The organism is Legionella gresilensis (genome assembly GCF_900639865.1).
Lineage (GTDB): Bacteria > Pseudomonadota > Gammaproteobacteria > Legionellales > Legionellaceae > Legionella_C > Legionella_C gresilensis.
Window position 1 is genome coordinate 1 of the sequence record NZ_CAAAHX010000015.1, and the last position, 57,671, is coordinate 57,671.

Consider the following 57,671-nt stretch of genomic DNA (forward strand, 5'->3'; position numbering starts at 1 on the left):
AAATTAGCTATCTATTTCCAGGGTGCATATAGGGTGCAATTTTGTTAGAAAAGCTAGTACAGTGAAGCATAATGATGCAATATAAAATTTCATTAAGTTTTTGATTTTAAGTTACTTTTGTTCCTTATTGTACATATAAATACATTACATATATGAGTTTCCAAGCCCTCATAATGCTGAGGTCGGTAGTTCGAGTCTACCCATAGCCACCATAAATCAATTAACTCCAAAAATATACGCTCTTTCGGGTCTTCCTCAAATTCAGAGGCACATTAATCAACCACACAAGACATTAACCCTTATACGATAATTTTCAAAATTTTTAAGCTTCACGAGTAGGATTTTCTCCGCTTACTATTTTGATAGCACATCCAGGTAAATTTAAAATCTAATTTTTCTTAGACACTTTAATCTCATTATTCGAAAATTCAAACGCTTAGCCCACGTTCTATAGGTTAAATTGCCTTCAGATGGGTGAAGCGTAAGTTTCTTTCTCCTTGAGTCAAAAATAATCATACTAGGCAAAAAATTCTGGTATACTGCGCGACTTTTATAAAAACTCTAGAATCCAAGGCTTAGTATGCTAAATGATGGTAAGGAACAAGAATATTTTAATAAACTTATTGCTATCAAAGATGAAATTAACAAACAAATCCCACTTGCCGCAAATCGCTTTGAAGCATTTGAATGTCCATCAGTAAATGAAAGTGAGCATGATATTGATATTCAATATCAGTTGCACGAAGAAGTACACCAATTAATGTATTCACATTACACGGCAATACATGAATTACGGACAATTTATAAAAATTTTATTGAAGATTATAATATAAAGGACGGTGATCAGCTGTCGAATCAGAATCGTCAGAAGTTAGAATCTTTTATAGCACAACAAATAAACGTAATTTTTTCGAAATTAGAAAGTTACTGGCGTTTAATAGCTAAATTTGATGTAGGCAGTGCTGCAGTGAGAAGAGAAAAATTCACTGCGTTGCTGCTTAAAAAAATTCCTGCCCTTTGTGAGCAAGGTTTTTCTGCTTTGAAAATTGATGAGCAAGAGCTCATTCGGCTGTATATTCTTGAGTTGCAAGATTTAGTTAATGTAACAGTTACGAAGCTTAAAGCAAATCAACGCTTATCAGATAAAGAGTTAACGTTTATTGATATAACTCGACGTGAAGGAACACAGTATGAAGAAGATCTTAATCAATTAGTATATGATTTATATTTATTTAAACACTCTCCAAGCACAAAAATAAATTACAGTCCTCCGGCAATAGCGCAATTCAAAGAAGATGCTTTGTATAATATAGAGCAGTTAGCGGTAAAGTTACGTACCCAACAACATACTTATGCGCAACGTTTTGAATATAATAAAAAATTGTCGTCTACACGTAATAATTTGTCTAATAATTTGCTAGTTTCTGAACTTGATAAACATTTAAGAACGGTACAGCTTCAAGAGGTGAAAGATAAAGCGGAACAAAAAATAAATGAAATGCTGATTAAGTCAAATTTATTGCAACGAGGATTATATTATGACTTGCAAAAAACTGACTCAGGGTATTGTGATGAACACACCTGTATGGCGCTTGTAAAATTATTAAAGTTAGGAGATGAACATCGAATTGAAAAGGTTTCTATTAACTATGAAGATGAAGACGGCCATACGTTTCTAGTTATTGATCGTACAGAAGAGAGTGAATTAAATGACATGTGTACCTGGGGTGAGAAGGCTATACTATTAGATCCGTGGAATCACTTAGTTTGTTATGTTAAGGATATAAATAATTTAGACAAAAAATATAATTCATATCCAAGTGGCGCCAACTGGAGCTCGATAGAATTTGTTAGAAAAGATAAATTACTAGTTTATCAACTTGAATCCATGTATGGTAGTTTCACAATTGCTGATAATTTAAGCCCGGAGGTTCGTGAAAGTCGGATTAAGGAAGAATATAGGTTAAAAGAAATTTTGCCTTCAATTTTATTAGTTGAATACTTAAATGAAATTACTGAACGTTATCGCCCTCAAAATTCTATTTATAAAATAAAATTTTATCTCACTGATGTTGGTGATGCTTTAATAAAATATATTCCAGGTTTTCGTGAGCCAGTCATTGCTCTTCACCAAGATGTATTTAAATTAATAGTAGATAAGCAACTTAGTTTAACCGGTTTTGAATTCGAAATAGTAGCAATTTTGCTAAAAATAAAAATGTATACTAGCTTTGTTTCACCTATATCCATTTCACCTGAAGTACAACAGCGAATTGATATAAAAGCAATGGAGCAAATTGGCTCAGCAGATGCCTGTGTAGAATATTTACGCTGCGCTGCCGAATTTAAGGAGAAAAATCCACAAAAATTACCGCTAGTTGAGAAGTATGAAAGGTACTTTGGAGGGTTTAATTTAAAATACGTCACAGAGTTTACTTATGCAGAACGAATTAAGATGCTCCAAGCCAATATTGCTGCAGGAGTAACTAAGCCATACAGTAAAGAAGTTGATAAACCTTCCCCCGCTTTTTGTTTATCACTTGCTACAGTTTCAGTATTTAATAATCAAACCAATACATTGGATAACACTCAAAATCTCACCGAGCAACCTAAATCGATAATGAGTATGGCCAACGACAGTATTACTCAAGATGATGAGATGTCTCGTTTCTCTACTGCTTCTACTGTTGAAAACCAGCAATTAGCAGATAAAAGCCCGCTTCCTATTCAGTTAAAATTTTCTCCTTCTTATCAAAGGTTGCAAATTTTAAATAAATTGTTAGAGCAACTGCCTGAACTTAAAGTTGAATTACTGCCTTTTGAAGAGTATCAAGCGCCTTCAGTTCGCCTTCGTGAATTCTCTAAAATTGTCGAGTCACTGGAAATTGATTATAGCAATCCGAAAGAAGCTGAATTAGTTGATCTCATAATTAATCGCGCACACGAACTAAAAATTCCGGGTTTTTCATACCTTTATTATGCGTTTGCATCGCCGTGGGGAACGAATGCAATAACCGACCGCCTTAATTTAAGGTGTATGACTGATAATCCTCAAACTGTAGAGCAAAATTATTATTACTTAGTGCAGCATGAAGATAATTTATTTGAATTATTTTATGTTGATTCAGGGAAAAATCGACATCATATTGCTCTTGAAGACATCAATGGATTATCGCAAGAATTAAAAAAAATAACGCCTAATACAAAGCTCACGCAATATAATGACATAACGAAAATTAAGTTTCTTATAAAGCAGAGTCAAGGCTTAAGACAGCTTGGTTTCTTTAAACAAATACAAAAAGCCATTACACAATTTACCCTCGCAACTTCATTTGAAGAAGCGATGGTGTTTGCTAAAGAACTTGATGAAGTTCGCATACAATACATCGATCATCTTGCTGATGACTCCAATAGAAAACGATTTTTTAATCATAAAGGGAAAGAGCAGAATGAAACGAATACCAGTCGTTATTATGGCAGTGACCTAGGTAAATTTATTAAATGGACGGGTTTTGAATGGTCTAACGTACAATCAGTAACTGATACAGCATTTGATAATTTTTTCATCTGGGCTAAAAGCGATAAAAGTGGATTAATTGCAAACATACTATTTCGATTAGGTTTATCTAATCATTCCACGACCATAAGGGCTATGACCGGGGAACAAATTAAATATATAGCTGAGAAATATTCTCATGATAGTTATGTATTTTTTGGTTACTTAACTGGTAAGGATGACATTTACTTCAAAGCTGGTAATTTTTCAAATTTAGAAACATGGGTACATGAGTGTGAGTCAAAGGAACATCAAACTGAGCAGATAATACTAAACGATTCATCTTTAACATTTGAGGAGAAATTTATCAAATATTATGATGAGAACTTAGTTAATTTGCGTTATCCTCATTTGGAATTTAATGCAGAACATGAAGCGCAAACACAATTACTTAAAGCATTTTATCACGTTGCAATTGCAGAGGGTCAGGCGGAGCAGGCTGTTGTAAAATCATTCTTCTTTGGACGAGATGATAAGCGTGATTTGCAATCCTTAGTAGGTAAGTATCAATCATTAAAGCCAACATCTAAATATTTTCAATTTATCTTTTTACAAAAATTCAAAGAAAATTCACATCACTTATTTGATAATTATGATTTATCTCAGTTAATCAAAAAGGATATTTTTGATTTAGATGATAGTAGGTTCCCCCTAAGCCTAGATAGTTGTCGTATTATTTTTCGCCTACCCGAACAAAGTTCCAAAGATGACTTACTGATTTTACTTCTTGATGAATGTAATACTAAAAATATTAAATTGAGAACAGGTGTTATTCAAGCATACCTTAATGAAACTAAACAGGTGGTTATGTTTAGCAAACCAGTCATAAGAATGCTTGATGAATTGGAAAAAGAAGGAACACATAAAGCTGATGAGTATGTTAGCAGCGCGCTAATCCCAGCCCTTAATCATGCCTCATGGCCTTTATTAGAAGATACATCGTTTCCAGATCTTAGTACTGAGGAGTTAATTAAATACTATACGTTGTTTGATTATTATACTACTTTTCCAACACGAAACATTAAAGTAAATTTTGGTAACATCATTTTCAATTATATTAATGCGTTGCCACTGATCAATGACCAAATTAACTTACTTGAGTTATGGTTATTTAAGGCTGAATCTAAGTTGCCTCTTACTGATATAGCCTTGAAAAACAAGTTATTTGAGCTGTTGATTAATTTATACAGTAAGATATACGGTAAAGATGATGGAACAACGACTTATTTTGAGCGGATTAAACCATTAATACTTAAATTACATAATAAATTATTTAATCGTGATTTAAAACCATTTATGTCGAAATTACTGACGAAGCTTGAGACGCAAAGAACCTTAAGTGAATATGTTGGTACGTATGTTGATCCGGCTGATTATAAACTTTTTTCATCAAAACGGCTCAAAGCATCAAGGCAAGGACTTATTACTTTAATCAAGTTGGCTACTTTATTTGGCAAAAATGAATTAAATCAAAGAGCGTTACTTGATTATCTTTCTATTGAATTAACACAAACATCTGTTAAAGCAATGTTACAATACGTTACTGAATATATTGATGTATCAGAATTGTCTCGTATTCTTGGTTGGAACTATCTAGATTATGATGAAAAGCGCAAGGATGATCCCACTGCAACTGATGAAAAACTTAGCGACTGTTTAATTAGTACCTATCATCAATTTTGGGAGTGCTCTCTTCAAGAACGAGCTGCAATTATTGAACAAATATTAATCCCGACTAGTCAAATAGTGTCCCATGAAAGTCAGCTTTTAGCCTATGAAAAGGGATTAAAATATATTGCTCAAAAACTTTTTCCTAAAGCTTACGATAAAAAGAGCAATGATTATCTAGCATTAAGTCTTTTAAAATCTTATTTAGCGACTGCAGACAATTTTATTCGTTCTTACCTACTAGCAGCTATTTTAGTGGCGACCAATGAGCACTCAGATCAAGAAGCTAGCATTGGTAAAAAACTAGCTGTTATTTGTGAGCATATGGGGCCTGCCTATGTAAAGCTTGCCCAGGCAATCCATAGCCATCCTCAAACGACTAATGAAATACGTGCTGATTTGGAACATGTAAAAGGTAGAGCAAATCCGCCACACCGCTGGTCTTTGTGTAGACAAATGGCAGAAATATTGCCTCCTGGAGAGTTAGCTAATATCAAACATATTGGCAAGTTGCTAGGGTCTGCATCGTATAATTTAGCTTTAGAAGTTACATTAGAAAATAATGAAACTGTTGTATTATTAATGTTACGAGAAAATGCTGAAATTAATGCACGCAAAGGATTTGAGCATATCCGCGCAACCATTAATCACTGCCTGCATGAGGCTGTTGTTAATCAACGTGCTATCATGACACAGATGGTTGATGAAGCAGCTCGGTTATCTGAAAATGAAATGACAAAAGAAGCCGGCGATAAACAATCAAGCTTTGCAAAGCAATTATATCCAAGTCATATGACTATTTATGTTTCAGGGCAACCTGTTGAACTGCAAATTGGAACGGCTAGTATCTTAACCAGTGGCCAAGGATATCGTTTTATCACTATAATGCATGGCGAAGAGTTTAATGTACTTCCTGACAGCACACCTGAGCAACGTTACATTAAACAGGCTGTTGCAAAAGCCGTAATTACTATGGAGTTACATAATATATTACGTGGTGGACGATTTGATAGCGACCGGCATGGTAATCAGCTACGTGTCGAAGTGAGAGAAAATCACACTAAGACTTCTGATAAAGTACTAAGGTTGCATATTGGTTTATACGATTTTGGTGAAATGGCACTCGAAGAACCTACTTCTCAAGAGCTAATGCAACTTGCAATGATACTTAACTACCTCCCTATGCATTTAGGATCATTTAAAAAGATAGATCAGCAGATATCAAATTATATTAATTTAGAGGCAAAAAAGGGAAACTCTACCCATTATTTAATGCGACTAAGAAAATCTTTTCTTGCATTACATGATTTTAGTCAATATTTAAATCAAAATGATTTAGTTGACATTTTTAAAGAAGTCTCGTGTAAAGAAGATATTCATCCATTACTTAGTAGTGCAATAAAGCGTTTAGCTTTCATTTCAAGCAAAATGTTATCTGTCTATCAAAATATTTCGAGTGCCGGTAACTTGTTATCGTCATTTGGTTACTTTAGGGGGCGTAATGCATCAAGGGTTGACCCGCCAATTGAACAAAATAAAATTAATTCAATTTCTTTGACTAGTTAATTTTATATCGAAAGCATTTTTAGAAACTAAGTAAATAGGCTAATTATCAAGGTGTTTCAAATTGAATTTGATAGTTCAAAACAGGTAAGCATAAAGCTATAACTTATTGATTTAATAGGATCAAAAATAAAATGTTACATCAAAAAAATCGTAGAGAAGTCTATATCAACGCAGTCGAAAAACAAGACGTAGGGGGTGTTGAGCAACTTTTAGGAAACGGGGTAGGTGTTAATATAAGAATTGATAAAGATTTAAATACGGGTTTACACAGTGCAATAAAAAAAAGGAATGCTAACCTTAGTAAAATATTTGCTCTTTATAAAGCAGATTATAATTTAAAAGATAAAAACGGACAAAGTCCTATTGATATTGCTGTAGAAATGCAGGCTTGGGATTGTATTCAAGCGATGGGTGAGTTTTATACAATTAAAGAAGAGGCAGAACAATTTAATACCGCTGTATCAAATGCCATAGAACAGTATGAAGATAAAAATAAAAAAGCTAAAAAAATTAAAGTTGATAATCCTCAAGAAACTACAGTATTTTCTAATAACAATAGTCAAATTACCCCTATAAAAAAAGGAGGCCAACGCCAACAATTTATTGATGCCGTTTTACAGAGTAAAATATCAGAAATTGAAGCATGCTTGGCTCAAGGCGTATCTCCCAATATAAGAATTGATAAAAACTTCAATACAGCACTACATTATGCTTTTCAAAATAAGGACCTTGCATTAATTACTTTGTTAGTTATTAATAGAATTAACCATGGACTTAGAAATAAGGACAAAAAAACTGCTATAGAACTGGCTATTGAAATGGGATGGTGGGCTGGTATTGAATCGTTCGTTAAAGCGGGATCATTCAAAGATGATGCTTATTTAGGTACTGCTTTACTTGCTGCAATTCAAGAAAGGCAAGATAGTATGATACCTATCTTGTTGAATGCAGGGGCTTCTGTTAATACAGTAAATGCTTATGGTGACAACAGCATGCATCTTGCAGTTACAAGAAATCAACCCGAATTAATTCAATTATTATTGCAGTATAATCCTGATCTGATGAAAGAAAACAGCCAGGGAAATACGCCATTTGCGCAAGCCATTATCGAAAATAAACACTTATGCGCTTCGTCTTTATTATCAAATGAGAAAAGGCAATACAATGATATTTTATTTCAAGCAGTTAATAAAAACCATACTCTTTTTGCCTTAGGTTTACTACGAGCTGGCGCTGTACCCAGTCATCCACAAATTTTATTTAAGCCTATTGAGAATAAAAATTATGACCTAGTAAAAGTTCTCCTTGCATGCGGAGCACGACTTGATTCACTAAATGAGTTAGATAAATCACCAATTGAAGTCGCTGCATTGCAAGGAGATTGGGAAATGGTGCGGCTTATAGCAAGTACGCATGCTACAGATATTACTGACAGTGCCAATTATGATGCTGCTTTTATGCTTGCGCTTAAGGCTAATAGAATTGATATAGTTCAACTGTTAATCAAAGCAGGGGCGCCACTTTATTGCTTCTATCTCGAGGAAGGAGAAAAGTACTTAATAGCACTTGCTGAAAATAGGTATGAAAATGAGGAAGTCATTAATATCATTTTATTAGCTGCGGCTAAAGCAAACAGTGAACTTAGGAAGATAATTGTTAGTCATTTAGGACGGTTGCCTGAATTTATTAGTGAGTTATTTGAAGATCCAATTTTAGCAGAAGAGTTGAAGGTACCTATGATTACGCCACAAGGTACTACTTACAGTAAAAATTCTATTATAAATTTAGACAAGGATCCTATTAATCGTGCGGCACTTAATTTAAATTTGCTTAGACATAATCAATTAGTGGAAGATTTAATAGCTTTTTATAAAGATGTTAACGTACTAAAGGATACAATTCCTCCACTACTGATTTGCCCTCAAACAAAGAATTTTTATCAAGAGCCGGTTGTGGCTATTGATGGAAAAACTTATGAGAAATCATTAGTAATTGCCTATTTACAACAGCATGGAAATCAATTACCAAGTGGAGAATTACAAAATTCTGAACAATTATATCCTAATCGTTTAATTGTACAGTTAATAAGAGAAAAATATCTTCCTCAATTTTTTATAAAAAGTATTAAAGAACGTAATATTTCTCTGCTAACCGCAGTTTTACAATACGATGCTACCCTAATTCAAACGCCAATTGATGAACTAAGAAATACAGCTTTTCATTATATTCTAGACTCAAATGAGTTCGATAAAACACTATTTGATTATTTAGTAAAATTAAATGCCAATTTTTTTGCAGAGAATTTAAAAGGAATTTCTCCTCTACACTTGGCTATAGAAAAAAAAGGGTGGGAGATCATTGAACGTTTTATAGAATTAAATAAGGGGAATGAAGAAGAATATAATTATTTTTTCCAGATCTTGTATCAAGCAGCGAAATTACACCAAACAGATTTGATTAAAATTTTACTACAAAATAAAACGTATAATGAACTAGTTAATAAAGAGTCAATTGTAGAAAAAGCTGCAAAGTTAAACATCTGGGAATGTGTTATTGCTATTGTTGAACAATATTCAACCGACACCTTTGATACTTGGCATTATGATAATGTTTTACTAGATGCAGTGAAACAAAATAAGTTAAATGTTGTAAAAGCACTCTTAAATGCTGGCTCTCCAATGCTTTGCTTTAGTAGCATTGAAGGAACGACTTGCCTTGAGATCATAATGCAGAATAAAGAGCAAAATAGTGACATGATTTCTTTATTGCTTCAGGCTGGGAAAAATAGAACGCCATCTGTATCTTTTCATTTGCAGTCTATCCTTGCCAAATCACAAAATTTGTCAGATCGATTACCTGAGGAAATAAGTGAATTTTTTGAAGACACTATTAACTTTGAAGATATTGCCGAACCTTATATAACTCCTCAAGGTAAAACCTACAGTAAAGAAACAATTACTCAATGTCAAAATGATCCAGAAACAAATGAAAGCTTGAAAGGTAAACTAATTCCTAACGTTTTAGTTGCAGATTTACTTTATTATTACAGGCTACCTCATGTAGACATAAACATTTTTCCTTCCTGTCTTATTTGTCCTGAAACTAATAAGCCCTATCAAAATCCGGTTGTTGCTGTGAATGGCAGAACTTATGAAGAAACTTATTTAAAAGCTTATTTAATGCAATATTCTAATCATTTACCTGATGGAACGCTACAAGATAGGGATCCCTACATAAACCGCAGTGTAAAAATGTTACTTGAGACAAAATATGCCAAAAAAGCGGAGATTTTTATTGGTGACTCAAGCTTTACATTTTTTAATAATCGAGATAATTCCCTACTAAGCGAGAACTCAAGGTTAGGTCCTAATGGCTTCCTACGCACACCCCAGTGAATCGCTAAATTAAGCACCTAGTTAACATGTGTTCGATATTAAATTTTAATTAATAAATTGAAAATAAGGTCCTTTTTGATTAAAATTCAGCTGAATTTCTTAGATTTAGTCAAAATTGATTTAAAAGGACCTTAAAGGATAATGGGTCCAACAGACTTATGATACTTAAGTAAACCTAAAAATTCTAAAATTAATGGTTCTTTTATAGCATCTTCAGGCTTATTAATTTCTTGGCCATCCTTTATTAAAGCCATTAATCCTTCTTTATCTTTGCTCTTTGCTAATCGTTCAAAAAGTAGGCTATTAATCTGTCACTCAAGCTCTTTGGCACTCCAGCAGTTCTTTTCAGCTTCAATTGTATAAAACTGGCGTACATCTTGTAATTAAAAACTTCTATAGGCGGCACGCTGCATGCCTTTTTCTTCTACCTCAACAATTTCTCGGCCAATTAACTAATAAGCTTGAAGCATTTCAAAATTGACTAAGCGTTGCACCCTATTTCTTGCAGCATCAATATATTCTGCTGCTTTTATGGATAGTGCTTCTGCAATTTTTTTATCCTCAGATGAATTTAACTCCTAAATGAAAACTTCTTTAGAGTAAAGTTAGCAACGTCTTTTCCGCAAGGTGCATATAGGGTGCAATTTAGTTGAAAAGCCTCGTACAACAAAATATATCTGTGCAACAGATATAAATTATAAGCAATTGATTTAAGGTGATTTTTAATCACAATTGTATACTGTTATATATTAAAAATAAAACTGTGTTAGCACTCATAGTGCTGAGGTCGGTAGTTCGAGTCTACCCATGGCCACCATAAATCAGATACTTACGTATCCTCCTCTTTTTCCTCTATTATACAATGCACATAAGGTGCAAATTAAGGGTCTTTCCCATTTACGGGGGCAACTTTAATCATCCGCAGAGGACCTTAACACGAGTTCTGTAATTTTCAAAATTTATAAAACCATAAGCTCTACGTTGAATCAATTTCATCTTGCGATGAAAGCCTTTGGTAATTCCGTTAGACATCCTAAAACGCTACACCTGCCCAATCTTTTTTCGCCACTGATACAATGTTTACCTAGGGTCGCTAGCGCTTTAAAAGGACTGCTTTTCAGCGCCTGAATCATATGTAAGAAACAGGTGCTGCTTGACTGTACCTTTTCTTAGTTATTGCTCGATGCATAAGTAGTTGATGGAGCTGTTGTTGGAATTGATAAATAACATCTAGCACAAGATTTTGAGCAAGAAACCAATCTTTTTTAGCTTGTTATTTTGAGGTAAATGGCTCAAGATTTGTTCTTAAGACAGTTAATATCCCTCGATTACTTTTAACTTGGCCTAAAAGTTCACGATAAATCAGCCTGCATTGATGTTGTAGTATTAGGATAATATTACTCTTGGGCGCTTTAATCTCTTGCTCGTGAAATCAACGCGTTAGTTTAGGCTAACCTGATTAAAGTGCCCCCCGCAACTGGTGTAAGGCCAATACTTATAACCCTTTATTAATAATTACTACAATGCAACTAGATACTTTCATAACATACGTGCCTTATGAATTCGCTTTTTTAAGTATTTTTTTATAGTTGCAAAAAATAAATCTGACAACTCCCCTATAATTTATTTCAATATAAATAAGGTTTTTTCCACTTACTTTCTTAATAACAAACTCAAGTAAATTAAGAATATAATTTTTCTGGTTTAGCTTACGCTATATTGATTAAAATACTCTTTATTTTAGAGACTACCAAGCTGGGCAGAATTATTATTTTCATTATTAGCTCCCGCCCAACTCTTTAAAACAAAAAGTAGGAATATATCAGCTTATTTCCATATTGTTTTAAAACAAATCAATTAACTAGATGACTTGCTCGCTTGTAGAAAACAAACTTAATCTTTTTTCAACTTAAAGGTTTATAGTCTATGCTAGGAATAAGACTTTTGATTAATTATAAGCTGCTGCTTATTTAGTGTATAACAATTATTGATATGATAATTCAACCTAATTCTATTTTGGTAATTATTGATGGCTACTCTACTGGCAGTTATTTAATAGATAAATTAACGAGCCTGCAAATTTCTTGTATTCATGTTATTACACCAAGCACCATAAATTCAGCTGCTTCTGATCATTTTAATTGCCCCACTAATAATCCTAATTATCTAGAGGAAATACTATGGGATGGTGATTTCAATAAGTTACTTAATTACTTTAAAAAATGGCATATTTTAAACATTGTATGTTGTATAGATGGCGACGGTATAGAGCTTAGGGAAAAGCTTGCGTTTGCGTTAAATCTTCCACACAATGAAATAAATCATCTTAATGCAAGATTAGATAAATTTTACATGGCTGAGTGTTTATATCAGACAAAATTACCTTGTTTAAGACAGATTTTGTTTTCCTCCTTAGATGAAGCTATCACAGGCCTTGATAAAGTTGGCGGTTTTCCAGTTGTTATTAAGCCACGTAATAGTAGTGATAGTAATGGCTTTCATGTTTGCCATAATCTTTTACAACTAAAAAATGCTTGTAAGGATTTATTAGGTAAAAAAAATTTGCTAGGCTTCGTTAATAAGGCGTTGTTATTACAAGAATTTTTAGTAGGAAAAGAATATGCATTAAATGCGGTTAGTTATAAAGGTAAGCACTATTTTACAGATATGTGGTTTTACGATAATGATTTTACTGAAGAAGGTTTTCGCATTTGTCATTCCTGTACGCTTGAAAAAAAAATTAATCCTTCCCTTATGAACTATGTCTCCTCCTGTTTGGATGCACTAGGAATTTATTTTGGCGCCACACACACTGAGCTTATGCTAACAGCAAAAGGCCCTATTATGATTGAGTCAGCTGCAAGGTTAATGGGCGGCCTACCTAATAATATTTTAGAAGAAGCACTCACCCTAACACAGCTTGATGCGCTGGTTGTTGCTCTACTATATCCAGACCAATTGCACACAACTCTTTATAGAACAAAAGCGCATAGCAAAATTGTAAACATCATCTTTAGTAAACCAACTGGTATAATTAGAGATATTTGTTTATGGAATTGGGTAGTAGAACTTCCCTCATATCGACATCATAATATTTTCGTCAAAAAAGGGGAGGAAGTACGTAAGACTAGCGCAGGCGCAGCATGCTTAGCGCGTATTTATTTAGTAAATTGCGATCCAGAACAATTAAAAAAAGACACTGAATTTATCTGGGCTCAGCAAAATAATTTTTTTGTTACAAGTTGATTATTATGGTTAATAAAGTAATCTCTGAAAAACTTATTAAAGCTTGGATTAAACTATTAGGAAAAGAAAACATCCTTATAGATGAAGAAAAGCTCATCTCTTATAGGGTTTCTTGCTTAAGAAGCCCTCATACTAACCTCGTCTGTACTTTATTACCTAGTAGTGTAAAATCTTTAAGTGCATGTTTAAAATTAGCTAATAAATACCGAATACCTGTGCATCCAATAAGCCGGGGCAAAAATTATGGCTATGGCTCCTTAGGGCCTTATCAAGGGCCATCCGTAGTTATGGATCTTAGGTATTTAAATCAAGTTATTGAATGTAACAAACACTTTGGTTATGTCCTCGTTGAACCCGGTGTAACATTTAAACAGCTTTATCACTATATTGCTAAACATGCTCCAAATTATAAACTTTCTGCTTTCGGCGGAAGTTCTGAAGCGAGTTTAGTAGGAAATGCCTTAGAGCGAGGAGTAGGGAAAGGCGTACAGGGGAATCGTGAAGCATCTTCAGAAATCGTAGAAGTAGTGCTTAGTAATGGTGATACTGTCTCGATTAAGGATTATTTAGCTTGTTCTGATAAAACTGCCCTACTCCAACATTCAACTACTGGCATGAACTTATCTCCCCTTTTCTTTCAATCTAATTTAGGGATTGTAACTAAGATGGTTATTTGGTTAGAGCCAATTCCTGAGTATATGCATATCATTACTTTTTCAGTAGCCAGAGAAAAGCAACTTAAGTGCTTGCTTTTAACGTTAAAGGATTTAACCAAAAAAAATCTCCTAACGCCCGTTTATTCATTTTATAATGATATTCGATTAATAATAAGCTCAGGCTCCCGTCTTTTAGATTATCAACAATCTTCGTTTAAGGAAATTAGAAAAAATATTGTACTTGATTTAAAAAAGAAGTACGGTCGTGAAATAGGTGCATGGAATTCATCTTTCTCAGTTTCATCTTCGTGTCTAGAAGAAGGTGAGCTTAAAGTAAGACTCATAAAAGAGAAATTCAGGAAGTTAACTAAATTTTTAATTGTTGATGTCATTACTAAAAAAGAAGCAAAAAAACTAATTAAAATGTCGCTTGAAAACGAGCATTGCGTTAAAGAATCGGATTTTAAGTTTTTATTTAACTTAGGCTATACCAATGATTATGATCAGCAATCTTTATATTGGCGCATGCCTAGATCTATAAAAAAGAATACAACCCCATCGGAAGACGGCTGCGGATTGCTTTGGTTTGTACCTAAGCTACCATTCTATGTACCTGAAATTATTAATTTTTTTGAGATTTTAAAAAAAATCGCGCTCCAATATCAGCGCAAACTTCCTATTACTTTTCAATTTAAAACAGCACACCTCGTGTATGCAATTATTCCTATTACCTTTAATCAACATGACAAACAGTCAGTTTTAGAGGCTTATGAATATTATAATACTTTATTAGATATGGCTTGCAATCAAGGTTATTTGCCCTATCGTATACCTAATATATCGATGGAAAGGTTTTTTTCTACCGATACGCCAGGCTTAAGCTTAAGAAATAAAATTAAGTATGCTTTTGATCCTAAGGGAATTATTGCGCCAGGCCATTATAATAAATCTGATGATTTTTAATGATTATTTTTCAAATATATACAAAATTCTTTCAACACCAGTGTCTGTTTTATAGTGTATAAATTTCATACTTTTAAATTTAGCAATTTGTGAATATTCTTTTAATTGAGCTGCTGATGGCATGTAATAGTAGTATAAGATTTTGCTATTTTTTTCTTCAATTACGTTATGATGCTCACCTTGCTCAACCATCTTAAGATTGTTTTTTTTTGGCGCATCTTGAGCGTTAGCGCTTGTTTCTAAAATTAAATGCCCTCTTTTATTTAAAATAGAAGCTAACTTTGAGAAAATTTGTAACTGTTCTTGTTTATTAAACTCAGCTATACCCGCCCACATCCAAAGAATCAAGTCTACTTTAAAAGGTAAATTTTGATCTCTTAAATCACCTTGAATAAACGTAACCTGCTCGCCAAACTTTTTTTTTAAATGAGCAAGAAATTGCTTACTTCGCTCAGCGACATAAAGTTGCTTATTTAAACGCTTCTTAATCAAGTAATCTAATATTCGTCCCCAACCTGTTCCTACATCTAAAATTGAATTAGCTTTATCTATAAAATCATCTATTAGTTTAACATCACAACAATTGTATAAACCTATTTCTTTGGAGGTTTGTTCAAAAAAAGCTATTGGTAGCTTCTCAAATAAGTCTTTATTTTTATTATTATTCCAAAATTTTGAATTTGCCATTTCCTTTTTGTCTTACTATTTTGCTATTTGTTTTATAATTACTATAATTGTTAGTATAGTTTATTTATGACAAATTTTTGAAGCTATTTCTCGCGTTCATACTTTATAAAAGTTAAGTAAAGGGAAATTTACAATAGCTGGAGAAATTAATATATGCCAGCACGCTTTATCTATCCGACTGTTAATGATTTGGTTGAATTAAATATTAAAAATTATCCTACCCATCTAGCTCTTCAGGATAAAAATTGCTTGCTTGATTATCAAGAAATGGGAGAAATGATACTCAAAGCGAGCTCCTTTCTTATAGATTCTGGCATAAAGAAAGGCGATGTAATAGGCTTAGTTTCTAAAAATAACTGTACCTTTCCTATTTTACTGTTAGCTATTTTTAAGGTCGGTGGTATTTTGCTTTCCATTGACAGTAATTTGCCTGTAGAAAGAAAAAAAATAATGCTACGTGAAGCAAAAGTCCGGGTGCTTCTAAGTGAGAAAATTTCTTTAATTGATCCAAAAATCAAAGAAAAAAGAAAAATTTTAATATGGCCAAATAAACTGGCCAAATTTAAAGAATCTAAAAATAAATGCCCTATCATAAACCAGCAAGATCCTGCTTATATTTTTTTTACTTCAGGTTCCACTGGAAAGCCGAAAGGGGTAGTAGGATCACATCAAAGTTTAAGTCACTTTTTATTATGGCAAGCTACTACATTTGCCATTGATCCCAGTGACAGGTGCGCACAACTAACTCGTTTATCTTTTGATGTTGTACTTCGCTCTATTTTAGTACCCTTAATTAGGGGAGCAGCCTTAATTTTTCCTTCACACCCACATCTAGCAAGTCTAGAAACATTACACTGGTTAACGCTTGAAAAGATTACATTCTTTAATTCAGTTCCAACGCTAGTTAAAAATTGGCTTTATGATTTGGAAACTAAGTTAGCAATACCGAGTCTTCGCTATATATTTTTTGCTGGAGAAAAATTAGAAAGCAGGCTAATACTTCGATTTAGACGTTTTATTCAAAGTCCTGTATGTTTGGTAAATTTATATGGCCCCACAGAAACTGTTTTAGCCAAATGCTTTTATGTCATCCCTAAAAAATTACAGTTTACGGGTGTACAGCCTATAGGCAAACCTCTACCTGATACAAAAATAACGATAGTTAATGCACAGGGGGAACTGTGTTTACCCTTAGAGAAAGGGGAAATTGTTATTCAAACGCCCTATCGCAGCCTTGGATATATACACGAAAAGAGTACGCTTGCTAGAAAAGGAGATTTCTATCAGAAACTTGGTACTAGGCCATATTTCACAGGTGACATAGGTTTTTATGATGAAAATGGTTTGATTCAAATTAAAGGTCGAATTGATGATCAGTTTAAAATAAATGGAGTAAGAATTGAGCCTGGTGAAATTGAATTTGCACTAGAAGAACATCCTGCCATTAAGCAAGCAGCTATATATTTAGAAGAAAGCCCTACAGAAGAAATTGTCGCTTGTTTAATTCCAGATAAAAAGAAACCATTTAATTTAACAAAGGAGAAGCTAATAGCTTTCTTATCTACTCATCTTCCGGAAGAAATGTTACCTAAAAAATTTAAAATTATTTCTCAAATACCGCTTACCAGCAGTGGCAAACTTAAACGCAAACACTTGCCACTCTTACCCTTTAAGTTGATACCTCAAGCCCATTCAGATATCAAACTAACGGGCATTAAAAAAAGTACTTTACTTAGTTCTATTTTACAAAAAGTTCTAAATGTAAAGAGTCTAACATTACATGACTCTTTTTTTGACTTCGGGCTTGATTCGTTAAAAGCAGCACGCATTATCTATCAACTTAATAATAAACTTCATTGGAATTTGAAGGTAAGTGATCTTTATAAGCACCGTTCTTTATCTAGTTTAGAAGATTACCTACTTAAACGTAAATGCAGCAAAAAAGATGAAAAACATTTGGCTAGTATTTCTTTTAATGAAAAAAGGATGCCCCTATCAGTTCAGCAGCAGCAATTTATATTTTATCAATCAGTTTACCCCCAATCCCCAGCTTATCATGTTAGTTATTGTTATCAATTCAAAACCAATATTGATTTTCAAAAAGTAGAAAAAACATTACAATATCTAATAGAAGCCCATCCTATATTAACTATATCAATTGATTTAAACAAAAATCAATTCAGACAAAAGACTAACCTTAATCTACACTTAAATTTAATTGAAATTAATTTACGTAAAGAATCAGCCTATTTAAATCTACAAAAATTTATTAATAAACCTTTTGATCTTAGTAAAGCGCCGCTCTTTAGAGTTCTAGTTCTTAAGAAAGCAAGAAAAACGTTTTTGTTGTTTGTTATGCATCATGTATTAATAGATGGTATTTCAACAGCTTTATTCATGACTAAATTTAAAGAATATTATGGGCTGTTGAATCACAATTTAAAACCTAAAGTTCGTCAAAGAGATAATCATTTTTTTCAATTCATTTGCACAAAAAAGAAAAAACTGCAAGAAAAAAGCGAGATAAACTGGTGGAAAAAAGAACTTACGGGATTTCATTTCTTAGAATTAGTACATGACTACCCTAAAACAAAGGCAACAAAAGAAACGCTTAATAATGGTGAGATAGCCTACTATAGTCTAAACAAAAAAATAAAACACAATATTAGTCATTTTAGTAAGCAACATCTGATAACAGAATTTAGTATTTTATTAGCTGTCTTTGGCATTTTATTATCACGCTATACGCGACAAGAAGATATTTTAATAGGAGTACCTTTTCACAACCGAGTGTCTCAAACAAGCGATTCTATAGGTTGTTATGTAAATACTTTGCCCATACGATTTCTATATGATCAGAAAAAATCATTCATTAAAATTTGCCAAGAATTGCACTTAAAGCTCGCTAATATTGCAGAATATCAATCAGTTTCTTTACCTGCCTTAGTTAGTGAGCTTAATTTGTCAGGCCATTTAGAAAATAATCCTTTTTTTGAAGTTTTTTTTTCATATGAACCCACTTCATTAGATAGTTTAAATTTAGATGGTAATGAAGGAAAACGTTATAGAATAAAAGATACTACAGCGAAATTTGAATTAAGTGTCATTGTCTATCCTACCCACGATCAAAAATTATTACTAGAAATTGAATTTAACCGATATCTCTTCAATAAGAAAACCATTGATGATTTTGTTAAGCATTATCTAACTCTTTTAAATAAATTAATTTATGCACCTTTTAAAACCGCTTCTCAACTGTCATTTTACAAAACTAAAATTAAGCAAAATGACCAAGTGACACAGATTAGTTATCCATATAACCAAGATATTATAAGTTTAATTGAGAGAGCCGTCATGAAGAGACCTTATCAATTGGCCATTGAGGATATGAATGGCCAATTAAATTATCGCACTTTATGGCTTCATACTCAGCTACTTGCAAAAGATATAAGACAAAAAGTGCCCGCCGGTGCAATTATTGGCGTACTTATCCCCCGCAGTCAAAATTGGATTATTGCCTTCTTAGCTACGCTATCTGCAAATTGTATCTACCTTCCTTTGGATCCTAAATTACCAGCCCAACGAATAGGTATAATCTTAGAAGATGCAAAACCAAAATGCCTTATTTATGACAATTCACTTCATTTAGAAAAATTAAAAAACTTAAAAGTTCATAAAGGTGTTGTTTCTATTTATTTGCAGCGAAACCATATAGATGGTACTCAATTTTTTGATCAAAGACAGCCAAATGATCTTAATCTTCCTGCTTATCTTCTTTATACTTCAGGTACGACAGGTAAACCAAAAGGCGTTTTGCAAACCGGTAGAACATTACTTAATTTATTTTATGCACAATTTGATGAGCTTTTGCAGCAAAAAGGCTTGCATGTTACGCAAATGGCTTCATCTTCCTTTGACGTAAGTCTACAAGAAATTACTTTTACTCTCGCTAGCGGTGGTTTATTATATATTGTTCCCGATGACTATAAACTTCAACTTGATCAATTATGGCAATTCATAATTAATAAAAAAATTAATGTTGTTTTTTTACCACCAGCACTTCTACAATTATTAGCTGAATTCTCAGATAGATACTTCACATCTCACCTCCGCTACTTCATTACAGCAGGAGAATCATTAGTTATTACACCAGTGATTAGAACATTAATGCTTAAGTTAACTAACAGCCGTATAATTAATCAATTTGGTCCAACAGAAACTCATGTCGCCTCAAGTTATCTATTATCAGGTAGCCCCAGTGAATGGCCTGAATATCCTTCAATCGGCCGACCAATACCGAATATCCAATTTGCTGTGCTCGATCCTTATTTAAACTTTCTACCATCAGGCGTTATGGGCGAGCTTTATATTGGTGGCGATGGTTTAGCTTTAGGGTATCAACAAGCAAAACTAACCAAAGAGCGATTTGTTAATCTTAAAGTAGGAAAAAAATTGAAAAGATTTTATAAAACGGGCGATTTAGTTATTCAAAAGCAGGATGAACTGTTTTATTTTAATGGCCGCCTAGACAATCAACTTAATATTCATGGTTTTCGAGTTGAGCCTGCTGAAATTGAATATCAATTGTCTTTATACCCAGGCATCATACGCTGTTTAGTTATTTCTAAAGAAAACGATGGAAACATTAAATTAATTGCTTATTATAAAACAGAAAATAATCAAAGCTTATCTGAGACTGTTTTAAGTGATTTTCTCGCTAAAACATTACCCGACTACATGATACCAACATATTTTCTTTATATTGAGCATTTTCCGGTTAATATTAATGGGAAAATTGATAAAGGTAAGTTACCTTTACCCAAAAAAGTAGACAAGATTATAGCAATTGAAAATATTACTCCTCGCCAACAAGAAATTCTTAGCATTTGTCGACAAATCTTTAAATCCTTCTCGGGGTCTATCGAAGATAATTTATTACGGATGGGTTTTGATTCTTTAAAAATGGCAAGCCTTATTGCTACACTTAATCGGCGATATTCAGTACAGATTCCATTTAAAGTTGCTTTTGAACACCCCTATATCTGCGAATTAGGAAAGTATATTGATAATTTATCAACCAGCGTGAAAACACCAATAATTGGCAAAAAATACCATAAACAAACCTTTTTCATGATGAGTTTACAACAACAACGCATTTGGAATGATATTAAACGTGGTCAAAATCCAGTTGCGAATAATTTATCTTTAGCTTTATCTATACAGGGTGAAATAAATGAGAAAGCTATATACTTAGCAATTAATTCTTTACTAAAAGAGCATGATATTTTTTATACCTATTTAAAATTTGTTGAACAAGAGCCAGTTCTATATATTAATAGTAAAGTTATGTCATCTTGTATCTTATGCGATTACTCACAACGGTTATTAACAGAAGAGGAATTGTTAATATTATTAGATGATAAAATCCATGAAAGTTTTTATCCATTTAGTGATGGGTTATACCGAGCCTATTTAAATAAAATTACCTCCCAATATTACATTTTTCTACTAGTTATTCATCATCTAGTTTTTGACGGAACTTCCATGCAGTTATTAATTAAGGAATTTAGCCAACGTTATCTTTTTTTCTGCGAAAAAACTACTGAAAACTTACCGAACAACAAATTCTTTCCTTATCAAAGATTCTGCCAATATCAAATTCATCAAATTAATATGTTGTTGCATGATAATATTAATTATTTCAAAAAATCTTTAACTGGTATAAAAAGCCTAATTTCCTATCCACTAAATTCGTCTAAATTATCGTTGTATGAAAATACAAAAAGCCACCAGCTTTTTGAGATTAAAGATGCTTTATTAACAAAGCTAAAAAAATTAGCACATAAATATAGTATGACCTTATTTACATTTTTTACTCATGCCTATGGCCTTCTTGTAATGAATGAAACACAAAAAAAACATGTTATTATAGGAACGACTGTTAATGGTCGAATAAATTCAGATTTTGCAAACACATTAGGTCTTTTCTCTCAAAGGACAATTCTTTCTCTAAATAAACCTAATTTAAGCTTAGACTCCCTTAAGAAAACAACAGAGAGTATATTTGAATGTTTGCAATATCAACATTTATCTCTATATGACTATCCTAATTTTGAAGCTTTATTAGGAGATAAAAATATCGCTACACCACAATTTAATATTGTATTTCAAAATTTTTCAAAATTATCCTTAAATATAGATAATTTAAAAATTAAAATAGTTGATTTACCTAATCGATTTTACTCTCTCGATACGACAGATATTACCTGTGTTTTAAATGAAGAAGAAAATATTATCCATGGTGAAATAGTTTACCAAAGTAAATCATTTTCTTATGGGTGGGTTGAAAGTTTTATAAAAGATTTTATAGATCATTTAAAAAGTATTCTTAACTGTTAATTCTAAATTAAAGTTAATTTATAATCGGGGCATTTTGTTAGAAAAGCTAGTACAGCGATGTATAATGATGCAAAATAAAATTTCATTAAGTCTTTGATTTTAATTTATTTTTGTTCCTTACTGTACATGGCAATACATTACATATATAAGTATCACAGCCCTCATAATGCTGAGATTGGTAGTTCGAGTCTACCCATAACCACCATTAAATCAAGCCATTATGCCTTTATCCCTGCCTTCCTCTATTATAAAGTACACATAGAGTACAAATATTTGATTATTAAAAATTAATTGGATCTTCTTAAATTAGAAGCACTTTAATTGACTATATAAAATTTTCATTCCGTATGTTGGGCCATTCGGCCCAACAAGCACTTATTAATTCAAAAGGTTTTCTATAACTTAAAACCCAATAGAATAGAAAAAATCCGATATTGGTAATAAATGAGCTATATATTACTTTAGAGTAAGTGTTGGGCCGAGTGATCCAACCTACACGCGCTGTATAGTGGCGCATATTTGAAATTTTTTATCAAATATGGTTAAATATTGCACGTTTGTAACTCTGGCGTAATATAAAATGCAGCAACGTACAGAAAATATATCATCTACAAATATAGCCAAGCCTTATGAGTCAGGCACGTCAAAAAATCACCCACCTGTAAAGCAAGAAACTCAAAAATCTTTTAATGTTAATTTTGTCAGTGGCTTAGTGACAGGTTCTGCGTGTGCTGGGTTATTTAACCCATGGGATAGAGCATTGTACTTGTCCATAAAAGAAAATAGACCCTTTTTATCCAAAGAAAATTTTACTGCACCTTATCAGGGCTTTTCTCAAGCTTTGATTCAGCGAGCTTTTCTAGGAGGCATCTATTACATTGCCCAAAGTCAACTAAACCAAAGTTTGTATCCTTATTTACGAAAACAATTAGAAATAAGCGAACCTGTCGCTCAATTTGCTGTGGGAGCTGTTGCTGGAAGTACTAGCGCCTGCTTAACAAATAGTATTTCTGCTGTTAAATTCCATACCTGGGGTCAGACAAATCGATCATTTTTTTCAAGCGCTCGTGAAATGGCTACTGCGGGTGGCCTTAAACCTTTTGTTAAAGGCACGGGCGCTACAATGGCTCGTGATATTGCTTTTGGTGGGACGTATGAAATGATACGTAAAATGCTCTATGATGGTCTTTCAACAGAAAATGGCACAACAAATTCAAAAGATAATTCACAGTTAAAATTTCTATGCAATATGGCATCTGCAGGTGCTGCGACCGTTATTTCTGGGCCATTTAATTTCGCCCGAAATATGCAGTACGCAACACCACCTCATCAAAAACCACCGTCGACATTTGCAGTATTGCGCTCTCTATGGAATGAAGCTAAAACATATGAAACACCTTTAAATAAAGCGCGATTTTTTCAGAATCGTATGAGAGTAGGCTGGGGTACAGCTAGAGTTGCCGTAGGAATGACTGTTGGGCAGACATTTTTTGATTATATGACTGATAAGCTTAATGAATTTCGGCCTTCAGAACCTAGCAAAAAGCTTTCCATATAGACTTTCTGGATGGATCATTTGCAAATTCATTTGTTAGTCCAATAGGTGTTGATTCAGGAAAAGTCAATTTTCGGCGTGTAGTTGAATTCATGAAGTTTATGAGACTTAAGTAAGCCTAAAAATTCTAAATTAAAGGTTCTTTTATAGCATCTTCAGGCTTATTAATTTCTGGGCCTGCAGGGTGCATATAGGGTGCATATAGGGTGCATTTTAGTTAGAAAAGCTAGTACAGCAAAGTATAGTGATGCAAGATAAAATTTTATTAATCATTTGATTTTAATTATTTTTTGTCCCTTACAATGCATGGGAATACATTATCCCTATAAGCCTCACAGCCCTCATAATGCCGAGGTCGGCAGTTCGAGTCTACCCATAGCCACCATTTGATCAATCACTTCCACTTCTTTCTTCCCCTTCTTCTATTTATATAGAGTGCGAATTGAATATTTCCCTACTAAAAATGAATAGACTTTTGTAAATCGGGAAATACATTAATTAAGCACATAAGACTTCTTCCCTGTAGTTTGGACCACACGGCACAACAAAATTTATTAATTCCACACCAATTCTATAAACTTAAAACTCTATCTATTAAACGAAGGAATCTAGTAAGTACCTAGGGGAATTATGAAGGTTCTAAGGCAGTATAAGGTATGAATCGAAGTGAATATTGGGCTAAGGGCCCAACCTATGCTTCTAACTTGCTAAATATCCTCTCACTATCTAATATATAATTAGACAAAAAGGTCAATTATATGCCAAAAAAACTTAATTTATTACCCGTTAATGAAAATGAAGATGCAGCAGCTGATTTAGAAATTATTATTAAAATAAACAGGCTTATTAAAGAATATAATGAAAATAGCAATAACTTAATAAATACATCCATACTTAAAGAAATAATTGAATTTGCAGAAAAATATATTACATCTATTCCTATAGAGCAGCGATCAGCCATTTCAGATACAGAGGATCCTCGCTATTTGCTACTCTTATCTAAATTTCCTTATATAACTCAAATTATACAATTAGAAAAAAATGTTTTAGAGCTTTTGGAATTATCTAGATATGGCCAGACTATACCCAAAGCACAATGGAAACTGCTAAGTACTTTTTTTATTTCTGATCAAGCTAAATTTATTCGATTACCGGTTAAAAGATTAGAGGATGCATACTACCTTGAATTTAAATATGCCGGTGAGACGGAGAAGTCTGCATGGATCAACGAGCAAGAGCCATTTTATAACAATAGCCTATTAAGTTTAAAAGAAGTTTTAAAGATCATGTCTAAAATTATATATTTGGATGATATAATTCAGTATAAACTCCATTTTAAAAATGGACTCGTTTATAATAATAACGCTCTCTTATTTAGTACCGAACGCTCATTTGGTATGAATATCCAAGCTGGTTATTGTATCTTTGTGCTAGCTCCAGACTTACAGTTATATGCAAGTGATCCTAAAGAAACTTTAGATGTAAATTTTCACCACTCATCATTTTTGCGAGGTAGACCTGTTTTATGCGCAGGCGCTATTAAAGTTGAGCAAGGAAAGATTGTTGAAATAAATTTACTAAGTGGACATTATAAACCTAATCGAAACCAATTACTAAAATTTTTAAAATTACTAGAAGAGCAAGGTATCGATCTTTCTACTATCAGTGTAAGGGACCATCCTGATGGCTCGATACAAAATGCTGAATATTATTTAAAGCATAAGGGATTTCTACCTGGTGAGCGATTTTATAAAGCTGCAATGGAAGCGAAACGTGTTTTTCATCAATCGAGATATCAAGAATGTCTTGATGGTGCAATTAACCTAGGCCACATAGAAGCAAAATTCGCTAAAGCAGATGGATTGATAAAAGGCGTGTTATATTCAAAGGACTTTTCAAAAGGAGTTTTTCTTTTATTAGAGTTCCTATCTGATAAAAACATAACTGATAGAGCTAAAGTAATTTTAAATGATTTAGATCCATTAATTATATCTATTTATACAAATTATAATGACATTCATACAAATCATGAAAAAGTTAGTCAAATTCAACCTATTATTTCTAAAGTAAAAAAATTTGATACTTTACTTTTTCTTACCGATTTTTTTAAAAATGAAGGAAATCAGGATTTATTTGTAAATGTGCAAAAGCACGTATTACAGCTTATAGATAAAAAATTGGAAAAGAATAAAAAAATCAGTCTTCAGGATAATGCTATTATCGAAAAAATCTTAAAAGATTCACCCCAATTGGCTACTTATACGACTTATAAAGAACGAAGCCCAGAGCAATTTGAAAAAGAACAGCCAAAGGCAACTGGTGGTCGCCTTCAACCACGAAAATCACGGTTTTAATTTAACCAATCTATAATAGAAATAACTTAAGACGGGATAAAATAAATATATCAAAATATATTAAGTTAAAGATTCTTGCAATTTCAATCAGGGTGCATATAGAGTACAATTTCGTTGGAAAAGCTAGTACAGTAATGTATAGTGATGCAAGCTAGAATTTTATTAAGTTTTTGATTTTAATTGTCTTTTATTTATTGCTGTACATAGAAATACATTATCAATATCAGTATCACAGCCCTTATAATGCTGAGGTCGGTAGTACGAATCTACTCATAGCCACCATTAAATCAAGCACTTACGAAATGTTTTATACTTTAAATAATTTTTCTAGGGTGCATTGAATGAATAGCCATATACAAAACCTCAAAATATAAAATTTTTTGCCCCTTAAAAATGAAAAATTATATGTTGTAATAGAAAGATACCCAGTAAATAATTATCATGATTTACAAATTGACACGTTATTAAAGAATATAAAATTAGTTCAAGCTCTAAAAGAGCTAAGACATGATGTTTTCCCTTATCAACCAAAATCTTTCCCTAAAAGAATGAAAAATTTTTTTGATATTAAAGGCTCTGAAAAATGGATTATAAACCTAGACAGAGCTTTTCAAGACTTTTTTTGTGTTATTCATAAACATATTTTCAATTAATTGATAGATTTACCCGCCTTATGAAACAGCAAATCAAAGCTAGATTAACTAGGGTAAATCTATATCTTGAAACTAAAGATGCAGGATATGTTTGTCGTAAATGTGGTGTCTCTCGCCCTACATTGAGAAAGTGGTATAAGCGTTATTTAGAATCTGGTATTGATGGATTAAATGGTCAAAGCAAAAAGCCTCATTTGTCACCGACTAAAAAGTTAAATTCAGAGCTGATTAGAGTAATTCTTGAACTGTGTATCAGCCGTAATCTGGGCGCTAGGTGTATTCAGACTGAGTTGATTAGATTACATAATTGTTCACTTTCTTTAGCTAGCATCCATAAAGCATTAACTAGCAACCAAATATAACCAATAAAAAAACTTAAGCGGAAAAAGAAATTTAAGCGTTCTAGTCGTCCTATTCCTAGTGATGGTATCCAAATGGTATCTGCAAAATAGCACCAGGAATTTATCAATATACTGCTGTTGATGATTGTTCTCGTTGGCGTGTACTAGAGATTTACAAACGCCGTACAGCAAAAAGTACATTACTTTTTTTAGACTTGGTTCTTGAACACTTCCCTTTTCCAATACAGCGTATTCAACCCGATAGAGGATTAGAGTTTTTTTTGCCGAGAAAGTTCAGCTACAAATGATGGAATTAGGTATTAAATTTAGACTCAATAAACCAGCTTCCCCATTTAAACGGCAAAGTAGAACGATCGCAAAAACAGATCTTGAAGAATTTTATGCTATTACTGATTTATCTGACTTCGAAACACTGAGAGAAGAGTTAGTATAATGGCGGTTTTTCTATAACTGGCAGCTTCCTCATGGCTCATTAAAAGGAAAACTTCCCTTGTCTATCGTCGCTGAACTAAGTGAAATAACTCCTTTAAGTGAAGTGGTTAGTAATAACTATAAAATAGACAAGGAACGCATCCAAATAACCAATTATCATATAAATTTGATTATGAAAAAATTGAAAGGATCTCTATGAATGACACACTTTTTCTAATAGTTTATCCTCAGTTTCTTATAAAAAAATTCGTATCTTAATTACCAAAGTAAATTAACGAATCTAAAATTAATCATTGATTTTCTGAAAGCACTTAAACGTGTTTTTCATCTTTCCAAATATAAATCAGAGAAAGAAAGAAAAATTTTGCTGTATTTAATCCCCTATAGAACAGCAAATTAACAGCTTGATGAAATTTTAATCTTTATTTAAGGTTTATATTCTATAATTAAGCAATGTCTCTTAATTTAGTTAACGTTTATGCCAACAGATAATCTGTCTTTTTTTCAATCCGAAACACAGACAGAAAATAGTTTAAGCAAACAGGACGAAATTTTAGTGGAGGTTTACAAAGAACTCGACGCTTTGATTAACTATGAATCTACTCTGGCTACTGCACTATTAAGGACCACCAGTTTAGAAGAAATTATCGAAATTATGCTTTCAGCTTATTTACCCGTAGATGAAATACCTAAAATAAATAAGACCCTAGATACAAAAGCTGTAGAAAATATGAAGAAGCAAGTCATAGTTGGTATGCTTCAAAAGGTAAAATATTACAAAGATTTAAAAGATATGGCAGCTAATGGGAATTTAAATGAACTTTTTTTAGATATAAATCAATTTTGCATGCAAAAGGAGGATAATACCTATAAACCGGTGCAGATCTATCGAACAATACTGTTCTCAGTATATGGAAATCAATTAAATAACGAGACTATAGAAAAATTGTCTAAAAAAATTCACAAAGCCGTCAATAATAAAACAGCGCCTCTGATGGCTGAGATTAGTAGTTTAAAAAAGGCAATGAAGTCTCTAGAAAAAATCATTAGTCCATATTGTATTCGGTTTAGAGAGGAATCAAAAGTTACGGCGCTGAAAGGGCCTGATGGGCGGCCAACAGTAAAATTTGACGTACACTCTGAACAGTGTAGAAAAACTAATTCAAAGATAGAAGAATTTTTGAAAAATAATTCTCATGGACAATTAGAGTATTTATTAAGAGAGTTGAAGGCCCCTTTAGTACTTGCAACCTATGAGAATCCTAGCAAGCGATATTTAGAGTTATATAAAAAATATGCAGCTAGGTATCAGATCGAAGAGCAAGCCATTAAGTTATTGAAAGAGTTACAATCACAAGCTAAAAAAACAGAAGAACAAAATCAACTTAACAGCAAAAGTCAAATAGAAAAAGCAAGTAAACCAATAAAACAACCTTTAGATCAGGATAAAGATCAAATTGAGATTATTGAATCTAAAAGGAGTCTTGATCAAACTCAGCCTAGTCAATCTGAAATTAACCCTAATGAAACAAAAGAAAAAGAACTATTATTAGAACCAGGCTTAGAAAAAGAGTTTAAGGAAAAAAAATCATCAGAACAGGTTAAACAGCCTGAAAGCAAAGAAGAGCAAGAAGACAAGGAAAAGTCTCAAGTGATGCCTATTAAGGAGTCGAAAAGGGAAGAAGAGGATACAGATACTTGGGAAAAAGAAGATTATAAAAAATATGAAGAAAAAAATAAAGCGAGATTAGAGTATACCAAGTCTAAGTCCAAGTCTTCTAAATCTACTGTCTCTGAAGAAGATGACAAAAAGTCGCAAAAGAAGGTAATTAAACCGTTAATAAAAATACAAGATCTTAATTCAAGAAGACGAGAAACTTACCTAGAGCTATTTAGCCAAAAGCCAAAGCCAGTCACCATAAGAGATTTAGTAAAACTTTGCCGATCATTAGGTGGAACTATAGAGCCTACGAAGGCTAACAGATGTCGAATCGAGATAAGAAATATATATAGCGATGTATTACTTTCTGAAGAGGATTTTAAAAATGCATGCGAAAAAGCTACTGTTACCATGCATGGCGGTGGGCATAGGCAAAAACGTAGTCAGAAGAGTACGAAAAATGCGCCTAGTTATTTAGTATATCAGTTTAAAGAAGCTTTGGAACGCGCGTGCTATACACTAGAAAATATGGGTTTAAACAATGAGAACAATAATTCCATGACTACCGGTGTTAATAATACATCATCAGCTTATAAAGGTTAAGATATTAATAATTGTTTAAGCTAGGTATTTAATACACTTTTTTAAACGAAAGCTTCCTTTATAAGGGGGGGTTACTTTAATGTCTAATCAAACTTTAAGTTAGTCTAAGTAAAATTTTATTAATCCAGGAAGATATGATCAAATTTTAGGTTGATTAATCCAGTTAATTTTTTTAACTGCATGAATTTTGTATTCAGGAGCTAAGTGCGCATACCGTAATGTCAATTTAATTTCTGAATGTCCTAAAAGTTCATGCACAGTATTTAAATCAACTCCTGCCATAACTAACTTACTAGCAAAATGATGACGTAAATTATGCCAACGAAAACTTAATATTTTTGCTTTTTTTAGGATTACTGCCCATGAACGTTTAACGTTTTTAAAAGGCTGATTATTTTTACTAGAAAAAACTAATCCTTTTTTAGAAACACTGCTCAAATAAAGTGCTTGTATAATTCTACCTGCTTCATCATTTAAAGGAATATAACGCGAGCTACTATTTTTAGTAATATCTCCTGCTACAATAATAAAATTCTCAGATGTGTTTATCATATTCCAGGTTAAATGAAATAACTTGCCTTGACGCAAACCAGTGTTAATTGAAAGTAAAACCATTAGCATTAAATGATCGCAATATTCATCTCCAGAATATTCTGGAAATAAAGTATATCCACGTTCCTTTCGCCAAACACTAGCATTTCTCCTTTTTTGCTTTAATCTTATTTCACGTTTATATAGCGTTTGACGTAAACGCTTTTCCTCATCTAAAGATAAATACCTGACTTTAGGGGAATGATCTATTTTAGAAAGTTTTAAATTTTTTAAAGGATTTTCTTTTATAAGACCCCAATCATAAGGAAATACAACCATGCAACTCAATAATTTTATAACTAATTGATTTATTTAATATTTTGTTCACTGCTGTACATGGGAATTCATTACCAATACAAGTGTCACAGCCCTCATAATGCTGAGGTTGGTAGTTCGAGTCTACCCATAGCCACCATTAAATCAAATAATTATCTTATAATTTGATAAACTGTTTATCCTTTTTAAATTTCTTACTTTAGTTGAATCTCACATTAGATATAAGAGAATTAATTTTTAAAACTCTTATTAAAATTGTTTTATAAGTAGAGCTTCATTTTTAAAAATTTAGCCCGGATCTAACGAACTAAAACCTATGACTCTATCTTTCAATGGAAAGTACATAACTACGTCATAAGCAACTAGTAATTGCTCCTTAATTCTAAACTTATCCATACCACTACCTAAAAAAATTAACAATAGGGCAAATCATACTTTTGCAATTTGCATTTGCCTTTTATAAGTAAACATTCGCCATAACTGTTCAACCGGTCCGTATTTATAGTGTTTTAACCATAAAATGGATATTAAAAGTTGTAATAATATGATGCCTAAACCAATCAAAATGCAGGCTGTTATACTGGTTGTTCCATATAAAGCCAAGCCAAAACTGTAAAATATAAATAGGGAAAATACAGTCTGTAAGAGGTAATTCGTTAAAGCTAATCGTCCATATGCAGCAACGTAACAACTAAAGGTGGGATAAATAGCTGTAAGCTTATATGCGATTTCCATGTATACCAATGCTAACAGGATAGAACTACTCATGGATAAAAGATTATTGAGTATTGCTAAACCATTTAAATTAATTTGATTTAACACGAAAAATTTTAGTAACGCATGAGTTAAGCTTAAGGATAAGCCTATTAGTGCAACCAGGATAAGTTGCCTCTTATCTTTAAAGAGAAATGTGTTAAATTTTTTTTGCCCTAATCTAGTTTTTGCAATATATAAACCAATACCAAAGAAAGCCATAATATTTACTAATTTACCCGAGTAAATATGATATAAGATCTTCCAATAAAGCATACGTAAATTAAGGGCAAAAATACTGAAATAACTTCCTTGGCTTAAGGTATTAAAAAAGTCATTTGGAGTAATACCAGGCACAGATTCATGTGCACCTGTATTTGTAGGTACAGTGGGTAATAAAGAAAAATAATCTAATATACAAAAAATAATCGGAATGACAATGGAGGAAATAAGTAACAAAAATAATATGATCTTCGCTAACTTTTGAATTGGCTGCTTATTTAGCCAAAAAAAACTTAATCCAATTAGAGCATAGCTAAAAAGTATATCCCCATACCAAAGAATAATGGCATGAGCTACACCAATTATAAACAATCCAAATAATCGTCGGATAAAAAATCGTTCTCTAATAGAAGGAAAATTGGATTTATTGTTAAAAAGATAAAAACCTACACCAAATAAAAAGCAGAATATTACAAAAAAGATATTATCGACAAAGGTAACTATAAAGAAGTAGGTAACATAGTCAAACTTTGATAATAGTTTACTCTCATACAAATTAGTAGGCGCAAAATGAACACCACTAAAATACAAAATATTAGTTAAGTAGATTCCTGCTAATGCAAAGCCTCTCATGACATCCAATGCTTGAATCCTACTCTCAGCCACCCTACTACCTCCCTTATATACTAGTCTTGCAAAAATACCGCATGATTTTGTCACCAAGGTTTAGTACCAGCAAGCTTAATGTAAAAATTTAATTAATTCATGTTAATTAAAGAGCATGATGACTTTAAATAATTAATTTGTTATATTTCCAGAAAACTTGAAGCCGTGTTTCTTTAAAGCACAGGATGTTTAGATACAGCATATTAGCTACTTAAATATGGGAATATATTGTATTTAAAAATAGCTTTTATATAACAGAGGAGGTTAGCATTGATAGCTAGATATAAAAAAATACCTTCCTTAACTTTTTCATTTTGGAAAAGTTATTTTATTTTAATGCGCCCTTATCTTCTTTTTATATCTGGCATTACTGGTTTACTTGGTATGGCCCAGGCTCAAGCGCCCTTCTCGCTTATCTTTATTATTTTATTTTTAGTGTTTTTTTTTAGTTATGGCGCTGGTCAAGCACTTACAGATTGTTACCAAATAGATACAGATAGCCTCTCCTCACCTTATCGTCCTCTAGTTACAGGCCAGTTGAATAAAGAGTCAGTATTTTTTGTTAGTTTAAGCTTTTTAATATTAGCTAATGCACTCTTAGCAGTTGAAAATTATTACAATATATTCGTAGCAAGCTTAGCAACTATTGGGTTAATGACTTATACCTATTTTAAGCGTCGATTTTGGGGCGGCCCACTCTATAATGGCTGGATTGTAGCAGCGCTTTATGTGCTTGGATATCAATCCTTTAAGCCTATAGCCTGGCAAGACGAGCATATTATACTCACTTTACTCACTGTATTATTTGCTTATGCCCATTTTGTTCTCGTAGGTTATTTTAAAGACATAGAGGCTGATAGAAGCACTGCATATAATACCTTACCAGTGGTCTATGGCCGAAAAATTTCCTGTCATATTAGTACATTTTTTGCGATTGCAGCTTTAAGTAGCACATGGTTAATTATTAATTTAGAACAATCGATAAGCTCCATATCATTATTAGTTTTCCTTATTTCTCTTATCGTTTATACCGTAGGGCAAATCTTGCTTTATCAAAATAAGACAGATGATACAGCTTATAAGCCTATTTTATTTTCTGTCCATGCTTACATAATATTGATGATGTCTCTTATTCTACAGTCAACCCCCAGCTGGTTAATATTCATGATGAGCTATTATGTTTTTTTTGTAATTGCCCTAAAATATAGACCTTGTAAGACGCAAATATGATCACTGTATTTTTAAATAAACATGCAGCTGGAGCACGTGGCTTATTAAAATGGCAACGTTTAATTAATAAGAAAAAAATAGAGGCAATTAAAGATGCCCTAATTATTGAAGAAGAAGTCTCTATAGAGCTTATTAACATCCTATTCAAAAAAGGGGTAAGAGTTTTTATTGCAGCTGGCGGCGATGGAACGGTTAATTGCCTTATAAATTGTTTGTTACATACGTTGACAGAAGAGCAATTAAAAACCATTTATTTTGGCGCCATTGGAATTGGATCAAGCAATGATTTTCATAAGCCAATTATCAATGACGATTTAATCGCTATTGATAGCAATAAAGCTTATTCTAGAGACCTACTCAAAATTGATTACTTAGATACTAATGGAATCAGTCATACTCGCTATGCATTTTTAAATGTTAGCCTAGGTTTTTGTGCCCAAGCAAATAAGTTATTTAATACTCAAGCAACCCTACTCTCATGGTTAAAAAAAATAAATACTAACCTAGCTATTTTCTATTCTATTGTTCAAACAATTTTTACTTACTCGCCTCTTAAGAATATCCATATTTCAACTTATAGTAATAAACAGGTAGCCTCATACCCCATTCAGCACCTTGGTAATTTGCACATCGTTAAATCTAATCATGTCGCAGGTGGATTATATTATGACAATGGCGGCCTACATGTTACAAATGAATTTGCAATGCATATCGCTTCATCAGCTTATAAACTGCATCTTATTACTTCATTGCTTTATTTAGTAGGGGGTAAATTTCATAAAAGTAAACGTCATCAAAGTCTGCTTATTAAGAATGGTTTAGTAAAGCTTAATGGAGCTTTACCTTTCTTTATTGAATTAGATGGTGAATTAATACAAATTAAATCAGCGACTATTTCAGTGAAAGCTAATGCAATACGCTGCTGCTCTTAAATAAAAGGTTATTGAATGTCTAGTATTATCAATGATGAAAAAATCAGCCTAAAACAACTATTCCGTCAGCAACAAAAACAAAACTATCAGCAAAGAATTAAAAATTTTGCAGTATACAGTGACAATCTCAAACAAACAGGTCTTTCCCTTTTTCATCGCAAAATTCTTTCCCCTGCAGATCGAGTGGTCAAGGTTGCTTGTAATTTCGAATCCCAGATTCGATATATGTTAATGTTTGGCTCTAATAATTATCTAGGATTTGCAAATCATAGTTATATAAAGAACAAAGTTAATGAAGCCATTAATAAATTCGGTGTGGGTATCGGTGGACCACCGTTATTAAATGGCAATCATTATCTTTTAACAGAACTTGAACGTAGATTAGCTCAATTTAAAGGGTATGAGGATGCTTTAGTTTTTCCTAGTGGTTATGCAACTAATTTAGGTCTTTTTTCAGCATTACCATTTAAAAGAGATATCGTCATAGTAGATGAAAAACATCATGCCTCTTGCTTTGATGGCTTAAAGCTTAAAAAAATTCCTTTCTATATTTTTGAACACAATAATATAGCCGATTTAGATAATAAGATTCAGTTAGCGAAAGCTAATTTAGCTGGCGATTGTTTTATTGCTATAGAAGGTGTTTATTCCATGCAAGGTAATTTAGCAAAATTACCAGAAATAATTTTAAAAGCACAACAACATAAAGCCATTCTAATCTTAGATGATGCGCATGCTACAGGTGTACTGGGTGATAAAGGGAAAGGTACTATGAATTATTTCAAAGTATCTGAGGATAATTGCCTGTCTATGGGCACATTTAGCAAGACGTTTGCCGTAACAGGTGGTTTTGTATGCGGCAATCGTGATGTTATAGAATACCTACGTTACTTTGCTCGCTCTTACATGTTTTCAGGAAGCCTTAGCCCTATGCAGTGTGCAGCTGTATTAGCTGGCTTAGATCTTTTAGAAAATGAACCACACGTTCAACAAACATTGTTAGCAAATTGTCAGTATGCAATTCAACTTATTCGGCAATTAGGCATTGAGGCTCATACGGATTCAGCTATATTAATTTTACCTTTAAAGCCTTTTATGAATATCGAGAAAGTTGCACTTGATTTTCATAAAAATAATATATTTGTTAATACTATTAAGTATCCTGCTGTAGAAGAAGGCCAAGAGTGCGTACGAATTAGTTTTTCAGCCATTCATACTAAAGAAGACATAGAACACCTTGTCAATATTATTGAAAAAATATGGGTATTAGAGGATAAAAATTAAATCAATGAATAAATTAGGTTATTCTTCTTGTAATGAAGATGCAAACTCAGAAATAGTAACCCTCAATATCCAAGCCACTGACACAGTTCTTTGTATAACAGGCAGTGGCGCCCGTGTACTCGATTTATTAACGCAATCGCCTAGTAAAATTATTGCAATTGATAACAATAAGGCACAACAATATTTGTTAAAATTAAAAGTAGCAGCTATTACAGGGCTCAGTTATTCTGAATTTGCTCACTTCTTAGGGCTGTTACCTTGTCGTAACCGCTTAAAAACCTATTATCAAATAAGATGTTTGCTAACCAAGGATTCTCAAATTTTTTGGGATAAACATAAGCAAAAAATCAAAAGAGGAATTCTTTACCAGGGTAATTGGGAACAACATTTTAAAAGAAATGCCCAACTTAGCGGGCTCGTTAGGCGCAAGAAGCATAACAAGTTGCTAACCTTTAATGAATTAACAGCACAAGTGCAATTTTGGCAACAGAAATGGGATTCCGTATTTTGGCGGCTTCTACTTAAATTATCAGCAAATCGCTTTGTATGGCGCTTTATCTTACGCGATCCAGGATTTTATGCACATGTCCCTTCTGATTTTAATATTTATCGCTATATAAAAAGTTGTTTAGATAAAGCTAGTACTCTTTTTTTATTTAATCAGAGCCATTTTGCACAACTTTTATTTAAAGGCACTTGGGATAATTTATATTTGCCTCTCCATTTGCAGCAACAATATTATGAGACATTAAAAAGCAAAATTGATTCTATTGAATATATTGATCAAGACTTATTAGATGCCCTAGCCAGTCTGCCCACACACTCTGTTGATAAATTTAGTTTATCTGATTTTGGTTCTTATACATCCGAAGATAAGTATTATCAGACTTGGCATGCACTTACGCGAGTAGCTAAGCCCAACGCCATTGTTTGTGAGCGACAATTTTTAGTAAAAAGAAATATTCTTGAGACGCCCTATTTAAAACGAAATAGGCAACTTGAGTTGCAATTACAAGAAACCGATCAATCCATATTTTATAGTTTCATCATCGCTAACTTACTTCCTAAGGAATTTTATGATAAGTGAAGTTAATTTCATAGAACTCATGCGGAAAAACCAACTATTTTCTCCACGACAAGTAAATACCTGTTGGCAAGCAGATTGTGAGTTACTACGATTAGATGAGAACAAAATACTTGCTGTAACAACGGATGGATTAAGTGAAGAGCTAGAAACGAAGCTTTATGAAGATCCTTTTCACATTGGATGGATGCTAGTGACTATTAATGCAAGTGACTTAGCAGCAGTTGCTGCAACCCCCTTAGGCATTTTATGTAATATGACATTAGTTAAAACTGGTAAACAAGCAGAAATAAGGTATCTTGAACAATTGCAAGCAGGCATTGCGAAAGCTTGTACACATTATAATTTACCTTTACTAGGCGGAGATACCAACTTTGCTAATCATTATCAACTTTCGGCAACAGCTTTAGGACTGTGTGAAAAACCTTTAACACGAGTAGGCGCGAAACCAGGCGACTTTATTTGTGTAAGTAGTTATGTAGGCTTAGGTAATTTATTTGCTTTTAATCGTTTATTTTTGAATAAACCAGCTCAGTTTTTCCCGATTGCCCCATTAGAATTTATGCATTATGTAGCACCGTTTGCTACCAGCTGTATCGATATAAGTGATGGAGTCATGGATGCTTTAGAAATGCTAGCTAAAATAAATAATGTTGGGATCCAATTAAACAACAGCAAAACTTATTTACATCACCAAGTTATTCAAGCTGCAAACCAACATGGATTTCCAGCGGAGGTATTTTTAGCTGGTCATCATGGTGATTTTGAAATCCTTTTTACCATACCTGTTGAATCTCTAGAAAAATTTCTTGCTATATGTAAACTAAATGATTTTTGCCCGCTTATTATTGGAAATATTTCACTAAAACAAGGAGTTACCCTTGCTAATAAAAACTTTCCTCCTAATACATTTAGGTCTATTTGGGAACAATATAGTCATGATATTGAATATTATTTAAAAATCCTATTAGAACTATTTAAGCCATAATGTTATGAGCCCAATCTAATATTAAACAAAGAATCCAAACTATATATCAAAATAATTTAAATGGTTAAATTAATAGCTTATTTTTACAGGGTGCATTTAGGGTGCATTTTTGTTAGACAAGCTAGTACATTGAAGTATAGTGATGCAAGATAAAATTTTGTTAACCCATTGATTATAAATATTTTTTATTCTCTATGTACATAGGAATATATTACCCATATAAGTGTCTCAGCCCTCTTAATGCTGAGGTCGGTAGTTTGAGTCTACGCATAGCCACCATTTGATCAAGCATTTACCTTATTATTCTAAGCTGCAACTTTCTTTTAGGGTGCAGGTAGAATGCAATTTTAGTATATTTTATCTACTTGAAGTAGGTCAGCATAAGCAAGGTTTTCAGTATCAAATTCTCAATTAATTTTAAAACAGCTAATAAAAACTAGGGTGAATATCCAAAGAACGTATTTTATCACATAAGTATTTAACAGGGAGTAGTAAAACTAAAACCTGGATGACTACATTTGCTCCTTAAGCTCAATAGTTAATAATTTTATAACCCTCGCCCCGTAAAACCACCCTTAAATTGAAAAATTAATATATGGTATGATATATTTTTGTCCTATGTAGTAAGATTTTTGAGTATTTTTATGCCTAATGTTGATGAAGACCAAAATGAATTAGTCATTCATGAATCCCTAACTATTGATGCAGTCGTGGATTTTTATAAATATTTACTTAGTGCAGTGCAGAAAGATACATATAAGGATTTAGCTGAATCCCTTTATTCTTTTGTAAGACGCGTAAACGAGGGAGTTACAAATCCTAGGGGAAATATGACTTTAATACGACAATTATCTATAAATTTACCTAAGCTTAAAGCGGGCATGAATTCAAACATTCCAGATCTATTATTGGAAGATATTAAAGGTGGCGGTAGACAAATTAGCAATTTCATTCACGATGAAAATATTATCGGAAATCTACAAGAGTTGTTACAAGCAGCACGTGATGATTATATAAATCAACAAAACCTCCCTCTTTCTCTTAAAACCGAGACTACAAGAAAAAGAAAGTTTTCAATTTTAGAGCAAACTAAAGAAGGAGCAGAGATAGCAGCAAAAATTAATTTAGTGTATAACCTTACTCAATTAAGGAAAACTATTACTAACAGTTTATTAGCATTAAACCAGGCTCCTTTGCATAAGCTTACTGAAATTCAGCCTCAAATTATAGAACAACTACAAGTTATACTTAAAAAAATGCAAGAAATTGAGAATTTAATAGCTTTAGAAAAGCCGCACTCAAATGTTGATTCTCATATAAGATTATCAGTAGCCGACTACGACACAATATTGAAATTTTTGGAAATTAATCTCTTAGATAATAATTATTCTAATAAAATATATAATTATATCTTATCAAAAAGCATAAGCTTAATTGTATTAATTCAAGACCCATCAAGAGAAGACCATATCAAGGCAGCACAATTAATGATTTTAGCTGCTAATAGAGCCTATTCTCAGAATAAAGACATTAGCAATGACAATATCTCTTTCTTTCTAAACCATCTAAGAATTATCCTTGGTAAATTAACTAGGGCACAAATAGACCCCATTCCCAAGGAACTAAACACTTCAATCAAACGTCTAATTAATCGAGTTATAAGAGATGTATATAATTTCCATAGGTGTGATCCTATGATATGTAAACAGATAATAGCATTAGCTAACCAATTTGAAACACAAACAAAGCAAGATAGCCAGTTTGATTTAAAAGATATCTATAACAAATTATATGAGCATGCCCTCCAAGAAGGAAGAAAAAAATACGATGCCGCTGACTGTCAAGAAGCTACCTTTCTCTATCAAGAGGCTATTGATTATTTCTATAAATCATTAGACTATGATGACTATCCAAACGCTCGCATCTTTCAGTTACAGCCTAAACAATTGCAAGAAGGAATACCTCCAGAAATTAAAGAGTTGCCCTTTGCCTGGCCTTCTATGAACTTTAAACATTTGTGCCATAGATTTATTACTTGTCATGAAGCGCTGATTAAAAATTATTTGAAGCAAGCAAAAACATCTGAACCACAAGATCGCATAAATATTTACAAAAAAGCGCTAGACATAATTACTTATATTAATCAATTAATTGATATTATAAACGATAGAACCATGAATCTAGGGCTAGGAAAAATACAGATATTAGCTTCTGATATTTTAGAAAAAATTAATAATTTAAATGCTGCCCATCGCCCCACGACTAGCTCCACAAGATTAATATACGGGGTCTTTTCTAAGCAAAATGCTGAGATTAATAACACAGCTATTTTTCAAAGATTCCAAAATTTATCTAAAGAAATGCCCCATGATATATTATTTGAATTATTTAAAAAAATTTATTATAAATTATATAGTGCCTCCATTACTAAGATGAAAAAACTTATAGAAAACTCAAGCATAAGCTCTGTTCAGGGCTTACTTGATTATCTCAATAAAAATAAAGACAAAAAACATTCAAAAACAATAGAAGTAATTAAAGAAATATTAGAATCTTTAGATGAGGAATATGCAGCTCAAGTCCAGAAGAAACTAACCTAATTTTATAAGGTTTTATTTGCTAAATGCTTTTATTTAAATCTCTAAGAAAATCTATTTTTTCAATCGGTTGATTTTATGCTCTTAGCAACGAAAGGCGGCTTTACTATATCGCCTTAGTGCGAAGCCTTAATTAGCTTTTTCTATTTATTCCCAAGTAATTTAAAATAAATTTTATTTCACCTCTTTAAAGAGGTAGTATGATCTTTTCAGAATTAACAATAATACAAGAGTGCATATAGAGGGCAAATTCATTATAAATGGGTATATAAGAATACATACCAATGTATTAAATATTTTCTTAAGTTATTGAAATAAATACATATTTTATTCATGATGTACATGTAGATTTACCATAAAAGAATCTAAGTCGCCTTCATAATGCTGAGGTCGGTAGTTCGAGTCTACCCATAGCCACCAATCAAACACTTACGTTTTTTTTCTCCCCTGCTTCTCCTATTATAAGGTGCAAATTGAATGTTTCATTACTTAATTAATAAGTTTGTTCTTCTCAGATTAGGGATAATATTTATCAACTGTATAAAACTTTCTTCCTTGTAGCAACTGCAAGTGGGTCCCTACTCCCTTTATATTTATTCCAACTAAAGACTAATAAACAGGTAGATTTATAGATTATTGATTTATTATTGCAGCTTAAAAAGTGGACATCTCTCATTATCAGTTGTAATGAGCATCTTCTAAATTATTTCTAAGATTTCACAGAGCTTAAGCTTACATAATGGATTAAAATACGCCTTATTAGACAATAAACATCTTTTTTTGATCAAATTAATAACATTTGATAATATAGCGCGCCTAATAGTTAAATTTGGTACTAATATGAGCGAAGACAGAACAAAAGAAAATTTGATTGTAGAAAGTAATGAGATAAGAGATGTATTAAAGTACTGTTCTTTTAATACGCTAGGGACATTTGATCTAGATAACACTTTAATTAGACCGACAAGAGTAAAAGGTTTAGCTAGTGATAAGTGGTTTGCTGAAGTATTTTCCTATGGGTCAAAGGTTTTAACTGATGCAAACAAAGCAAGACAACTTACCATAGAACTTTGTGACTTACTCCAAACTGTTATCCAAGTTAAATCTGTTGAAGATAAAACGGCTATAGTCCTAAAGGTACTTAAGGATGTTGGTTTACCCATCATGGGTTTAACTGCACGCGGTGTCAATTTATCAGAAATAACAGAAGCGCAATTAAAATCGGTAGGAATTAGTTTCACAACTCTCAGTAATGAAGTTATTGAATTAGATGTTGGCGATCCAACTCGAAAACCTTTTTATAAAAATGGAATAATCTATTGTGACGGCGCAAACAAAGGAAAATGTTTATCGGCATTTTTAGCCTACTTAGGCGTAAAATATAATATAGTCATGGTAGATGATACAGGCCGTAATTTAGATCAAATCTTGGCAGAAGCCAATAAAGTAGGTTTCTCTTTCACAGGCTTAAGATATGGACGTACAGATCAACTCTTAACTAAATTTAGTTTGTTTAAGTCTATGGAGAAGATGAAAGATTATGAGGACAAACTACCTTCTCGGGCTCACACGATAATACAACAACTTAAGCTCGAACAATTAAACGTCTTAAATGAGGAATTACAAGGATGTAGAATGGTAAAGTAGGAGTATAAAAGCATTCAGCATAACAAAATGTACCAGATATAAACTTGACGTGCTTTAGTTTTAATGTAATCGGATATATTACTTTAAACAGAAAGAGTTTCCAGTTTTAATAGAAGTATACACTTTAAATTAAAACAAAGGAAATCTCATGAAAACTAGTCTGTTTATATAATTAGTTAACTTATTTTCAGTTAATTAGTTATATTAGCTATAAACTTAACTTTGCTGGATAATTACTATTTTGAATTTTGGAAATTCTACTGCTATTTACTGTTCTCGCTAATTAAGTAAGTATCCTAGTCATTTATTAAGCTGTATTTCAAATAAAGTTATTCAATTGTCAATATCAGTGTCAGAATTAGTCTCAAAGAAACTTAAGAGTGATTTAATTTGACGCGTTAATTTAGCTATCATTGTTAACAATAAAAATTAACAATGGCTTAACCCATTAGGTTTTGAAAGATAAATTATAATCAATACAACATTTATTAATTACACTTCCTTCTATATTATTTTAAATGGCAATTCCCTTTTAGAGTGTATTTTTAAAATGCAATTTTAGTAAATGTTTTTGGTTTATTTATTCCCTTTTGGCACATTGGCCCAATACCCGTATGTTTATTATTTAAAAGTTCCATTGCTTTTTATAGGCTTGTGCTGGTGTAATTACACCTAATCTGCCAAGGTTAATACGTCTACCCTTTTTATATTTGCATACATAAGTCATACTCCTGTAGTATAAACTCTAATTAAAAACCCTTTTAAATGCCCATCACGCACATCATATATTTTCTCCTTAGGTATTAATTTTTGTATAAGGGAGCTATTAATTCTTGCTTGCAATTCGGTCTCTAAATAAAACTAAGTGCATGCCTCAATTTCCACACTATTTTAAACATCAAAAAATATTAAACTGTTAAATATTAGAGTGCATATGGAGTGCAAATTTATTGTAAATGCTAACATGAGTGTATACGCCAGTGCATCTAATGCTAACTTAAGCGCTTGCAATTTAATGACATTTTACGCATGGTTGTATATAGGAATATATTAGAAAAGAATTTCTCTCAATCGTGGACTTAATACATGCGATATAATTAAAATTACACTCATTATATTCTTATATGGATGAAATAAGATCAATACCAATTTAAATATTACCCTTTGGTAAATTTGGTTTCGTCAATATGGTAGCCTGTATCTTTATAGCTCTTTTCCATAGGTGGTTTAGATGCATGTTGAAGTTTAATGATAGGAAAAAAGGAAGTTAGGATATCGTTATATAAGTTGACTGTTGAAGCAGTTCGCTTACCCCAACCAAAAAATGTAACTCCTTTCGTTACTTTTAACTTTCCAGTTAATTCACATTCTACATCGAATGCTATTCGAGAATATTTACTATGTGAAATAAGCTTTCCTTTATTCACGTCATCCAACGCTTCTTTAATAATATTTCTTATTCTAAAAGCACTATGCGAATATCCTTCACTACCTCCTCCTATACCTAAATTATATGAATGTTCTTCAATTTTTTTTAAAATTTCCTTCAAATTAGATTCATATGTTTCAGAGGTAAATTTCACTAGGTCCTGCTTACAATCTGCAACTACCTTAGGTTCTTTTAATTGTTTATCTTTCAAATTTCTACTCAATATGGCTTCTATTTGACTTAAACAATTTAACTCAACTTGACATTTTAATGTGGATTTTTCTTCTTTTTTTATACTCGACTGCTCATGCATTATCCATTGTAATTTTGATTCTTGAATGACCTTGTTAATTTCATCCAGAATCGGCTGAAGCTCAGCGTGTTCGTCAATATTTTTTCTAATATTATTTTGAATTTCAGTAATTTTAATAAAATTTATATTTTTGGAAAAAATTTTAGGATTTTGTTCTAAATAAGTTTCAGCCTTTGACTTTCTTAGCTCATATATTCGTTCCTATAGGCATTTATAAAGTTGAGGATTTCTAAAATTAACCACTGGGCGAGCTGAGGCTTTAAGTAATTCAATTGTTAGCTGACTTGACAATGGTAAAGACACATCGTTATCAGAATACTCTACACCAAAAAAGAGTGCAGCTTTTTGTAAAAATACTTTAGCATATGATATATGCAATTCTTTACCTGCAATGTGCGTCCTATTTCCAACAATAATTTTAGTTGTATTTATAAAATCACTTCACGATTTTATTAATTCGGCAAGGTCGTTTGCTTTTAGCTCATTTATACTTCCATCAAAAATTTTTTCCCATTGATTTTTTTGTTCCGACCACCTCTTGAATAATTCTTGATTTCCAACAACGGTGTGATTTCTAGGCATATAAATACTCTTATTGTCAATTATTTATACTTTAATTATATAATAAATATAGTATGTATAAATTAATACCATAATTAACCTATAATTCCTGCTCAATAGTGGGAGAAAAATGTTTAATTTCATAGATGTATATCTATAAGGCGATGGGGGGGGGTAATTACTGCTACTGAAATTAATTTACTTTAACTTTTTTACAATTACTAATTCTAAACACATAAGCTCTTCAATTTTTACAGAGTGCAAATTCATTATAAATGGATATATAAGCATACATACCATTGTATTAGATATATTATTAACCTATTAAAATGAAATATTATTTTGTTCATAGATATATAGGGATATATTAATAAAGAAATGGAATCGCCCTCAAGCTTTCTATCACACTAGCAGGTCTTTTCAACCTCAATTGAATAAAACTATCATGCATTTTGGTGCCCCTTGTTTTTTACAGTAAACTTAAGAGATTGAAAAAAGCTGCCTCTTGGTTATTTTAAGGAGTAAATGTTGGGCCAAGTGGCCCAACCTACTCTTGCTTTAACAAGGTGCATATAGGGTGCAAATCCACTCCAATTATAAGTAAAAATCTAACTAAGTTTATTGAAGGTATTTAAACCGCATAGCTCTAAGATAAAAAATTGTAAATTTAAATGACTATACAGCCAACTGTGATCCTGTTACCTCTGGAGCAGGTATTGACTCTTGAGCTTTACTTTTCTTACCAAAAAAAGTAAAACTTGGGCATTTAGTATTTTCAATTACACTACTTGCACAGTATGCGACACCTGTAGCAACAGGTGTTAAAATTGCACCTATTGCACCGCCCGCGCATACACCTAGGCCAAAGGTGGCTTCTAAACCACCCAATAAAGCAATTGCAGCTGTAATTGCACTTGCTCCGCTTTCACTAATCCCATCAACGCCAGCCAAGGCAGGTTGGACGAATTCAACGCAAGCCCAAATTCCAAGTGCTATACCCGTAGCGCCACCGATTACACCGCCGCCAACAGCTCCAACTCCAAAACTAATACCGCAAACTTCAAGTTTTGACATGACTAATCCTTAGTTGTTTTTAAAAAAGTGGATATTAAACTAAGTTATTAATTTAAAAAATGAATTTTGAAAATTTTTACTTATCACATATTTTTTTATATAGTTTTGTTTGATTTTCATTTATAGGAATTAAGCAAATGCGATGGACCGAAGCAAATATTCCCAATTTGTCTGGTAAAATAGCGATTGTTACTGGGGCTAATAGTGTTTTAGGTTATGAAACAGCATGTGCCTTAGCAGTCCGAGGTAGTAAAGTAATTATGGCTTGCCGAAATTTAGAAAAAGCACAAAACGCAAAGAACAATATAGAAAAGTTTATTCCCCTGGCAGATATTAAAATCGAAGAATTAGATTTATCTAGCTTAGCTTCCATTATTATTTTTGTAACAATATTAAAAAATCTTATGATCGAATTGATATTTTAATTAATAATGCTGCTATCTTAAACACTAGTCCTGGCCAAAAAACAAGAGATAAATTTGAGTTAATAATGGGTACAAACCACCTGGGAACATTTACTTTAACTGCACAATTGCTGCCATTATTAGAAGCTTCGAGCCATGCTCGAATTGTTACTGTCAGCAGCGACTCACATAAATTTGTTGATTTACGCTTAATGATCTAACTAACCCTAATTCAGCTCAACATTTAAAAACATATGCTAAATCAAAGCTAGCAAATCTACTCTTTGTTTTTGAATTAGCAATATGTGAAAATAATCTCATACTGTATCTCCCTTAATTTTTGTGAGTGCATTTTATTGCAAATTATATTGATGTGCACTTATTTTTTACAACCCATCTTCTAAAAGTTAAGTTATTTCTATTCCTTTAATAACTACCTATACAGGTAATCTATTTTATGGAAAGTAATCCTGGCTATAGAGAAAAAATAGTTAAATAATAAACCATCAAGCATATTTCATCTCTACTATTTGGTTAATTTTATCTACCTCAGAACTATCTTTTTTAGAGCGACAATCAAACAAGGTTTTAACAGTTCGGTGCTCAGATAGCTTTGGCGTTGTTTTAACATAATCATGTTGAAGGGCCGCTAAGATCATTACTACTTTGGCAGGTTGACACTCTTTATCTAACTGCTTTTCTAGTAATTGAACGCAGGCATTAGCACTTCCACCACTTGCTAAACCGTCATCTATAAAAATTATTTTTTTACCTGCTAATATTTTTATTTTTTCATTAGGCAATTCAACGGTATCCTTATCTCTATACCCTTTATCAAAAGATTGCAGTTGAACAAATTCTTCAGCCATTTTGTTATTGCCTTTTTTACGGATAACAAAAAGTGGCAACATTAAGCGATCAGCAACTTGAGCAGCAATAGGAATACCACGAACCTCGGGGCTAACTATTACTAAATCCTGCCAACAGATTTTATTTTTTTCTACAAAGTGTTGTATTTTTAATGAAAGCTGCTTAGTGATTTTTTGATTTAAACCCACATTTTCTTGCAAACTCAAGACATCAAAAAATTTATTGCCTTTATAAGTATGATGTGGCATGTGACGCATTGCTTCATCTCTTTTTAAATGCCAACTCACCTTCAAGCGTTCAGAGGAAATAGGCACATTCTCATTTCCTGATTGTCTTTCAAAAGGCTCGGTAACTTCTTTAACTTTAAATTCAACCGATTCAAGCTGCTTAAAAAAATGTTCTTTAAAATGATAGGTAAAAGTTTGACCAACGCAGCGCCTTGCACCCGTTGAATGATAAAGCCCTGCTGTTTTTAAATCTAAAAATACCGCACTACCAGCAGGAAGAATACTATCATTATTTAAAGTAACCGCTTCATCTAAAATTCTTGAACGGATAGGGAAAAGGTAACCCTTATTCATCCCCTGTTGATAAACCTTTTCACGAACAGCAGGATCGTGTAAGTCTGCATTTTCTTTAATTGCAAATGCTAAGGCTTCATACATCACATTTTCTAGAAAATCAGGCTCAAATATTAAATCAAATACACAATCATTAAGAATTTCAGCAATTTTATCTTTCGTTAATCCTAGCTTTTCTTGCTCATTAATCCTTAATAAGGCATCTTCAAAACGTTTTACCATTGAATCAGCTGAGGAATTTTTAATAAATGTTTGAATCGTTTTTTTAGCTTCTGTCAATAGATTATTAACTGAGTAACTGTAAACCCAGGTAGTTAATCCGATTGGATCTAAACTTTTATAATAATTATTGTAAAAGCATTGTCTCATAACAGTTAGTAATTGATTTCGATTTTGCTGATAACTCTCAAGCGATATTGCCTGGCCGAATAGATATTCAGCCCAGAACCCACAGAAAAAATCATCGAAAGTCGTGTCTAATTCAAATACTTTTTTAGCAAAAAAAGTATTATTTAAGTGCTTATCAGTTAAATGCTCTATGCACTGACGATCACCTTTTAATACCTGGCCAAAAGCATTATGAATTAATTTCCATACGTTAATTTGATTGTTGTTTTGATAGGAATGAGAATCACCGCTATCAGTTGCTACAAAGTCATATTTTAATTGAGCAGCTTGGGAGAAATGACGATAGACATTTCCTAAGTGACTTTTTCCTGTAAGAACTTTTTTTATTTCTTCAGGCGTTTCTAAATAAAATACCTGTTTATTAAAAATAGAAAATGAGAAGTTTTGAGTTTGATATTGAGTTTGAACAGCTTTAATAGAACTATATTCAAGGCCAGTATGCCACCATTGCATAAATAAAGAAGATAAACCAATTGGTTTAATGCTAGTTGAAATTGGTTTTTGCAGAGATACTTGATCTTTCTCTAATAAGGGATGAATTTCTTTTATTCTTTGTAACTGCGAATAAATAAAAATACTTGTTGCATGTATAGAGTCATTAGTAGCGATGGTAATACTATCCTTCCCTAATTCTTTTTTAATTTTCTCCAATACAGGTTTGGTATTTTCTTGATAAAATTTTAAGCGCTGTTTAATGGCATCATCATTATCGTCAGCGCGTGAACTATTACGTGATTGCATACGTACTGCCAACATCTCTTCATTTATATCTAAATGAATTATACCAGCGGGCTTTCCCCAGATTTTGTTAAGAGCCTCGTATTGTGAAAGTGTTCGCGGATAGCCATCTAATAAAACAACTTTATCTTTATAGTTAGGTTTCGCTAATTCCTCAGCTAAAATTTGTTGAATTATCTCATCAGGTAATAAATGGCCTTGGCTAATACTGGTAGCATATTGTTTGCTAATAAGATGACTTGGATCTTTTAGAAGTTGACGTACAGTTTCACCTAAGGATAAATGAATAAAATTTTTATTAATAGCTGTTAACGCTAGTCCTTGTGTACTTTTACCGCTACCAGGACCGCCTGCTAATAGAATAATTTTCATGTTCACCTCACTATCTTTAATTGTTAGAATGCTAATACTTTTTAATCAGTTTGTTTCCCCGCGTTAATTACGGGAGAGAAAGGTGAAACCTTATTTTGCAGAATCAATTGAGCCCGCTAATATCGGCATTACAAAATACCAAAATGGATTGCTGCTTTATGACGTAAAAAATAAAAATAATAAAAATAGTGATTTGTTAATCAATCTAGCTGAACTATTTGCACTTCCTTATAGTGTTTACCTGCTTGATGTAAAGGGCGCTACAGTGAAAATCAATGAGGAAGGCGCAACTATTTGTGGTTTTAATTCATCAAGTCATGCAATAGGTAAAACCATTTTTGCTGTCTCAATGGCAAGTGCTAAGCAGTTATTAGATAACTGCGCATCAACTTTAAAACAAGAATCAGTTAAAATTTTTGATGAATTTAATACACGTCTAGATGGTAAATCACTACAATTCTTATCCTTTAAATTTCCTTGTTATAATTTTGCATATCGATTACAGGGCACTTTAGGGATATCTATTGTTTTAGGCGAACATTCATTAGCTAATGCTATCACTCAATTAACTGATATTGGCTTATTGCCTAAAAATAATTCAGAAGATAGTCAAGCACTAAAATTAAATCTAGGTAATGTCTTATTAACCCCCAGAGAGCAAGAATGCCTTGAATTTACTGTAAAAGGTTTTACAGCTAAACAAATAGCTAAGAAACTTGCTATTTCACATAGAACTGTAGAAGAATATATTAATCACGTAAAATTAAAATTAGAAACTTGTACTAAGCGTGAAATGATCCAAAAAGTTTTAGATATAAGTTAATACATTAAGTACCAACTTAGCATCTAGTTTGTTTGCGATAGCTAATTGACCCCCGTATTTAAGACGGAGTGTTCATCCTCTTAGATCCAATTATTATGAAGTTCTTCAGAATAACTAAGAGGTAAATATGAGTCCTTCCAAACAAACTAGTGTTGAAGCCCAGCAATTTGATATAAGTCGACTTTTAACACTTAATCATAATAGATCAAAAAATAAATTTGCTAAAAAAGGAATCTTTTTTAAAACCAGTGACGAATTGATATCTAGCAAATTCATTAATTTTTATAATCAGGGCTGCCCAGTCCAGACTTGGAAAATTGATCCTAAAAAAGTAGCGCGTAATAGTTTTAAGATTTTTTCCACTGGCGATCCCTTTGCTATTATTTCTCCTGATATTGAAATTACAGGCGAAAATATTAATATTCATGTTGGTGTACAACACGCCAATTATTCACCTCTTGCCTTACTTTATGAAGCACTGCAACTTTGCCGCTGTGCCTACGAACAAGGCGCTGAAAAAATTACGATTGCGCTCCCTGAACAGTTTCATCCAATTTTATGTCCTAATGATTTCAATATATTGCTTACGAAGTTATTTAAGGCAAGTGGTGCTAATAAAATTTATTTTTATGATAAAAACTATCAAGGGATTTTAGATGAGACTAATATAAATGCAACAATACCACTTATAATATCTGAGCAACCCAGGTCTAATCACCTTTCCTATCAACTTAATAAAAACGAATTATTAAATTATTTGCAATTACCAAACGAACAATTTAATACCGCAACAATTGATTCGCAAGTAATGCACTTTACTCGTAGAAGTTATTTAAATCAGCTTTGGTCCAAGCTTAATTTAAATCACAGTAACCTGCTTGATCATTTCTACAATACAGCTTCTTCTATTCATATTCCTGAACAAGAACAAACGCATATACTACTTTGCTGTCAAGCAAATAGGCCTTTAGCAGAAAAAATAGCAGCTGAACTTCGTCTAAAGGGAGAAAAAGTTAAACTTTATTTTACAGAAGGACAAGGTGATAAGGCTACAATTCCTAGTGAGGCTAACATTGCTGGCTCGGTAGTAACTATTGTGCAATCAACTCGGCCTAATCCTGACAACCCTGCTGCAATAGCTGAGTATCAAAAAAATGGTGCTTCGGCTTACTTCTTTGAAGCAGCAATGATTGCCAGGCAAGCCCATCTACGAGGGGCTGCAAAAATTAATTTCATTAATCCTTATCAATTTAATGCTCGCTCTGATAAAGCTGAAAATAATCCCAAAGGAAAAACTGGCGCCTATGTACAGCAAAATGGCTTATTATTAGAGGCAGCAGGCGTAAACCAAGTTATTACTGCAGAATGTCACGATAACCATACGATGTCGGGAACTTATACAGGAAAAAAAATAAAAGGCACAGCGGTTCCAGCCCTTATTAGTATATCAACTCAATTGGCAACCGATTGGCTTAATGAATCTAAAGAGGCTACAAAAGGACAATTACGTTTAGTAACACCTGACGCTGGCGCTACCAAACGGACAAAAGAACTTGTTTTACATTTACAAAATATATTAGGTAAGAAATTATCTGAATCACGTATTTTAGGAGAAAAACAACGAGATTCTCATCAAGATGATAGTGCTCTTATTAATAATTTAAATGTAGGCGATATTGGTATTAATGCCTATGATAAATATCTAATTACCGATGATGAAACAGCAACTGGAAGTACGCTTTGCCAAGCCATTACGAACCTCAAGAACAATGGTGCTAAAAATATTTCAGTGATTGTTGTACATAATAATATGCCCTTAGACTGGCTATTAAGACAACTTTGCTTAGCAAGGTTTTTGTATTTGGGCGTAAATGACTTACATTTTAGTAATACTCAAGAAATGGGTAGCTTAGCAAACAGCTATGATGATTTACTTAGAACTTATGCTCAAAAAACTTCGCTACCTATATCGGCTATTGAAGAGCAAGTAATTTCTTGGTTTAAGGAAAACATTAGCAAAGATTTTTCTAATAAATCATCTGATTACTTCGATCAAGAATTTACTCAATTTAAATCCATATTTAATCAACTGGAAAATAAAATAACTGTTCATTCATTAGCAAAAGAATTTGCTAGTAGAGTTAGCAAAAAACCTGCTAAATCATACACTTTAGAAAATATAGTGAGCTTGCCTACTAATCCTAAAAATTTCTATACAAATTATAGAGGAATGCTATTATTTTCCCCACCTCAACTTGAAGTTCAGAAAGGAGAGCTAAATAATGCTACATTGCAAAATAAGTTGGGTTAATTAATTGCCCATAATTTTTTAAAAAAGAAAATATTTAATAAACCTCATTTCTCTTTAAATTATCCTTAATTTAAAGAGAAATGAGGAAAAGATAACTCTTATTATTTCACTTTTAAAATAATAAATAATATTGACAACCCAACCTATTTAAAGCATATTCTTTTAGGAAATAATAAACCATACAAATTACTCACAAGACATATCTTAAGATAAGAACTCTTTTAAAATTTATTGAATGCTAGGGTATGTTAACAATTCAATTTTTTCTACCTCGGGTGTGTTATCAAGTTGCTCTATTAAATCTTAAATAGGCCAAGAGCGCTTTAATATTAAGATCGATACTGGATCCCGTGGACAAGCCATGGGATGTAGGCGTAAATAGCAATTGTCAACAGACCCTAGAGTTAAATAGGGTGCAAATTCACTTATCTAAGATTGATTAAATAAAAAGGATTTACATGAAAAAATTGCAAATTGGGTTACTCGTTTTATTTTCTTCTTTCACTGTCGCAGATACATTGCCTCCTATTTATGAAAAACCGGTAAAATTAGTAACCGTTAATTACTCTGCAATAGTAGAAGCTTCGGGTTTAGTAATGAGTAAAAAGAACCCAGGCATTGCATGGATACATAATGATAGTGGGGGTTCAGCAACAGTTTATGGCATAAATCTAACCGATGGTAGCTGTACTGCAAAAATTAATATGAAAGGCGCTTCTAATGTAGATATTGAGGATATCGCTTTAGGAAATTATCAAGGCGTGGAAACACTCTTTTTAGCAGACATTGGTGATAATGGCAGATCTAGAAGTTCCTATTACATCAACGTATTACCCGAACCTAGCCTTAACGGGATTTCTGGTTGCAAAAATATTGATGCCGTTGTTAAAAAGATAAAATTTGCTTATCCTAATAATACTAAAAATAATGCAGAAGCATTAATGTTTAATGAGCAAACTCAAAAACTTTATATTATAACGAAAGCAACAAACACGGAATTTTTTGAATTCCAAACAATGGATACTTCTGGATCTACTGCTTATTTGCAATATCTAGGGAGATTTCCTTTGTCGACTGTGACCAGCGCTGATATGAGTCGTGATGGTGAAGGGTTATTAATTAGAGTTTCTTCAGCTATCTATGAAGTTAGGAAACTAAAAGAACAGGACGTCATCCGCTTTACACAAGAGCCTTTAGTGTCTGTACCTGCACCCTCGGAACCGCAAGGGGAAGCAGTGACTTATGATGAGGCTGGGAACTATTATACCATATCTGAACAACGGAACCCGCCTATCTATAAAATTAAACGGGTAACATCATCTTCCCAATGCCTACCTCCTACCAACATTAGTGCAACTTATAGTACTGACAAGAAATCAATCACCTTAAGTTGGCAAAAGCCAGAGCACTCTCTTCCTATTAACCAATTTCAAGTAAATAATTATAAAGACAGTTTTTTATGGAGTGGCTCAACCACTTCTTATACAGATAATAGTTTACCAGGCACATCAGGTAGTTTTAGCTATTATCTTTATTCAAAATGTGATGTAGGGTTATCTAAACGAGTACAACATATTGTTAATATTAATTAATAATCTGTTATTAAGCTTAATCAAAAATGCCTTCAAAAGTAGGATTATTATTTCGCGTAGCCAGATAAATCCATAGGATCAATAAAATTAGCAGTATCAAGTACTGCTAATTGTAACCTTTGATTTTTCTTATGCTTTGTTTAAATACTAGAGCAATCTTCTAGCCACCCCACTTTTTAATTGAGTAAGAAATAACATATATCCCTCAAAGAGCTAGAGGAAACATTTTTTGAAGCCTCATACTCTCATTTAAAATATTTGTTTATTTTTTCCCTATTACACTCCAAATTTTTATTCTTAATAGTAAAAGAAAGATGAATATACTAAAATATCTGTTACCACCTGATGTCAATGTAGGCCGCATTTATCAGTCACTGCTACCATACCATCGTATCATGTTTATTCTAAGAGACACGTTCCGAGAATCATTAGCTTTAAAAATCGATAATAAAGTATTAAGCAAGTTAATCATTAAAAATTAGAAGCAATGCCGAATAAACCAGATAACGAAGCGCTATTACAATTGATAACGTCTTTTGAAAAAGAAGCTCAGGATCAGAGAAAAAATTTCTTTTTTAAAACAGCACTTCCAAATAAACACTTGGAGTCTCTATTCTTAATTAAAAAAATATTAACTAAAGAGGAAAATTATAAAAATAACTTAAGTTGATTCTTAGATAGATGGATTTATTTGTCTACATACACCACTTATTTAAATTTTTTATTTTAATACCTATATAATAGAAATAGTTTAAATTAAGGAAAATGAATATTAATTTCGGTTAATTTAAAAATTAAAAGTATATTTTCAACGTTGTATTAATATGACGCCTAAGACGATCAAATTACATGCCATTGTATTGCTTGCTCCTTATAGAGCCAAACTAAAATTGTAAAATATGAATATGGAAACTTACCAACAAAAGCTATCATCTTAATACACTTAGATCTATTTGGTGAAAATATGACAAAATTGTTAAATATTATTTAAAAACTCTATTAGAATTATTCCAGCCATAACGAAAGATAGGATTCTGCCTTACTATACTTTATTGTATACATACTAAAGCAGCGCCTAGTAAAATAAATAAACAACTGATGATTTGTGTTAGCCATTTTATAATGATGAATATTTTAGCTGTGTCTTGCACTGATTTAAGAGACATATTTACAGCTAAACTTAGAATGATATTTGCAATCCCCCCCAAGAAAGCGAATATAAATCCAGATAAAACAAGATGTTTAGTAGAATAATTGTTATTAGAATTAATAAATTGCGGCAGTATGGTCATAAAAAAAAGAATAATTTTAGGATTAAGGGCATTGATAATGGTACCTTTTAAAAATATTGAGCTTTGAGTTGGAGAAAAACCTGGTTTCTTAGGTTTTATCAATTGGGATACCCCAAGATAAATCAAGAAACAACCACCAACATATTTTGAAACTCGTTGAAATAAAATTGACTCAGCAAGAATTGCCGTTAAGCCTGCCAGCGATAAAATAATATGAAATATTGTCCCAAATTCAATACCAATAATCGAGAGTGCAATGGCCCGTGAATTACGACTTAATGTTTGCTGCATCACATAAAACATAGCGGGGCCAGGCATAATATTTAATAAAATTGCTGTCATTAGAATGTAAATCATTGTTGTGATCCCTATTATTATTTAACAGAAATAAATTCCTTGAAATTCCTGGATTAATTGACTCGCATCTATCGCTATATATTCTGCAGGCTCATCTGTTGCTAATGCTCGATAAATAAGCCGAGCAACTTGTTGCATTTGTTCCTCTTGCATACCTCGGCGAGTCAGCTCTGTAGTGGCTAATCTTATTCCTTGTACAGGTTTATCATCACCAGGTATTGAAACGTGATTGACGATGATATTGCATGCTTCTAAGCGACAAGCAGCACTAAATCCACCACCATATTTTTCAACGTTAATTAAAACTTGATGTGTTTCGGTGTAATTTTTTTCTTTAGCAAAAACAGAAATGCCACACTCATCCAAATGAGTGGCTAAAGCTTTCGCATTACATAGAACTTGATTCATATAAGCTTCGCCATATTGGTGCAGCTCTAAGGCAGTTAGTGTCAGTGCTGCTACTCTATTTAATTGGTAAGTGCCTACGAAATTAGGAAAAACTGTTGTTGCTATTGGCGTAGTTAATTTCTCATCATCCCACAGCAATAATCCACCTTGCGGGCCGCTAAATGTTTTTCCAGTAGAACCACTAACTATTGTCACACCTTGTTTAAACGGATTGGTAAAGCATTTACCCGCAATTAAACCAAGCTCATGCGCCGCATCGTAAAAAATGCGAGTATTATATTTTTTGGCAATGGCGCAAATTTCTTTTATTGGTTGTTCAAATAGGCAAATTGAAAAACCTAAGGTTATTAATTGAGGTCGATAACGACAAACTAAATATTCAAATCGTTCCAAATCAATTATTAAATGATTAGGCAGAAAAGGCATTGGTATAATGTTTAAGTCTAACAAACCGGGCATGCTTTGTTTGCAATTACTAGAATCACCGCCATGCTTAGGCATGACGGTAATTAGAGTATCATTAGGTTTTGTCAGAACAGAATATACCACTTGGCAGGCTTGTGTTCCTCCTAATAATCTATGTTCACAATAATGACATCCAAATAAGTTAGTCATTAGAACATGACAAATTGACTCAAGTTGATCGATATATTTACTCGCCATAAAATAGCGATTTTGTCTACCAATATGCCCACCTGCAGTGCGCATGCTTAAATCGCAGGCAAGGACTGATTGGGCAACTCGACTCATAGGGCTTTCAGCTGCAACAAGATTGATACATTGTTCTGTTCGCCACCCATTATTTTTTTTGATTATGCTTACAATTAGCTCTTTCATACTTTCATAGGACTCACAATGTAGTAAGTCACGTTGAGCCCTAAGAAATGAAGCAGGGTCATGGACAGTTTGATTCATTTTAAACATGCTGTGCAGCCTCAGCATTAACATTATCCCACCAACGATCATCAACAGTGAGAAATGGATTTGCCTGATCGCGAATACTAGCCCAGGTCATATTAAGCATGATACGCGTAGCGTTATACCTTAAAGGTAAAGTGCGATGTAAAGTGGTATCAGCTTTTAATAAGTACACATCACCTGGTACAAATGAATAAGTGTTAATTGGATTATCACAAAAATACTGATGAACATCAGGAGATTCCTTATCCCAGCTAGTATGCGGTACACACTGGAGCATACCGCCACAATCCACAGGTGGCATTTCAACAATCCAAATTAAGGCAAAACTATAATCCCCCCAATGCCAGCCGTGAGTATCACCGCTAAATTCCTGCTTAGTAATGACGAATTTTTCATCTTCTTTTACATCGATTAATAATCTTTCTTGGGTAACTTTCTCCAAAAACATTAACAAATTAGCAGACTCTCTAATTTGTTTAATTATCATGCTGTGTTCTTCAATTAATTCACTGCGTACAACACTTAAATATCGTGGCGTATTATCAGTAGTCTTTAAGAGAAGATCGCGACGTTCAGCGTACTTTTCTAATAAATTATATATTTCATTATGAACCTTTTGCTTGAGCTTTTCGCTAACAATATTAGGAATTTTAACCATACCTTGGCGAGAGAATTGTTCACGCAATGCGCGAATTTTCTTTTCTGTAAATACTGAGTTTGCGTGTAAAGAAATTGTATCGTTTATTGTATTCATGTTTAGTCCTTTAGTTATGTTTCCGACATCATTCTTTCATTATTTCTTTGTAGCAATCAATCCCATATTTCTGTAATATATTATTTCAAAAATGAAATAATTAGTTGTCGTGTTATCAGATATAGAAGTATTCTTACAAGTCGTAGACAGCAATAGCTTTTATAAAGCAGCCAATGTATTAAAAATTTCTCCCGCCTCAGTGACGCGAAAAGTAGCGAACCTTGAACAAGAACTTGGAGTCACTCTGTTAAATCGAAATACGAGAAGATTTTCGTTAACAAAATACGGTGATTATTGCTACAAACATTGTCAAAATATTTCTAAAATCCTTGCGGAATTAAGAAGTGATATTGCTAATAAAATAAAGGAACCTTCTGGATTAATTAATCTCTCTGTTTCAGTCTATTCAGGTTACCTTGAATTGTTACCTATAATTGC

Annotated in this window: 33 protein-coding genes and 1 pseudogene (1 of these 34 running past the window's edge); 23 read left to right on the top strand and 11 right to left on the bottom strand. The window is 32.5% G+C overall.

What is annotated here, in order from left to right; all coding sequences use genetic code 11:
* Positions 1–580 precede the first annotated feature (580 nt).
* Entirely contained in the window at positions 581–6,790 is a 6,210-nt protein-coding gene (locus E1P04_RS14975; RefSeq protein WP_131783702.1) for a hypothetical protein, read from the top strand.
* A 131-nt stretch (positions 6,791–6,921) separates the two neighbouring features.
* A complete protein-coding gene (locus tag E1P04_RS14980; RefSeq protein ID WP_131783703.1) occupies positions 6,922–10,185 on the top strand; it encodes an ankyrin repeat domain-containing protein in 3,264 nt (1,087 codons plus the stop codon).
* Positions 10,186–10,316: 131 nt separating this feature from the next.
* Here E1P04_RS14980 and E1P04_RS18270 read toward each other — a convergent pair whose 3' ends face one another.
* Together E1P04_RS18270 and E1P04_RS18410 are read right to left on the bottom strand one after the other, a co-directional pair.
* Complete coding sequence (locus E1P04_RS18270; protein ID WP_282433133.1) at positions 10,317–10,439, bottom strand: hypothetical protein; 123 nt, start codon at positions 10,437–10,439, stop codon at positions 10,317–10,319.
* Positions 10,440–11,100: 661 nt separating this feature from the next.
* Complete coding sequence (locus E1P04_RS18410) at positions 11,101–11,217, bottom strand: transposase (protein WP_131783704.1); 117 nt, start codon at positions 11,215–11,217, stop codon at positions 11,101–11,103.
* Between the two features lie 960 nt (positions 11,218–12,177).
* Here E1P04_RS18410 and E1P04_RS14990 point away from each other — a divergent pair.
* Both E1P04_RS14990 and E1P04_RS14995 read left to right on the top strand, forming a co-directional pair.
* Positions 12,178–13,431, top strand: a complete 1,254-nt coding sequence (locus E1P04_RS14990) for an ATP-grasp domain-containing protein (RefSeq protein ID WP_131783705.1) — start codon at positions 12,178–12,180, stop codon at positions 13,429–13,431.
* Positions 13,432–13,436: 5 nt separating this feature from the next.
* Positions 13,437–15,050, top strand: a complete 1,614-nt coding sequence (locus E1P04_RS14995) for an FAD-binding oxidoreductase (RefSeq protein WP_131783706.1) — start codon at positions 13,437–13,439, stop codon at positions 15,048–15,050.
* A 3-nt stretch (positions 15,051–15,053) separates the two neighbouring features.
* Here E1P04_RS14995 and E1P04_RS15000 read toward each other — a convergent pair whose 3' ends face one another.
* Positions 15,054–15,737 (bottom strand): class I SAM-dependent methyltransferase, encoded by a 684-nt coding sequence (locus E1P04_RS15000; RefSeq protein ID WP_131783707.1) that lies wholly within the window; start codon positions 15,735–15,737, stop codon positions 15,054–15,056.
* 153 nt (positions 15,738–15,890) lie between these two features.
* Here E1P04_RS15000 and E1P04_RS15005 point away from each other — a divergent pair, with 153 nt between their 5' ends.
* The 5 genes and pseudogenes from E1P04_RS15005 to E1P04_RS15030 all read left to right on the top strand — a co-directional run bounded on the left by E1P04_RS15005 (position 15,891) and on the right by E1P04_RS15030 (position 29,755).
* The gene (locus tag E1P04_RS15005; RefSeq protein ID WP_131783708.1) at positions 15,891–22,136 is read left to right on the top strand and encodes an AMP-binding protein; all 6,246 of its coding nucleotides are present in this window, start codon (positions 15,891–15,893) and stop codon (positions 22,134–22,136) included.
* A gap of 580 nt (positions 22,137–22,716) precedes the next feature.
* On the top strand, positions 22,717–23,694 hold the full coding sequence (locus E1P04_RS15010; RefSeq protein WP_131783709.1) for an MC/SLC25 family protein: 978 nt from the start codon (positions 22,717–22,719) through the stop codon (positions 23,692–23,694).
* 755 nt (positions 23,695–24,449) lie between these two features.
* The gene (locus E1P04_RS15020; protein WP_131783710.1) at positions 24,450–26,045 is read left to right on the top strand and encodes a hypothetical protein; all 1,596 of its coding nucleotides are present in this window, start codon (positions 24,450–24,452) and stop codon (positions 26,043–26,045) included.
* A 673-nt stretch (positions 26,046–26,718) separates the two neighbouring features.
* A pseudogene (locus tag E1P04_RS15025) lies at positions 26,719–27,691 on the top strand (integrase core domain-containing protein).
* A gap of 279 nt (positions 27,692–27,970) precedes the next feature.
* On the top strand, positions 27,971–29,755 hold the full coding sequence (locus E1P04_RS15030; protein WP_131783711.1) for a DNA topoisomerase 2-like domain-containing protein: 1,785 nt from the start codon (positions 27,971–27,973) through the stop codon (positions 29,753–29,755).
* 138 nt (positions 29,756–29,893) lie between these two features.
* On the opposite strand, the gene E1P04_RS15035 is transcribed toward E1P04_RS15030, so the two are convergent.
* Positions 29,894–30,625, bottom strand: coding sequence for a tyrosine-type recombinase/integrase (locus tag E1P04_RS15035; protein WP_131783712.1), 732 nt, complete (start codon positions 30,623–30,625; stop codon positions 29,894–29,896).
* 426 nt (positions 30,626–31,051) lie between these two features.
* Complete coding sequence (locus E1P04_RS15040) at positions 31,052–32,263, bottom strand: DUF418 domain-containing protein (RefSeq protein WP_131783713.1); 1,212 nt, start codon at positions 32,261–32,263, stop codon at positions 31,052–31,054.
* 270 nt (positions 32,264–32,533) lie between these two features.
* Between E1P04_RS15040 and E1P04_RS15045 the strand changes: the two genes are divergently transcribed.
* From E1P04_RS15045 to E1P04_RS15075, 7 genes are all read left to right on the top strand, one after another.
* A complete protein-coding gene (locus tag E1P04_RS15045) occupies positions 32,534–33,493 on the top strand; it encodes a UbiA family prenyltransferase (protein ID WP_131783714.1) in 960 nt (319 codons plus the stop codon).
* Positions 33,490–34,425, top strand: a complete 936-nt coding sequence (locus tag E1P04_RS15050) for a diacylglycerol/lipid kinase family protein (RefSeq protein ID WP_131783715.1) — start codon at positions 33,490–33,492, stop codon at positions 34,423–34,425. The genes E1P04_RS15045 and E1P04_RS15050 overlap by 4 nt, the downstream gene beginning before the upstream one ends.
* A 15-nt stretch (positions 34,426–34,440) precedes the next feature.
* Positions 34,441–35,709, top strand: coding sequence for an aminotransferase class I/II-fold pyridoxal phosphate-dependent enzyme (locus E1P04_RS15055; protein ID WP_131783716.1), 1,269 nt, complete (start codon positions 34,441–34,443; stop codon positions 35,707–35,709).
* A 4-nt stretch (positions 35,710–35,713) separates the two neighbouring features.
* Entirely contained in the window at positions 35,714–36,796 is a 1,083-nt protein-coding gene (locus E1P04_RS15060) for a DUF3419 family protein (protein ID WP_131783717.1), read from the top strand.
* Positions 36,786–37,781, top strand: coding sequence for a thiamine-phosphate kinase (locus E1P04_RS15065; protein ID WP_131783718.1), 996 nt, complete (start codon positions 36,786–36,788; stop codon positions 37,779–37,781). Before E1P04_RS15060 ends, E1P04_RS15065 begins: the two co-directional genes overlap by 11 nt.
* A gap of 710 nt (positions 37,782–38,491) precedes the next feature.
* Positions 38,492–40,381, top strand: coding sequence for a hypothetical protein (locus tag E1P04_RS15070; protein ID WP_131783719.1), 1,890 nt, complete (start codon positions 38,492–38,494; stop codon positions 40,379–40,381).
* 837 nt (positions 40,382–41,218) lie between these two features.
* Positions 41,219–42,025 (top strand): DUF2608 domain-containing protein, encoded by an 807-nt coding sequence (locus tag E1P04_RS15075; RefSeq protein WP_131783720.1) that lies wholly within the window; start codon positions 41,219–41,221, stop codon positions 42,023–42,025.
* A gap of 1,157 nt (positions 42,026–43,182) precedes the next feature.
* Here E1P04_RS15075 and E1P04_RS15080 read toward each other — a convergent pair.
* Together E1P04_RS15080 and E1P04_RS15085 are read right to left on the bottom strand one after the other, a co-directional pair.
* Positions 43,183–43,767, bottom strand: coding sequence for a hypothetical protein (locus tag E1P04_RS15080; protein ID WP_131783721.1), 585 nt, complete (start codon positions 43,765–43,767; stop codon positions 43,183–43,185).
* A 1,236-nt stretch (positions 43,768–45,003) separates the two neighbouring features.
* Positions 45,004–45,402 (bottom strand): hypothetical protein, encoded by a 399-nt coding sequence (locus E1P04_RS15085; protein ID WP_131783722.1) that lies wholly within the window; start codon positions 45,400–45,402, stop codon positions 45,004–45,006.
* Between the two features lie 137 nt (positions 45,403–45,539).
* Between E1P04_RS15085 and E1P04_RS15090 the strand changes: the two genes are divergently transcribed.
* Together E1P04_RS15090 and E1P04_RS18415 are read left to right on the top strand one after the other, a co-directional pair.
* Positions 45,540–45,827 (top strand): SDR family NAD(P)-dependent oxidoreductase, encoded by a 288-nt coding sequence (locus tag E1P04_RS15090; RefSeq protein ID WP_131783723.1) that lies wholly within the window; start codon positions 45,540–45,542, stop codon positions 45,825–45,827.
* A 14-nt stretch (positions 45,828–45,841) separates the two neighbouring features.
* The gene (locus tag E1P04_RS18415) at positions 45,842–46,027 is read left to right on the top strand and encodes a Rossmann-fold NAD(P)-binding domain-containing protein (protein ID WP_427853492.1); all 186 of its coding nucleotides are present in this window, start codon (positions 45,842–45,844) and stop codon (positions 46,025–46,027) included.
* Between the two features lie 285 nt (positions 46,028–46,312).
* Here the strand turns inward: E1P04_RS18415 and E1P04_RS15100 are convergent, their stop codons facing one another.
* The gene (locus E1P04_RS15100; RefSeq protein ID WP_131783724.1) at positions 46,313–48,775 is read right to left on the bottom strand and encodes a nucleoside monophosphate kinase; all 2,463 of its coding nucleotides are present in this window, start codon (positions 48,773–48,775) and stop codon (positions 46,313–46,315) included.
* A gap of 82 nt (positions 48,776–48,857) precedes the next feature.
* Between E1P04_RS15100 and E1P04_RS15105 the strand changes: the two genes are divergently transcribed.
* The 4 genes from E1P04_RS15105 to E1P04_RS17730 all read left to right on the top strand — a co-directional run bounded on the left by E1P04_RS15105 (position 48,858) and on the right by E1P04_RS17730 (position 53,983).
* On the top strand, positions 48,858–49,598 hold the full coding sequence (locus tag E1P04_RS15105; protein WP_131783725.1) for a helix-turn-helix transcriptional regulator: 741 nt from the start codon (positions 48,858–48,860) through the stop codon (positions 49,596–49,598).
* A 127-nt stretch (positions 49,599–49,725) separates the two neighbouring features.
* On the top strand, positions 49,726–51,909 hold the full coding sequence (locus E1P04_RS15110) for a ribose-phosphate pyrophosphokinase-like domain-containing protein (protein WP_131783726.1): 2,184 nt from the start codon (positions 49,726–49,728) through the stop codon (positions 51,907–51,909).
* 458 nt (positions 51,910–52,367) lie between these two features.
* A complete protein-coding gene (locus E1P04_RS15115) occupies positions 52,368–53,501 on the top strand; it encodes a hypothetical protein (RefSeq protein ID WP_131783727.1) in 1,134 nt (377 codons plus the stop codon).
* A gap of 314 nt (positions 53,502–53,815) precedes the next feature.
* Positions 53,816–53,983: a hypothetical protein gene (locus E1P04_RS17730; protein ID WP_165482809.1), complete on the top strand. Its 168-nt coding sequence runs from the start codon at positions 53,816–53,818 to the stop codon at positions 53,981–53,983.
* Positions 53,984–54,550: 567 nt separating this feature from the next.
* Here E1P04_RS17730 and E1P04_RS15120 read toward each other — a convergent pair.
* From E1P04_RS15120 to E1P04_RS15130, 3 genes are read right to left on the bottom strand one after another with little or no spacing between them, the layout of a single operon-like run.
* Positions 54,551–55,150, bottom strand: a complete 600-nt coding sequence (locus E1P04_RS15120; protein WP_131783728.1) for a LysE family translocator — start codon at positions 55,148–55,150, stop codon at positions 54,551–54,553.
* Between the two features lie 21 nt (positions 55,151–55,171).
* Positions 55,172–56,482, bottom strand: a complete 1,311-nt coding sequence (locus E1P04_RS15125; protein ID WP_131783729.1) for an aminotransferase class I/II-fold pyridoxal phosphate-dependent enzyme — start codon at positions 56,480–56,482, stop codon at positions 55,172–55,174.
* A complete protein-coding gene (locus tag E1P04_RS15130; RefSeq protein ID WP_131783730.1) occupies positions 56,475–57,233 on the bottom strand; it encodes a HalD/BesD family halogenase in 759 nt (252 codons plus the stop codon). The genes E1P04_RS15125 and E1P04_RS15130 overlap by 8 nt, the downstream gene beginning before the upstream one ends.
* A 109-nt stretch (positions 57,234–57,342) precedes the next feature.
* Between E1P04_RS15130 and E1P04_RS15135 the strand changes: the two genes are divergently transcribed.
* Positions 57,343–57,671, top strand: partial view of a LysR family transcriptional regulator gene (locus E1P04_RS15135; protein WP_131783731.1) — the 5' end (the start) only. 574 nt of this gene lie beyond the right edge of the window; the window shows 329 of its 903 coding nt (coding positions 1–329); it begins with the start codon at positions 57,343–57,345; the stop codon falls past the right edge of the window.

What these genes read in the sequence shown, in the direction of transcription:
- E1P04_RS14995 (WP_131783706.1), top strand. Translation starts at nt 13,437, where the DNA reads ATGGTTAATAAAGTAATCTCTGAAAAACTTATTAAAGCTTGGATTAAA.
- E1P04_RS15000 (WP_131783707.1), bottom strand. Translation starts at nt 15,737, where the DNA reads ATGGCAAATTCAAAATTTTGGAATAATAATAAAAATAAAGACTTATTT.
- E1P04_RS15030 (WP_131783711.1), top strand. Translation starts at nt 27,971, where the DNA reads ATGCCAACAGATAATCTGTCTTTTTTTCAATCCGAAACACAGACAGAA.
- E1P04_RS15130 (WP_131783730.1), bottom strand. Translation starts at nt 57,233, where the DNA reads ATGAATACAATAAACGATACAATTTCTTTACACGCAAACTCAGTATTT.
- E1P04_RS15010 (WP_131783709.1), top strand. Translation starts at nt 22,717, where the DNA reads ATGCAGCAACGTACAGAAAATATATCATCTACAAATATAGCCAAGCCT.
- E1P04_RS15065 (WP_131783718.1), top strand. Translation starts at nt 36,786, where the DNA reads ATGATAAGTGAAGTTAATTTCATAGAACTCATGCGGAAAAACCAACTA.
- E1P04_RS15120 (WP_131783728.1), bottom strand. Translation starts at nt 55,150, where the DNA reads ATGATTTACATTCTAATGACAGCAATTTTATTAAATATTATGCCTGGC.
- E1P04_RS15035 (WP_131783712.1), bottom strand. Translation starts at nt 30,625, where the DNA reads ATGGTTGTATTTCCTTATGATTGGGGTCTTATAAAAGAAAATCCTTTA.
- E1P04_RS18410 (WP_131783704.1), bottom strand. Translation starts at nt 11,217, where the DNA reads ATGTCTAACGGAATTACCAAAGGCTTTCATCGCAAGATGAAATTGATT.
- E1P04_RS15080 (WP_131783721.1), bottom strand. Translation starts at nt 43,767, where the DNA reads ATGCATGAGCAGTCGAGTATAAAAAAAGAAGAAAAATCCACATTAAAA.
- E1P04_RS15090 (WP_131783723.1), top strand. Translation starts at nt 45,540, where the DNA reads ATGCGATGGACCGAAGCAAATATTCCCAATTTGTCTGGTAAAATAGCG.
- E1P04_RS18270 (WP_282433133.1), bottom strand. Translation starts at nt 10,439, where the DNA reads ATGGCTTTAATAAAGGATGGCCAAGAAATTAATAAGCCTGAAGATGCT.
- E1P04_RS15125 (WP_131783729.1), bottom strand. Translation starts at nt 56,482, where the DNA reads ATGTTTAAAATGAATCAAACTGTCCATGACCCTGCTTCATTTCTTAGG.
- E1P04_RS15075 (WP_131783720.1), top strand. Translation starts at nt 41,219, where the DNA reads ATGAGCGAAGACAGAACAAAAGAAAATTTGATTGTAGAAAGTAATGAG.
- E1P04_RS15055 (WP_131783716.1), top strand. Translation starts at nt 34,441, where the DNA reads ATGTCTAGTATTATCAATGATGAAAAAATCAGCCTAAAACAACTATTC.
- E1P04_RS14975 (WP_131783702.1), top strand. Translation starts at nt 581, where the DNA reads ATGCTAAATGATGGTAAGGAACAAGAATATTTTAATAAACTTATTGCT.
- E1P04_RS15050 (WP_131783715.1), top strand. Translation starts at nt 33,490, where the DNA reads ATGATCACTGTATTTTTAAATAAACATGCAGCTGGAGCACGTGGCTTA.
- E1P04_RS15020 (WP_131783710.1), top strand. Translation starts at nt 24,450, where the DNA reads ATGCCAAAAAAACTTAATTTATTACCCGTTAATGAAAATGAAGATGCA.
- E1P04_RS15115 (WP_131783727.1), top strand. Translation starts at nt 52,368, where the DNA reads ATGAAAAAATTGCAAATTGGGTTACTCGTTTTATTTTCTTCTTTCACT.
- E1P04_RS14990 (WP_131783705.1), top strand. Translation starts at nt 12,178, where the DNA reads ATGATAATTCAACCTAATTCTATTTTGGTAATTATTGATGGCTACTCT.
- E1P04_RS14980 (WP_131783703.1), top strand. Translation starts at nt 6,922, where the DNA reads ATGTTACATCAAAAAAATCGTAGAGAAGTCTATATCAACGCAGTCGAA.
- E1P04_RS15005 (WP_131783708.1), top strand. Translation starts at nt 15,891, where the DNA reads ATGCCAGCACGCTTTATCTATCCGACTGTTAATGATTTGGTTGAATTA.
- E1P04_RS15100 (WP_131783724.1), bottom strand. Translation starts at nt 48,775, where the DNA reads ATGAAAATTATTCTATTAGCAGGCGGTCCTGGTAGCGGTAAAAGTACA.
- E1P04_RS17730 (WP_165482809.1), top strand. Translation starts at nt 53,816, where the DNA reads ATGAATATACTAAAATATCTGTTACCACCTGATGTCAATGTAGGCCGC.
- E1P04_RS15060 (WP_131783717.1), top strand. Translation starts at nt 35,714, where the DNA reads ATGAATAAATTAGGTTATTCTTCTTGTAATGAAGATGCAAACTCAGAA.
- E1P04_RS15085 (WP_131783722.1), bottom strand. Translation starts at nt 45,402, where the DNA reads ATGTCAAAACTTGAAGTTTGCGGTATTAGTTTTGGAGTTGGAGCTGTT.
- E1P04_RS15110 (WP_131783726.1), top strand. Translation starts at nt 49,726, where the DNA reads ATGAGTCCTTCCAAACAAACTAGTGTTGAAGCCCAGCAATTTGATATA.